This window comes from Aliivibrio wodanis, from assembly GCF_052920805.1.
Window position 1 is genome coordinate 57,672 of record NZ_JBREXA010000002.1, and the last position, 57,671, is coordinate 115,342.

Below are 57,671 nucleotides of genomic sequence, written 5' to 3' on the forward strand. Positions count from 1 at the left end.
GTCATATTTCAAGCCTTTTAGCCGGTTAATATATTTTCTTAATTTATCTATCGGCTGTCAAAAAAATAACTTAAGCAAATAATGAAGTTTTTTGACGCTTTTTTTTCATTATTTCTAACTGTAGAAAACTTAAGCATAAATGATGCCATGTTAACGGTATCGGCATCCTTAAATGAAAGTTTAGATCTAATTTTACTTTATTAATAAGAATGTTGTCATTAGAAATGAACTTGCACTTCACCAACAGAGATCACTCGTCCATTAACGATACGTTTTGACTTGTTATTTTTTACGTTAACTTTGTCACCAAGGGCACCATCACCTAACGCCGTTCCTTTAGTTACAATACTTAAGTTTCCTTTTATTGCTTTTATGATCACACTATCATTGCGACATACCATGCATATATCATTTTTTTCTATCACTTCTCCAGCTCTTACGCTACGTTTAATACGAGAGCCAATAAGTTCGTCTATACTAAGGTAACCACCGCGACGATAAGTTCGACTATTTATTAATGTGAGAGTTAAATCATGTCGCGAGATAGTATGTCCTCGTGATAATGATGAGATAGCGGTGACTAAAGGCATCAATAAATCGGTTTTTACGGGAACGTAGACTTTCCAATTATCAGGTTTGCACTCAATTAAAACTGAGGTATTCCCACTTGAATTTAATCGACCAGTAAGAGAGGCTATAAGTGGTGATGGACAGTCTGTTGCATGAATACGACTATCAATTCGGGTTGCCTCTATATGTAAGGTACCATTGTTAGGTACCTCGATTTGAGCTTGAATAAAAGATTCAGCGGTTTGTTTAATTATCTTTAATTGTCCATCTGTGGCAGCATAGAGATTCGAACTAAAGAAACCTATAAATATGCCGATAATACTGATAACTTGATAAAGAGTAATCTTATAATCACATAATCTTATAATCTTATTTTTAATATAAAATGCCATATGGTACATCGTGTTCTTCGTTAGTTTATGTTAATCTCACGGTTTATTTATAATGGCACAAGATGGAGTCACATATGACAGGCATACTGGATTCGGTGAATCAGCGCACACAACTTGTAGGACAAAACCGTTTAGAGCTGCTTACTTTTCGCCTTATGGGGCGTCAGCGTTATGGAATTAACGTATTTAAAGTGAAAGAAGTATTACAGTGTCCGAAGTTGACTTCAATGCCTAATTTGAATCCTTTAGTAAAAGGTATTGCTCACATTCGTGGTCAAACGATTTCTGTTATTGATCTAAGTCTTGCTACAGGTGGACGTGCGACAACAGATATTGATCAATGCTTTATTATTATTTCTGAATTTAACCGTACCATTCAGGGCTTTTTGGTTAAATCAGTAGAACGTATTGTTAATATGCATTGGGAAGCTATTTTGCCACCACCGCAAGGAACAGGACGTGCTAATTACCTTACCGCAGTAACGAATATTGATGAAGAATTGGTTGAGATTTTAGATGTAGAAAAAATCTTGGCAGAAATCGCGCCAATCGATGAAACCATGAATGAAACATTGGTTGAAGAGATGGCAGAGATTAGTCCTGAGGTTGTTCGTAAAGTCTTAATCGCTGATGATTCAAGTGTTGCTCGTAAGCAAGTTCAAAGAGCGGTTCAATCTATTGGCTTTGAAACTATCATGGTAAAAGATGGTAAAGAAGCGTTAGATAAGCTAGTTGAAATGGCGAATCAAGGTAGTATTTATGACCAAATCGGTTTGGTCATATCTGATGTAGAGATGCCAGAAATGGATGGCTATACATTAACAGCAGAAGTTCGACGTGAACCTGCACTTAAAGACCTGCATATTATTTTACATACCTCGTTAAGTGGTGTGTTTAACCAAGCAATGGTTGAACGTGTTGGTGCAAACCAATTTATTGCGAAGTTCAATCCTGACGAGTTGGGGGCTGCAGTGAAAAAAGCTGTTGAGAAATAGTTTTTTCAGGCTGCTAATCATATTGCTCTCTTAAATGAGGGAGCAATTCAATTTTTATTTGGAAGATAAACCATTAATGACAACTATTACTATCAACGACCAAGAGTATCGTGATTTTAGCCGCTTTCTTGAATCTCAGTGTGGTATTGTTCTGGGCGACAGTAAACAATACCTAGTGAGAAGCCGATTAAGTCCTTTAGTTGCTAAGTTTTCATTAGTTTCATTATCTGATCTACTAAAGCAAGTAATTTCTGGACGTAATCGAGATCTTCGAGTTGCCGCTGTTGATGCGATGACAACAAACGAAACCTTATGGTTTAGAGATGGTTACCCATTTACAGTTCTTTCTGACAAGCTGTTACCAGAATTAGCGGCAAACCGTCGCCCATTAAAAATTTGGTCAGCGGCAAGCTCATCAGGACAAGAACCATATTCTATGGGCATGATAATCTCTGAGATTCAAGCTCGTAAACCTGGCTTTCTTCCTAATATCAGTATTACAGCAACCGATATCTCTCCATCGATGTTAGAAACCTGTAAAACGGGTATTTATGATAACCTTGCTTTGAGCCGCGGTTTATCTCCTGAACGTCGTCGCGCATTTTTCGAAGATGCTGGTGATGGAAAAATGAAGGTTAACGATAAAATCAAACGTATGGTGAACTTCCGTCCACAAAACTTAATGGATAGTTACAGTTTACTTGGCAAATTTGATATTATTTTCTGCCGAAATGTACTGATTTATTTTTCTCCAGAAATGAAATCTCAAGTACTAAATCAAATGGCGGCAAGTCTTAACCCTGGCGGATACTTATTGCTTGGTGCATCAGAGTCGCTAACAGGTTTAACTGACAAGTTTGAAATGGTTCGCTGTAATCCAGGAATTATTTATAAGCTTAAGTGATTTATTTGAGTTATTTACAAACAAAAAGCGGCTTAGGTCGCTTTTTTTGTGCCTGAAACTTAGAATAGGCATAGATATTGCTAATTTTATATTGGTAGTTTAGTTAATCTGTACTGTAAATTGAAAAGTTGGCATACAGGTTGCTATATAGAAATATATATACTGCTAGTCAGTTCTTGTGGAGGGTTTGAAATGGCAATTTCTTTTGATAACGCATTAGGTATTCACCAGCATACAGTTGGCGTTCGTTCTGAACGTGCAGAAATGCTTGCGACTAATATCGCTCAGGCGAATACACCGGGCTATAAAGCAAAAGGAATGGATTTTCAAAAAGCATTACAGTCGGCAACATCAAAGGCAAGCATGGGTCTTAGCCGAACTGATGGTCGGCATATAAATGCCTCAACACGAGTGGCAGGGGAAATTCAATACCGTACTCCTACTCAGCCTGATACAGGTGATGGGAATACGGTTGATGTAGATTTGGAGCGTAATTTATTTATGCAAAACCAACTTCGTCATCAAGCATCATTGGAATTTTTAGGTAGCAAATTCAAAAACCTAACCAAAGCAATTAAAGGGGAATAGAGATGAGCTTATTTAATGTTTTTAACGTTACAGGTTCTGCGATGAGTGCAGAATCAGTTCGTCTTAACACCACTTCAAGTAATATGGCAAATGCTGACAGTGTAAGTAGCTCTGCTGCTGAAACTTATAAAGCTCGTCAAGCTGTTTTTGGTGCGGAATTGAGTAAAGCTAAATACAAACAAGAACATACAGTACCTGTAAAAGTTCTTGGTATTGTTGAAAGCCAAAAACCATTGCGTGCAGAATACAATCCTGATCATCCTATGGCAAACGACGATGGTTATATTTTTAAACCAAATGTTAATGTAATGGAAGAAATGGCAAACATGATTTCTGCTTCTCGTTCATACCAAACGAATGTTCAAGTGGCAGATGCAAGTAAACAAATGTTGCAGAGTACTCTGCGAATGGGTCAATAAGGATAGGAGGTAGCTATGACTGGAATCAATAACGTTGGTCAAAACGGCTTGTCCTACATCGACCAGCTTAAAAGTCTTCAAGAGGCAAATAAGCCTGAAAAGGCAACGGGCGGCAAAAATGAGCTGAAGCAAGAAGACTTCCTTTCATTACTAACCAAACAGTTGTCTCAACAAGACCCGTTTAAGCCGGTTGAAAACGATCAAATGATTGCACAAATGGCATCATTTGCAACCGTTGATGGTATTGGCAAGATGAATACACAGTTTGATAGCTTGAATTCATCAATGACATCTAACCAAGCATTACAAGCGTCTTCGCTTGTTGGTCGTGATGTTCTAGTACCGGGCGCAAAAGGTTTAAAAGAAGCAGATAAGAGTATGGCGGCAATGGTTAAATTGCCACAAGCGATTAATAACCTAATGGTTCGTGTTGAAAACGAACAAGGCCAATTAATTCGTACTTTAAATGTAGGCGCTAAACCTGCTGGTGACACTCGCGTTGAGTGGGACGGCAAAGATGACAAAGGCAATGCGATGCCTGCAGGTCGCTATAATATTAAAGCGGCAGGTGTGCTTGATGGAGAAAACAAAGAATTTGGCGTTTCAACATACGCTAATGTGAATAGTGTTCTTCTAGGCAAAGGTGATGGCAATGTACTGCTCAATCTTGCTGGTTTTACTTCACCTATGAAATTAGCAGAAGTGCTGGAAGTAGGTAAAGCGTAACAAGGCGAATATTCAGTGCAGCGTATTTGCTGCCTGAATACTCCCATTTATTATTCATTTATATAAGGCTATGCCAATTCCATTAACATTCTTCATTAGCTTTGATCGTTAATGGAATTGGAAAACATACGCGTAGCTAGATAGGAGATATCAAATGTCATACGTAGCATTAAGTGGTCTAGCCGCTGCTCAAAAAGATTTAAACACAACATCAAATAACTTAGCCAATGCCAATACTTTTGGTTTTAAAGAATCTCGTGCTGAGTTTGGTGATGTGTATTCGTCATCGTTATTCTCAAATGCAAAAACGACGACTGGTGGCGGTGCTCAAACAACAAAAGTTGCACAGCAATTCCATGAAGGTTCAAGTATTTATACCAATAACCCAATGGATCTACGAATTTCAGGCCAAGGCTTTTTTGCCGTAGCAAAAGATCGTCTACAGCCAGCAACAAATGAAATGACTCGTAATGGTGCATATCACTTGAATAATGAGAACTACGTAACAACGGCAAATGATGAGTTCTTATTAGGTTATGAAGTGGATCCTGAATCTGGTAACGTTTCTTCTTATGAGCCAAAAGCACTTAAGATCCCAGATCAGTTCGGTAAACCAAAGCCAACTGAAAATATTGAAATTGGCATGAACTTGCCAGCATCTGAAGTACCAAAAAACCCAGCCCTTTTTGATATGAATGATCCGGACACCTATAACAAGTCAACATCGGTAACTACGTATGATTCTCTTGGTCAACCATATAAAATGACCTCTTATTACGTAAAAGATGCAACACAGCCAAACCGTTGGAATGTATTCTACTCTTCGACAGATATCGATGGCGAAAAACCAATTAATATTAATGCTGGTGATGCACCTAGTGCTACAGGTCATGTTGGTCACTCAATAGTGTTTAATAATGATGGAACAACTCAAAATATCAATGCTGGTCAGCCAGTAACAACAACACCTTTAGGTGCGAATGGTTTAAATATGAATGGTGCAGATCCTGCTCAGACATTAACCATGAAATTTGATAATCCGACACAGTTCTCAGCACCGTTTGAAATGCGTCGCTTCAGTGAAGATGGGGCAACCACAGGCTATTTATCAAAAGTAGATATTGATAAGAGCGGTAATATTGTAGGTTCTTACTCAAACGGTAAAGATGTAACTCTTGGTCGTGTAGCAATGGTTCGTGTAACCAATCAACAAGGTCTAGCTCAAAATGGTGGTACGCAGTGGTCAACGACTCAAGCGTCAGGTGCTGCTATTTGGGGTGAAGCAAATCAAGGGTCATTTGGTGATATTCAAAGTGGTACGTTAGAGCAATCAAACATCGATATGACTCAAGAGTTGGTTGATTTGATTTCTGCACAACGTAACTTCCAAGCGAACTCACGTTCATTAGATGTTCACAACCAATTACAACAGAACATTCTACAGATTCGTTAATCTTAACAATGTCTTCTTTATAAAATTGCCGTCGGCATTGACGGCAATTTTTTACCCAGATTTATTGCCCCTTCTTTTTTATCCCCTTCTATTTTTATTGCTAACTAGTGTTACGTTTCGTCTAACTTATTGATAATAAATTAAAATAAAAGTTGGCATGGTCATTGCTTTTATAACTTCAGATAGATTATTGGAGTTCATTATGGATCGCGCATTATTTTTAGCCATGAGTGGCGCAAAGCAAAACATGCAAGCTATGCAGCTGCGTTCAAACAACCTTGCTAACGTAAGCACAACAGGTTTTCGTGCCGATTTAGAGCAAGCGCGTTCAATGCAAGCGTATGGTGAAGGTTTGCCGACTCGTGTGTTTAATATGACAGAGCGTCCAGGAAGTAGCTTTTCTCAAGGTTCGGTAATTACGACTGGTCGTGATTTAGATTTAACTATCGAAGGTGATGGTTGGATTTCAGTTATGGATAATACAGGCCGTGAAGGCTTGACTCGTGCCGGTAATCTAAAAATTGATGAGACAGGTTTATTGATGAATGGCAGTGGTCACCTAGTATTAGGCGAAAATGACGCGCCAATCACTTTACCACTTCCAATTTCAAAAATTCAAATTGCAAAGGACGGTACTATCTCTGTTCTTGAGCAAGGTGCTCCAGCCGAAGCAATGGCAGAAGTTGACCGCATTAAATTAGTTCGTACCGATAATCGCGATTTATTTAAAGATACGAATGGTTTGTTCCGTTCGAAAAATCCTAATAATGCATTCCAAGCAGATGCGGGTGTAACCGTACTAAAAGGCGCATTAGAAGGCAGTAACGTTAATGCCGTAGGTGAAATGACCAATTTAATTGATTTGCAACGTCAGTTTGAAATGCAAGTCAAGATGATGAGTACCGCTGAAGAGATGGATAAGGCTTCAGACTCATTATTACGTATGGGTTAATTGAACAATTAACTTGATTAACTTAATACATTAAAGAATTTAGAGGAATACACAATGAATCCAGCATTATGGGTAAGTAAAACAGGCTTAGACGCACAGCAAACTAACATTGCGACTATTTCAAACAACTTGGCGAATGCCTCAACAGTTGGTTTTAAAAAGAGCCGTGCCGTATTTGAAGATCTGTTTTACCAAAACGTAAACCAAGCCGGCGCTCAATCAACACAAAATACTGAGCTACCAACAGGTTTAATGCTTGGTTCTGGTTCAAAGGTTGTAGCGACACAAAAAGTATTCACTAACGGTAACGCACAAACCACGTCGAACGGCATGGATATGATGATCGAAGGTAAAGGCTTTTTCCAAGTGACAATGCCTGATGGCAACATTGGTTACTCTCGTAACGGTCAATTTACGCTGAATGATGAAGGCGCAATTGTAACGACTGGTGCTGGTTACCGTTTAGAGCCAGAAATTATTGTTCCTGAAGATGCAATCAATGTAACGGTAGGTACGGATGGTGAAGTATCTGTTCGTCTACGTGGTCAACAAGATAACCAAGTGATTGGTCAAATTACAACAGTTGATTTCATTAATCCAGGCGGTTTAGAGCCTGTTGGTCAAAACCTTTATTTACCAACAGGAGCAAGTGGTGATCCTCAAGAGGGAACTCCTGGTCTTGAAGGGTTAGGTTCAATTCGTCAATCAATGCTTGAAGCATCAAACGTAAACGTAACCGAAGAGCTAGTAAACATGATCGAAGCACAGCGTGTTTATGAAATGAACTCAAAAGTTATCTCTGCTGTTGATAAGATGGCAAGCTTTGTTAACCAACAACTGTAATTGGTGATTAGGATGAAACGTCTTCTTTGTTTGATGCTTTTAACAACATTAACTGGTTGTGAATCATTATTAATTCAAAACCCAAATCTACAAGATAGTGAAGTAACTTCAGCAACAACTAATGTAGATGCTGTAGAAGGTGATAAAGCAAAAGAAGAAGATTCTGGTATTATTGATACATTACGTGGACGTAATGATCCAATAGCAGGAGATCCCGCTTGGGCACCTATTCATCCTAAAGAAAAACCAGAGCATTATGCAGCGGCAACCGGTTCACTGTTTAATGTTGATCATGCGCAAGATATGTACGATGACACCAAGCCTCGCGGTTTAGGAGACATTGTTACCGTGATGTTAGCTGAAAATACTAAAGCGGCAAAAAGTGCCGATGCCGAGCTTTCAAAATCGAATGACTCAAGTATGGATCCATTACAAGTTGGCGGTAAAGAGCTGCAAGTTGGTGGTGATTACAATTTCTCTTACGAGTTAAGTAATGATAATAATTTCACTGGTAATACATCTGCAAATCAAAGTAATAGTTTAAGTGGTTCAATTACAGTTGAAGTAGTTGAAGTATTGGCAAATGGTAACTTACTGATCCGTGGTGAGAAATGGCTGACATTGAATACAGGTGATGAATATATCCGTTTAAGTGGCACTATTCGACCTGATGATATTGGGTTTGATAATACTATTTCATCGACACGAATTTCTAATGCACGTATCCAATACTCAGGTACTGGAGATCAACAAGATATGCAAGAGCCTGGATTCTTGGCACGATTCTTTAATGTAGCACTGTAATAATGACGAATCGTTGGAGTTTTAACGTGAATAAAAACCTAGTTACCTTAATTTTTACTTGGTTATGCTTAAGCATTTCAACAGTACAAGCTGCACGTATTAAAGACGTGTCAGAAGTTGCTGGTGTACGTAGTAACCAATTAATTGGCTATGGTTTAGTTTCTGGTCTGCCAGGAACAGGGGGAATCAACGCCATTTACCGATCAAAGTTTCAATGCTATGTTGCAAAACTTTGGTATTCAATTGCCACCAGGCACAAAGCCGAAAACAAAAAATGTGGCGGCAGTAATGGTCACCGCAACTTTGCCAGCCTTTTCAAAACAAGGCCAAGTGGTTGATGTTACGGTTTCGTCTGTTGGTTCGGCAAAAAGCTTACGTGGTGGTACCTTACTCCAGACTTTTCTAAAAGGTTTAGATGGTAAAACTTATGCTATTGCTCAGGGTAACTTAATTGTCAGTGGTTTTAGTGCTGAAGGTGCTGATGGTTCAAAGCTAGTAGGTAATAACCCAACAGTGGGTCGTATCTCTGGTGGTGCAATGGTTGAACGTGAAGTTCCATCACCATTTGGACGTGGTGACTTTATTACTTTTAACTTATTAGAGTCAGATTTCACTACCGCGCAGCGTATGGCGGATGCAGTAAATAATTTCTTAGGCCCAAATATGGCTTCAGCGATTGACGCTACTTCTGTAAGAGTTCGTGCTCCGCGTGATATCAGCCAACGAGTTGCCTTTTTATCTGCTGTTGAAAATGTAGATTTTAATCCCGCTGATGGCTCTGCGAAAATCATTGTTAACTCACGTACAGGTACGATTGTTGTGGGCAAGCACGTTAAGCTAAAATCGGCGGCGGTTACACACGGCGGCATGACGGTAGCAATTAAAGAAAACCTGCAAGTGAGCCAGCCAGGTCCATTTGGTAATGGTCAAACTGTCGTGACACCAGATACTGATATTGAAGTAACGGAAGAGCAAGGGAAAATGTTTAAATTTGAACCTGGCTTAACGTTAGATGATTTAGTAAGAGCTGTAAATGAGGTTGGTGCAGCACCGTCTGACTTGATGGCAATACTTCAAGCCTTGAAGCAAGCGGGTGCAATTGAAGGCCAGTTGATTATTATTTAATTTTCTATTATCAATGTTCAAATACTTATTTAGACGCACTTCTTTGGAGGTGCGTTCTTTTTTTTTGGCATTAAACTTGCTGTAGATAGAATAGAGATTGTCGATTTAAAGAGAAAGTGTGAAGATGAATAATTCAGTAAATATGACAGATGTAGGCTTCATTCATGATGTAGGCGGCCTAGATAATTTACGTAAAAGTGCGGTTAATGGCGATCAAGATAGCCAAGATAAAGCACTGCGCGCTGCGGCTGAGCAATTTGAATCAATCTTCACACAAATGCTTTTTAAATCAATGCGTAATGCAAATGATTCATTTAAGTCAGACATGACGAGCAGTGATAATCAACAGTTCTTTGAGCAAATGCGAGATGATCAAATGTCGACTGAATTGTCGAAAAAAGGATCGCTTGGTTTAGCTGATATGATAGTTGCTCAACTTGGTGCTTCAATGAATCAAGAAGCTCCGGTACAAAGCGGCAATAATTTAGAACAAGATGCTCGCATGGCAATGCGTAAAGCGGCAACAGATGAAACGTTACGTTTACCTGCTGATTACCAATATCCATCAGCTTCAGCTGCGAAGCAAGCATCACAAACAGAATCATCAGCAATTGCCCAGTTAGATAAAGCGCTAGCAGCGAAATCAATATCTCAATCAGATAAATTTGAATCGCCTCAGCAGTTTGTTGATACGATGAAACCATATGCAGAGAAAGCCGCGAAAGCATTAGGTGTTGATTCTAATGTTCTGATTGCTCAAGCTGCACTTGAAACTGGTTGGGGGCAAAAAGTTATTAAGAATTCTGTTGACTCAAGTCATAACCTTTTCAATATTAAAGCTGATAGAAGTTGGAAAGGGGATAATATTGCTAAAAATACACTGGAATATCATGATAATGTGGCAGTAACAGAGAATGCTTCATTCCGTTCATATAATAATTACGAAGAAAGTTTTAGTGATTTTGTACGTTTTTTAAACCAGAACCCACGTTATGAACGAGCATTACAACATACCAATAACTCAGAAAACTTTATTAAAGAAATTCACAATGCAGGTTATGCAACTGATCCAAATTATTCCAATAAAGTTATTAGTGTCATGAAGAAAGTTGAAGGTCTACTTAAGTAGTCTTTACACATTTTTATAAAGGTTATCTCAATCCTGTCTCTTAGTTATAAGAGGCAGGATTTTTTGTTTTTATTGCCGCTTTAATTAAAAGAGGCAAAGAAAGGCATGAATAGGAGGCAATGGAATAATAAATTGAGTTTCTTTAATGGAAAGTGAAGTAAAAACAATAACTTAAAAGTTGGCATGACGATTGCTTTGTTTGATTTGTTAGGAAATTTTTACTGCATTATTTATAGAGTTTTTTTTGGAGGCAATATGGGACTTGATCTGCTAAATCTAGGTACACAAGGTGTGCTTACGGCGCAGCGTCAACTGAACACGACCAGTCATAATATTAACAACGTTAATACTAAAGGCTTTAGTCGTCAATCAGTTGTTCAAGATACAAATATGCCTCATTGGGTGTCAGGTGCAAACCTCGGCGCAGGCGTGCATGTTGCCGCTGTGCGACGTTCGTTTGATCAGTTTGCTACTAATGAACTGAACTTATCTACGACTAACTTAAATTACTCTATGGATACTGAAGCAAACCTTGATGTACTAACGAATATGATGTCGTCTATTGGCGCAAAACGTATTCCGGAAAACATTAATGATTGGTTTGATGCCGTAAAAACTCTTGCCGACAGCCCTAACGAAATCGGTGCACGTAAAGTAGTCCTAGAAAAATCTCGTCTTGTTTCACAAAGCTTAAATGACTTTTATGAGAACGTACGTCAGCAAAACTCAGACGTAAATAAAAAGATGGATCTAACCGTAGAGCGTATGAATGGTATTGCTCTAGAGTTAAAAGATATTAATAAAATGATGGTTAAGACCCCAGGTCCGCACAATGACCTAATGGATCGTCATGATAAGTTAATTCAAGAACTGTCTCAGTATACTAAAGTTACCATTACTAAGCGTGATAACGAAGATGCATTTAATGTCTTAATTGGTGGTGGGCACATGCTTGTGTCTGGTACTCAGTCAAGTGAATTAAAGATGATTCAAGGTTCTCCTGACCCATTACAGCGTCGACTTGCTATGGTTGAAGGCAAGGGAATGAAAGCAATTCAGCATGATAGTATTGGCGGTAAAATGTCAGCATTATTTGAATTGCGTGATAACACTATTCCAGTAATTATGGATGAGCTTGGACGTGTAGCGGTAGGATTCAGTAGTGAAGTTAACCGTTTACAAGGCCAAGCAATTGATCTACGTGGTCAAATTGGTGCAAATATTTTCTCTGATGTAAATTCAGAACAAGCTGTTCGTAGCCGAGCTATTATTCAAGGAGATTCTTCTGCAGAAGTAGGTGTATTTATCGATGATATTAGCCTATTAAAAGCGGGTGATTATGCTCTTAAGTATGATGGTAGCCAATATACGGTGACCCGACCTACAGGTGAAGTACAACGTTTAGACCCAACCGGTAACCCATCGACCTTTTTCTTGGACGGTATGCGAGTTGAAATTCGTGAACCACTAAGTGCCGGTGAGCGTGTATTACTTCGTCCTACCCGTATTGCAGCTGGCGACATGAAGTTAGAAATGAATGAAGCAGAGAAAATTGCAGCACAAAGTTATGCAAGTTCAGCAACTTTTGCAACAGGCAGTGCTAAATTTAAAGTGTTAGAATCTGGTGCATTAAAAGAATTTCAAGTTGTTGTTTCTCCAGCAGCAAATCAATTTGCTGTTTTAGATATGAAAGGAAAAATGTTATTAGAACCACAAACTTACCCGCCGCAAGGTCCGGTAACTGTTAGTGGTACAACATTTACATTAACAGGTGGTGCTGCGGCAAATGATAAATTTGCAGCAAATCTAGTCCCTTCTGAAGGTGATAACGGTAACCTACTGTTAATGCAGGGCTTACAAACCCGTAAAGTGATGGATGAAGGCCGTTCAACCGTGATTGATTTATATGAAAATGTAAATACAGAAATCGGTTTGAAAAAAGCAACAGCAACACGTTTATCTGATGTTTCTCGTGTAGAAAATGAAGCAGCACAAAGTCGTGTAGCTTCAGTTGCGGGTGTGAACTTAGATGAAGAAGCGGCAAATATGATGAAGTTTCAGCAAGCATACATGGCTTCTTCTCGAATCATGAAAGCAGCAGATGAGACATTTAATTCAATCTTGCAATTATCGTAATTAAGAGGCCATAAAGTATGTTAAATCGTATTTCAAGCTTTCATAATTACCAATCAGTGCAGAATGATATTGCTCGTCAAGAAGCCAAAGTACACCAGAACAGTGCGCAACTTGCTTCAGGTAAGAAGTTATTAACGGCAGGAGACGACCCCGTAGCTGCCTTATATGCTCAAAACCTAGGGCAAAAGAAGGAAGAGTTACGCCAGTATAGTGATACCATTGTTCTAGCGCGTAATCGTTTAGAGCGTCATGAAGTTGCTATAGCCAATGCTGAGCAGTTTGCGGATGATGCCAAACGTAGTGTTATGGAGATGATTAATGGTTCTCTCGCACCTGAAGATCGCTATGCACATGCTCAAGACATTAAAGGTATCTCAGATAATTTTTTAAATTTAACTAATATGTTAGATGAATCTGGTAACTATTTATTTTCAGGTACAAAGCCAAAAACGCAACCATTTTTTCGAGGGAATGATGGAACGGTTGCGTATGCAGGTGATGACTACCAACGAAATTTAAAAGTATCTGGTTCAATAGAAGTTGCAGTAAATGATGCTGGAAATAAATTATTTACCGAGATAAAAAATCCGTTTGGTGATTATGACCCACAGTATTCACTACAGGAAGGGTCGGAGTTATTACTTTCAAAGGCAACAAATACAAATTATACCGATCCAGCAACGTATGAAATTAGCTTTCAGGCTGGTAATAACGGTAAATACAATTATCAGTTATCTCAAGATGGTGGTGTTGTAAAAAATGCGGAGTTTGACCCTAGTGAAGGGATTAAATGGGAAGGTGTTGATATTCAGATCCGAGGTCAATTGAAAGAGGGAGATACTATTACCCTTGAACCTAAAAAGACCGTAAGCATCTTTGATTCATTTAAAAAGGCTCAAGAATTAGCGCTTAATCATGTGTCAGATGCATCTAGTACTGCAGAGTTGCATCAGGTGACGGATGAGTTTCACGCGGCGTTTATTCATTTAAGCCAAGCACGAGCGGAAGTTGGTACACGACAAAATACACTTGATCAGCAAGAAATGCAGCATCAAGACTTTGATTTAACGATTTCTAAATCATTAAGTTCAATTGAAGATTTAGATTACGCGCAAGCTGTCATTGAATTTAATGAAAATACACGAGCATTACAGGCATCTCAACAAGCCTTTGGTAAAGTGAAGGATATTACTTTATTTAATTACGTGTAATATTAATTCCGGTAAATATCGATTCATTATTACTGGCTAAATCACATAATCGTATTGATATATTCTTACACTCAGTATTAAGATTTCATAAAAAGCCCAATAGTCATCTATGAACTGACCCCCAATAATTGGACAACCAATTACTGAGGGTCTTTTTTATGTCCAAATATAGTCGTGAGCTAAAACTAATTATTGCTAAGCAGTGCTTAGTTAGTCGTACATCAATTCAATTATCTAAAGAATATTCGATATCTGCTCGTCAGATACGATATTGGACTCAAGTATTTTCTATCCATGGTAAAAACTCATTTTTACCAACTACACATGCCGATAATGCCAAAACAAAATTACAAGCATTGAAATTAATGTGGACTAACAGTTGGTCTCTCACTCACACTAGTGCAGTATTAAACTTATCCTCCCCTGGCACGCTATCAGTCTGGCTTAAAACATATAATGAAGCGGGGTTTAAGGGACTCAAGAATAGTAATATAGGAAGGCCTTCAATGAAATTATTATCCAATACTACACAAAAATCAGATGACGAAATGACCATTGAAGAGCTAAGAGAAGAGTTAAGTTATTTACGAACAGAGAATGCTGTTCTAAAAAAGTTCGAAGAGCTGAAACAGAAAAAACGCCAACAAACAAAGAAAAAGCGTTAATTGTTTTAGCTCTCAAAGCTAATTACCCTTTAAAATATTTACTTCGTATCACCAGTTTGGCAAAAAGTGTCTTCTATTATCAGGCTCAAATAAGTAGAAGGCCTGATACTTATGAGCATGAGTTAGAGATGATTGAGTCTATCTACCATGAACATAAAGGACGTTATGGCTATCGACGGATCCATTTAGCTATGCGAAGAAAAGGTGTAGAGCTGAATCATAAAACAGTACAAAGGCTGATGGCGCAACTAAACCTAAAATCTATAGTAAGACCCAAAAAATATCGTTCTTATCGAGGAGAGGTGGGTAAATCAGTCCCAAATGTACTTGAAAGGGATTTTAGTGCTACGAAACCAGATGAGAAATGGGTAACCGATGTAACAGAATTTAAAGTTAACGGACAAAAAGTTTACCTATCGCCAGTGGTTGATTTATTCAATCAAGAAGTTATCGCTTATAAAGTGACAAAGAATGCACGTTTACCGCTAGTCACGGATATGCTTAAAGAAGCAATAGGCAAACTAAGTAAGGGCTCGAAGCCAATTTTACACAGTGATCAAGGTTGGCAATATCGACATAAGACTTATCAACAGGAACTTGTAAAGCATAGGCTTCAACAAAGTATGTCTAGAAAAGGAAACTGCTTAGATAATGCAGTAGCTGAAAATTTCTTTGGTTTACTTAAAACTGAAATGTATCATGGATACATCTTCAAGGATGCAGATGAGTTAATAGAAAAGATCGAAGAATATATCGAGTATTACAATACGAAGCGGATTAAGGTAAAACTAAAAGGCCTGACTCCGATAGAATATCGAAACCAGGCCTTACAAGCCGCTTAACTAAAATGTCCAACTTAACGGGGTCACTTCATCTATTGGGCTTTTTTCATTTAATTATGTAATAAATTGTGCATCACTTTAAGTCTAAGCTTATGAATTATATCTAATCTTATGTAGGAATAGCTTTGCCGCTTTTGTCACCATTCTTGCCGCTTTTCTTGAGTTTTTTGAAATGTCTACTATTTTAAACTATGGGGCTACTTTTCTAGATAGAAGGTATGGCTAAAGAGGATGTGAAAGTGAATATATTCATGACATGTGCTTTTAATTTAGCTAAGCGTTTTTATTAATATAGTAGGTGATAACAGGTTTTCATTATAAGTAAAAGAAGAGATATTAAAATAAAAACAAATAGCGTTAATTTTAAGTTGTTGTTTTTTTAAGTGGTATTTATTGTTTTTTTATTTAGTTTAAAAGTTGGCATAGGATGTGCTAAGTGTAATTATGGCTAAGCGATTCACAATTTACCAATGGTAAATAGTGGCATAGCAGTTGCAAGGTAGAGTTAAAGGCTTTGCTTTTGTATGTTAGTTATGAAGTGCTTTTTTCTCATCTTGGCATGAGAATTGATAGGTAATTACATAGCACTGATAACATTGGTCAATTGTGACTAATTATTAGATATAAACTTTAATTTTTCTGAATAGAGCAGAAATTAGATTTCGTGAAAACGAAGCCAAAGGAGAGCAACGATGGCTGTAAATGTAAATACTAACGTATCTGCGATGACTGCGCAGCGTTACCTAAACAACGCAACAAATGATCTTAATACATCAATGGAGCGTTTGTCTTCAGGTAGCAAAATTAACAGTGCAAAAGATGACGCTGCTGGTTTACAAATTTCTAATCGCTTAACAGCTCAGACTCGTGGTCTTGATGTTGCTATGCGTAATGCGAATGATGGTATTTCTATCGCTCAAACAGCAGAAGGTGCGATGAATGAATCGACAAACATCCTTCAGCGTATGCGTGATTTATCACTTCAATCAGCAAATGGTTCTAATACAGACCAAGATCGTGCTTCGATTCAAGAAGAAGTTCACGCTCTTCAAGATGAATTAAATCGTATTGCTGAAACAACTTCATTTGGTGGTCGTCGTCTGCTTAATGGTACTTTTGGTGAGTCAGCATTCCAAATCGGTGCTAATGCAGGTGAAGCAATCCTAATTGAACTAACGTCGGTACGTGCTGATGACAGTCGTATGGGTGGTCAACGCTTCATGAGTGAAAACGGCAAAAATGCTGATTGGGGTGTTGAAGCTGGCAAGAACGACATGAAATTAGAGTTCACAACACAAGCTGGTGAAGAAATTTCTATTAATTTATTTGCACATGCTGGTGATGATATTGAAGAAGTAGCGACTTACATCAATGGTCAATCTGATAAAATCTCAGCGTCTGTTGGTGATGAAGGTAAATTGCAATTATTTGTTGCAGAACCTGCTTTAGAAGGTGAACTAACTGTTTCTGGCAACTTAGCGACTGAGCTTGGTTTCTCTGGTGGTGCTGGTGAAAAAGCAACAGTAAGTGAACTAGATGTAACATCAGTTGGTGGTGCACAAGCTTCTGTTGGTGTTATTGATTCAGCACTTGCTTATATTGACCGTGAACGTGCTGATTTAGGGGCAAAACAGAATCGTCTTGGTCACAGTATTAATAACTTGTCTAACATTCAAGAGAATGTATCTGCTTCTAATAGTCGAATCAAAGATACTGATTTTGCTAAAGAAACAACTGAAATGACAAAAGCACAAATCCTTCAGCAGTCTAGTACATCTATTCTTGCTCAAGCGAAACAGTTACCAAACGCTGCACTAACTCTACTGCAGTAATTGAGTAACTAAACAACAGTCATCAAGATGAACAAGAGGTGCTCTCATCTCTCATCAACCTCTTGTTCAACTGATTGTTGTGCAAGCTTCAGGTAACTGGTTTTTTGTGTTCTTCTCACAGATCTCCTCATAAAAAGCCAGCCTAGCTTCATGCCCCGAGAGGGGCTTCCCTTCTTTTTAATACACTTTCCGTCACCTTTAATATTTCAAATGTCCTTAAGTTTATTTTTTCACTGCCGATAGTTAATAATCAGAGTCTGTTTATGTATCTGTATTGATTATTATGCCTCTATCAAGAACAGCAATTCAAACTAAATAGTAATGCTAGTTTTGGGTGATTTTCAATACAGAGATATAAGCAGATCTTAGTCTTAGTCACAAGAGGTCGAGATGACAATTACGGTAAATACAAATGTTGCCGCTATGATTGCGCAGCGAAATTTAACGACAGCAACGGATCATCTAAATCAGTCAATGGAGCGTCTCTCGTCTGGTAAGCGTATTAATAGTGCTAAAGATGATGCTGCGGGCCTTCAAATATCGAATAGACTGCAAGCTCAAATGAGTGGATTAGATGTTGCTGTTCGTAATGCAAATGATGGTATATCTATCGCTCAAACTGCAGAAGGTGCTATGAATGAAAGCACTAATATTCTTCAGCGTATGCGTGATCTTGCTCTGCAATCATCTAATGGTTCAAATACAAAGCAAGATAGAGAGGCTATTCAAGAAGAAGCGGATGCTCTTAATGATGAATTGAATCGTATTGCAGAAACTACTTCTTTTGGTGGACGTCGTTTATTGAATGGCCAATTTGGTACCTCTTCATTTCAAATTGGTGCAAACTCAGGCGAAGCCGTTCAATTAACATTAGGTAGTATGCGTTCTGATACGTTAGAGATGGGGGGATTTACTTATACCTCTCAAAATCAATTGAATAAAGGTTGGGTAGTACCAGAAGGTGAGCAAACGCTTACGATGTCATTTGTTGATGAAAATGGCAACGATCAAGAGATTACGATAGAGGCCAAAGTAGGTGACGACATTGAAGAGCTAGCCACTTATATCAATGGTCAGAATGAAACGATTCAAGCCTCTGTTGATGAGCAAGGCCAATTGCAACTATTTACGGCAGGAGATTTGGTTTCAAGCGCTGTTACTTTTGGTGGTTCACTATCTGCTGAGTTGGCTATTGGTGGAGCTGTGTTTGATACTGTAAACGATTTAGACTTAACGAGTGTTGGTGGTTCACAGCGAGCAATAGCGACATTAGATGCGGCAATGGGCTTTGTTGATAAAGAACGAGCAACGTTAGGTGCATTCCAAAATCGATTTGATCATGCAATTAATAATTTAAACAATATTAATGAAAATGTAGCAGCATCAAATAGTCGAATAGAAGATACGGACTTTGCTAAGGAAACGGTAGAGATGATGAAAGCTCAAATCTTGCAACAAGTGAGCTCTACTATTTTAGCACAAGCTAAACAAGCCCCTGATATTGCACTTAAGCTTTTGGGGTAATACCAAGTAAATTGGTAGTGAAGATAAACAGAGAACCAGCTGCGGCTGGTTTTTTTACGCCTCATTCTTATCCAACATAATTATCTGACTATTTATACCAATACAATTGATCATACCAATTCCAGTAATTATCTGATCATTATTACTGGTTAAGTCACTTAATAATGTCGTTAAAAATTTTTATTGTAGAATAACTACTTATAAGAATTTTTGCCTTATTATTTAGCGATTTTCCTGCGTAATAAATAGATCATCTAATTAATTACATTGGTATTAAATGATCTAGAAATCGATATTACTATTTTATCGATAGAGATTATTTAAATTAATGGTGTAGGTCTTAGCATGATTTGGTATAAATCAATTAGTTGGTTGTTATTTGACCGATCTGATAGGGGCTTTAGTATTTTTTTGTCAATTTTATCAAAAATGGAACCTGGCGCATAGTTCATAAAGTAACCAGTGAATTTATAAAGAAAGTGGTAAAGATTAATTTTTGACCGTCGCTAAGCTTAGTATCAGGCGCTAATAATAAGTAATTTAGTACTGACACATGAAGCTCAGTTTTCCGAACCGCGGAAAACATTCGGAAAACAAAACGGAGATATTATTATGTCAATTACAGTAAATACTAACGTATCAGCAATGACGGCCCAACGTTATTTAAATAATGCAACTGATGGCGTAAACAAATCAATGGAACGTCTATCATCAGGGTTTAAAATTAATAGCGCCAAAGATGATGCTGCGGGTCTACAAATTTCAAATCGTTTAACTGCACAAACTAGAGGGTTAAATGTTGCAGTTCGTAATGCTAATGATGGTATATCTATTGCTCAAACCGCTGAAGGAGCAATGAAAGAGTCAACTAACATATTACAGCGTATGCGTGATCTCTCATTGCAGTCAGCAAATGGTTCAAATACTTCATCAGATCGTGACGCGATTCAGCAAGAGGTCAGTGCATTGAATGATGAACTAAATAGAATTGCAGAAACAACATCCTTTGGTGGTGCCCGTTTATTGAATGGGCAATTTGGTACAAAATCTTTCCAAATAGGAGCCAACTCAGGTGAAGCGGTAATGCTAAATCTTAATAATATGCGCTCTGATTCGTCATCTATGGGAGGGGTTAGTTATAAAGCTGAATCTAGAGTAGATGCCAGTTGGGTTATTAGTAGTGAGAATTCAGAATTAACTATCTCCTTCATTAACCAGAAAGGAGAGGAAGAAGAATTAATTATTAATGCTAAAGTTGGTGATGATATTGAGCAGGTAGCTACTTATATTAACGGTCAAACAGATTCGATTAATGCATCTGTATCTGAAAATGGTGAACTTCAAATTGTTACTTCTAATAATAAAGTACAAAATGAACTCTCTTTCAGTGGATCTTTAGCTAATGAACTAAATATGAGTGGCCCACAAAATGAAACTGTAAAAAGTATTGATGTTACTACTGTTGGTGGTTCTCAAAAAGCAGTAGCTATTCTTGATTCAGCGATGCAGTTTGTTGATGCAAATCGTTCAGATCTCGGGGCATTCCAAAACCGTTTTAGTCATGCAATTTCTAATTTGGATAATATTAATGAAAATGTATCGGCATCAAACAGCCGAATTAAAGATGTTGATTTTGCCAAAGAGACAACAGAAATGACAAAAGCTCAAATACTTCAACAAGCAAGTTCATCAATTTTAGCTCAAGCTAAACAATCTCCAACAACGGCTCTTGCTTTATTGTAAGACGTTTATTGCAATCCTCTAAGATTATTGCACTCTCACACCATGTCAAAGCTGGGGTTTTCCTCAGCTTTTTTTATGGATAGTGTTTTTTATTTACAGGTTAACAATCTGTATATCGGATTAGCTAACCTTCTTTGTTTGAAATCTAACCAATTAAAGCGGTGCTTTCTGATATTTAGAGACATATATCACGCTTTTTATCCATTTTTAAATTAATTTCGTTTTTTTTGCATTTTCTCCTAAAGAGTTTCCACCAGCGAGCGATAACCTAATTACAAGACATAACGACTTGATAATTTGAAAGTGCTTTAAAAAGAAAAACTTAAAAAATTAAAAGTTTTTCTAAAGTAATTAGAAATGCGGTCGTTAAGTTAAGTATCAAACGATGATTAATACGGTTTCCGGTCCAGGAGCGGAGTGATTCGGAACCAAAGTGGAGAAACAAATTATGTCTATCAATGTAAACACAAACGTATCAGCAATGACTGCACAACGTTACCTAAATAACGCGACTAGCGATTTAAACACTTCAATGGAGCGTTTATCTTCAGGTCTTAAAATTAACAGTGCAAAAGATGATGCGGCAGGTCTACAAATTTCAAATCGTCTAACATCTCAAACTCGTGGTTTGGATGTTGCAGTTCGAAATGCTAATGATGGTATCTCAATGGCGCAAACAGCAGAAGGTGCGATGAAGGAAACGACAAACATCTTACAACGTATGCGTGATTTATCACTTCAATCTTCAAACGGTTCAAATACAGCAGCTGACCGTGGCGCGATTCAAGAAGAAGTGGTTGCTTTGAATGACGAATTAAACCGTATTGCAGAAACAACATCATTTGGTGGCTCTCGCCTACTAAATGGCCAGTTTGGCACTAAGTCTTTCCAAATCGGTGCAGACTCAGGTGAGGCAGTAATGCTAACACTAAACAACATGCGCTCTGATACGACAGAGATGGGTGGTCACACTTACTCTGCAACAGAAGGTAAAGGCGCAGGCTGGACAGTAGGTGCAGATAAGACTGAATTATCAATGAATTTTGTTGATAAAGATGGCAAAGAACAGAATATTACCATCAATGCAAAAGCAGGCGATGACATTGAAGAAGTAGCAACTTACATCAATGGTCAAAGTGATGCAGTAAACGCCTCTGTTACAGAAGAAGGTAAGCTACAAGTATTCGCTGCAGCAGAAGCAACGAATGTTGAATTTAGTGGCTCTTTAAGTAATGAGCTAGGTATGGGTAATAAAGTTACCGATACAGTGAAGAGTATTGATGTAACGTCGGTAGGTGGTTCACAGAAAGCGGTCGCAATTCTTGATGCAGCTATGCAGTACGTAGATGAAAATCGTGCAGATTTAGGTGCTTTCCAAAACCGTTTTAACCATGCTATCAGTAACTTAGATAATATTAATGAGAACGTGAGCGCGTCTAATAGCCAAATCAAAGATGTTGATTTTGCTAAAGAAACGACAGCAATGACGAAATCTCAAATCCTGCAACAAGCGAGCTCGTCTATTCTTGCTCAAGCTAAGCAGGCACCAAATGCAGCGTTAGGCCTGTTGGGCTAATCAGCATGTAACCACTTGTGAGAATGGAAGTTAATGTCATCTACATAGCTTCATCCCAACAGGTACTAAAGTAATCAAATTTACTTTTAAAATTAAACTATAGGCTATCTCAACGATGTATTTTGTAGAGGTGAGAGTCTACAAAATATATAAAGAGATAAGCTTTTAAATATACGTGAGAAACAGTGGTCGGTTCGGAGGATGAGACCAGACCGCCATTGAATTATCCTTAGGAGATCTATTTATGTCTATTACAGTAAACACTAACGTATCAGCAATGACAGCTCAGCGTTACCTAAATAACGCAACGTCTGATGTAAACCAATCAATGGAGCGTTTGTCTTCTGGTAACCGCATCAACAATGCTAAAGATGATGCTGCTGGCCTACAGATCTCTAACCGTCTAAACACGCAAACACGTGGTCTAGATGTAGCGGTTCGTAACGCAAACGACGGCATCTCTATGATGCAAACAGCTGAAGGCGCAATGAAAGAGACTTCAAACATCCTTTCTCGTGTACGTGACCTTGCTCTACAATCATCAAATGGTTCAAACACTGATGCTGACCGTGGCGCAATCCAACAAGAAGTAACGGCTCTTTCTGATGAAATGAACCGTATCGCAGAAACAACTTCTTTTGGTGGTACTCGTCTACTTAACGGTAGCTTTGGTACTAAATCTTTCCAAGTTGGTGCTGATTCAGGTGAAGCAGTAATGCTAACTCTGAACAACCTACGTGCTGATGAAGCAAACATGGGTGGCCAATCTTTCACTGCGAAAGAAGGCGTAGCTGCTGGTTGGACTGCGGCTAAAGGCGCAGACATGACTATCGAATTTACTGATAAGTCAGGTGAAGAGCAATCAATTACTATCAACGCTAAAGCTGGCGACGATATCGAAGAAGTTGCAACGTACATCAACGGCCAAACTGACAAAGTTAGCGCTTCTGTTGGTGAAGACGGCAAACTGCAAGTATTTGCTGGTAAAGGTACAATTGAAGGCGAAATCGCATTCTCTGGTGCTCTAGCTGACGAAACTGGTATGTCTGATGCAGTTCAAGCTAACAAAACTGTAGGTAACATCGATGTTACAACAGTAGCTGGTTCTCAAGATGCAGTAGCAGTTGTTGATGCAGCGATGAAGTTTGTTGATAGCCACCGTTCAGAGCTAGGTGCTTCTCAGAACCGTATGGACCATACTATCAATAACTTAGACAACATTAACGAAAATGTTTCTGCTGCTAAGAGTCAAATCAAAGACGTTGATTTCGCGAAAGAAACAACTGAAATGACTAAAGCTCAAATCCTACAGCAAGCAAGTTCTTCTATTCTTGCACAAGCTAAGCAAGCGCCAAACGCTGCTCTAGGTCTATTACGTTAATCCATGATTAAACGATAATACTAAAATAGGTAGGTGGGCGGCTTCATCGTCAACCCACTTACTGAATATGACAGCAGAGCCGCTCCTCTTGCTGTCTTTTTTCGTATTAGGAGGAAAATACTATGAATCTATCATCTGTATCTTCATCAATCCTGTCCTCTCTATCCTCAAGTAACGGCACGAAATTTGCTAGTTCACCTATGCAACCAACATCTTCTGTAAATACTAGTAATCAAATAGCGAAGAGTGAATCGTCAGAACCATTGACGCAGAGCCAAGCCATTGTTGTAGATGCAGAACAAAAGCTTGAAACGAAAAAGAAAGAAGAACTTCATGAAGCGATTAAAGAGCTGAATGAATACGTTAAAAGCGTTGATCGAGGATTATCATTTCATTTAGATGAAGAATCAGGGCGGCAGGTTATTACCGTTAGAGAAATTAGCTCTGGTGATATTATCCGCCAAATTCCCGATGATAAAATGTTAGAAGTTGCTAGAGACTTAGCTGCCAGTTCATCTGGATTAATAGCTGAGAGGATTTAATCGTTAATTGAGGAAAACACTTCATGAGTATGAGCCCTATGGGGATGGGTGGTGGCCTAGATATTAATTCTATGGTGGGCAAGATAGTTGAAAGCGAGCGCTTACCCAAGCAGCAGCGCATTGACCGAGAACGCTCAGATATAGATATGAATATCAGTGGTTATGGCCGTCTGCAAGAATCGTTAGATACCATGAAGAACCTAATGTCGACGTTTCGCCAAGAGGATACGTTTGCATCTCGTACTATTTCAAGCAGTGATGATGAAGTAGTAAGTGCAACCGCAACTCCTGAGGCGTTAGCTGGTCGATATACTATTGACGTATTACAATTAGCTCAAGCTCAAAAGTTGGCATCTTCACCAATACGTGATGATGCCAAATTCGGGCCGGGTAAGTTGGATGTGTCATTAGGTGATAAAACCTTCTCAATTGATATTATTGGTAAAAATAATAAAATTACTGATCTGTTAAAACAGATAAATAGTGCTCCTTCTAATCCCGGAGTACAAGCTTCTATTGTTAAAGATGATGGCGGCTCTCGCTTGATCTTAGCCTCTGACAAACCTGGTGAGAGTCATAAAGTTAAAATTGAAGTTGATGCCGAATATAATAATCAACTGCATCGCTTTGCTTTTAACCCTAACTTTGACCCTGCTATCTCAACTAAGTTTGATGTACCAACATTACTTGAATATCAAAATGTACCTGAAATTGCCGCTCAACAGCTAGGTGAACCTATTACTCAAGAGCAGGTACCAGAGCTTAGTGATGAAGAAAAGTACGCCTATTTTAAGCCGTTGATTGATGTTGCTAATCGCGAACTCGCAAGAGAAGAAAAAGCCGCAAAAGAGATACTTTTACAACAAGAAGCTACGGCAGCTCTTACTACCCTTGAAGATCCTAGTGATCCAACCTCAGGGATGTCCGGTTGGAGTGAGCGCACGGCAGGTACACTTCAAGCAGCTTTACCAAGTGAAGATGAAAAAATTGAACTAGCGAAAGCAGCAAAGCAAGGGGATCAAGACGCAGCAGAAGCATTAGCAGAAATAGGTCAAACACCAGATACTGTTTTTCAAGCTGCGGGTGTGACATATGAGCCACCGCAACCAGCACCCAAAAAAGATTTAGTTGATATAGCTAAAGAGAAAGTTGAGCTATTACCACCAACAATAAAAGAAATTGCAAAAGAAAAACTAGAACCGATTGAAAAAATAGTTCAAGCGATCAAACCAGAAGAGGCAAGAAAGCCTTTATATTCAGGACTACAAGAAGTTCAAACTGCTAGTAGTGCAAAAGTTGTTCTTGATGGTATTGCAAGAATTAGTAGTGATACTAATGTCATTCAAGATGCTGTCCATGGTGTTGATATTACCTTAAAAGGTACAACTGCTGAAGCCGGTAAACGTATTGAATTAGATGTTCAATTCGATAGAGAGAATGTAAAAGCGGCAATTGAACAATTTGTATCAACGTACAATCAATTTTATAAAACCACACAAGCTCTTGGCGGTTTTGATCCTGCGACGGGGCAAAGCGGCCCATTAGCAGGAGATAGTGTTGTTCGTTCTGCGGAATCTCGTTTAAAGTCGGTATTTGTTTCTCCTGTTGAATCAGCACCAAAAGATATTAAAACACTGATTGAGCTTGGGATCTCAACAACTCGTCAGGGTACTTTAGAGATCAACCATAATATGCTTGATCGACAGTTGAATGAGAACTTTAGTCAACTTCATACTTTCTTTGATGGACCTAAAGGGTTCGCTAAAAAAGTAGAAGATGCGATTCAAACCATGACTGGAGTTGCTGGTCCTATTAGGACTCGAATGAACACGATGCGAGATCAGAATTATCGCTTGAATGATCAACAAGTAGATTTAGATCGTCGAATGGAAAGTTTACAAGAGCGTACTCGTAATAAATTTGCCAATATGCAAGATGTGACAGGAAAAATGAAAGCACAACTGTCAGGTATGATGAACGCTCTAGGTTAACGAATATAACCAAGTGTAAAAATATAACCAAGTGTAAATTAGGTGTTCTCGATGGAACTATTACAGCAGTTAGAAAGATTAGATCAGCAATTACAAATGTTATATCAGAAAGGTGATATTAATTTTGAACAATTGACGGTTTTTTTATCAAATCGGGAACAACTTTTGCATGAATGTATGCAGGTGCCAGAAATAGTGAACTCTACGGAATGGCAAAGAGCAATTACAAGAACTGAGTCTATCATTAATGAAATGACACTCTTAGGTCAGCAATTTGCTTTAGATTATCAAAAGTTGAATCATGCAAATAAGTCAGTTCAACTTTATAGAAAATTTCAATAAGACTGAGGAAATACGATGAGAGGTTCATTACAAGCATATAAGAAGGTATCAATAGATAGCCAATTAAGTGCTGCATCACCTCATAAGGTAATTCAAATGCTAATGGCTGGTGCTATTGAGCGTTTGATTCAAGGTAAAGCAGCTATGCAGCAAGGTAACACGGCTGTGAAAGGTGAGCGTCTTGGTAAAGCATTAGATATCGTGATTAGTCTACGTTCATGCCTTTCGATGGATGACGGTGGCGATATTGCAAGTAATCTTGACTCATTATATGACTTTATGATCCGTCAAATCTCACATGCTAACCAAAAAAATGATACTCAAGCGATTGATGATGTCGTTGAGATGCTACGTGAAATTAAATCAGCATGGGATCAAATCCCGGCAGAGTTCCACAATTTAACAGCAGATCAAGTTGGTATATAGTATATATTTTATAAATCAAGGGTATTTTTCTTAATTTTATATTAACCTCACATTTACAGTATGACTGTCTAGATATTGACAGTCATGGTTGCCTTATTTTTCTTATGCGATAAAATGGTCGGATTATTTCGTTTCTGTTCAATGAATAGGCCACATAAATCAAAGAATTAAGGCATCGAACACTTCTATGCAAGGTTTAGGTAAAACATTAATTATTGAAGATGATGAGCAAAATCGACATAACCTTAAGGTAATTCTTGAGTTTATCGGTGAGAATTGCCATGCAATTTCAACGTCTGAGTTGTCCAATTTTGATTGGAACATTTCTTTAAGTGCTTGCTTTTTAGGACAGGTATCTAATAAAAAACAACAAGAATTAATAAAAGAATCATTAATTATTCATCATCATATCCCCATTATTACACTGGCTGGAGCGAGCCATGATATCGAGGGGCTAACAAATTATGTTGGTGAATTAAACCAACCTATAAATTATCCTCAATTGACGGATGCGTTACGCCATTGCCAAGAGTTTATGGGGCGTAGTGGCTTAGGTGTGCCTCACCTTGGCCGTAAAAATACGTTATTCCGTAGCATGGTAGGGCAAAGCCCGAGTATTAGTACTGTTCGTCATCTAATTGAGCAAGTTTCAGGTACTGAAGCTAGCGTCTTAGTGTTAGGTGAATCTGGAACAGGTAAAGAAGTCGTTGCTCGAAACCTTCATTATCATTCTCCACGTCGAAAAGGCCCTTTTGTTCCTGTTAATTGTGGAGCTATTCCGGCAGATTTATTAGAAAGTGAACTTTTTGGTCATGAAAAAGGGGCATTTACTGGAGCAATTACTGCTCGTAAAGGTCGTTTTGAATTGGCTCAGGGTGGAACTCTTTTCTTAGATGAGATCGGTGATATGCCGATGCCGATGCAAGTTAAATTATTGAGAGTTCTTCAAGAACGCTGTTTTGAACGTGTTGGTGGAAACCAAAGCATCAAAGCGGATGTTCGAATTGTTGCAGCAACACATCGCAACCTTGATGAAATGATAGAAAGAGGGATTTTCAGAGAAGACTTGTATTATCGATTGAATGTATTTCCAATTGAAATGCCTGCATTACGTGAGCGAAAGCAAGATATACCTTTGTTGTTACAAGAATTATTAGCTCGTATGGAGGCAGAAGGTAGTTCACGAGTCCGTTTGACTCCACGAGCCGTAAATTCGCTGATGGAACACCATTGGCCAGGTAATGTACGTGAGTTAGCAAACTTAATTGAGCGGTTAATGATTTTATTCCCTAGTGAATCAGTGGATGTAAATCATCTTCCAATGAAATATCGTTATAGTGATATTCCTGAATTTCAGCCAGAAAACCACTGTAAACAAACAGTTGAAGAACAAGAGCAGTCAGCATTAGCTGATATGTTTGCAAACTTTAATGAAAGTGGTTCAGCTTCTCATCCACAAACATCTCAAAGCTTTGGTGCTGTTTCAAATGATTTACCAGAAGATGGGTTAAATCTTAAAGAAATGTTAGCAGATGTTGAAGTTAATATGATTTGCCAAGCACTTGAAGCTCAAAATAGTGTGGTGGCTCGAGCAGCAGATATGCTAGGTATGCGACGTACAACTCTTGTGGAAAAAATGCGTAAATACAATTTAAGTAAAGATGATCTCCGGTAGTTAATATTATTGCCATAATCTGCAAATATGACAGTGACAATAAATTGACAGGTCTCATTGGTTTTATTTAAGCTTTGATGAGTAACAATAAAAGGGCTGGCATTGTATGTGTGTTAGCTCTTTTTTGTTTTTAGAGAGAAGAATATTATGCAGGGACATCCTGAGAATGAAGTAAATTCACCTCTTGGTACTGTGGAAGAGCAAAATACACGATATAAGCAAGTGTTAAATGTAATGCCTGCAGGTGTAATCCTTCTCGATACACAAGGCATGGTATGTGAAGTTAATCCTGAAGCGATTAAATTATTAGGTCCACCATTATTAGGTGAGCGTTGGTTTGAAGTTATTCAGCGCTCATTTGATCCTCGAGAAGATGATGGACATGAAATTTCATTACGTAATGGCCGTAAGGTTCGATTGGCAATTTCAGCTTCAGAAACGGGACAACTAATCTTGATTACTGATTTAACTGAAACTCGGTTACTTCAATCTAGAGTCAGTGATTTGCAACGTTTATCGTCATTAGGGAAAATGGTAGCTTCTCTTGCGCATCAAGTAAGAACCCCGTTATCTAGTGCAATGTTATATGCGTCTAATTTAGGTTCACCGAATTTGCCTGCAGCAACACATAAACGCTTTCAAACGAAATTAGTTGATCGACTGCATGATTTAGAAAAACAAGTTAATGACATGCTTCTTTTTGCTAAAGGTGGTGATAATAAAGTAGTTAAGTCTTTTACTATTGGTGAACTTGTTACCGAATACCGCCCAATGATTGAAACTGCGCTACAATCAAACCAAGTAGACTATCATTTGGAAGTTGAAAATGACGATACTGTATTAATGGGAAATGCTAATGCCATTGCTAGTGCCATTAGTAATCTGATCATGAATGCGATTCAAGCAATAGGAAAAGGCTGTCAAATTGATGTCTTTTTCAGACCAGTTAACGGATTTTTGAAAATCTCGGTACAAGATAATGGACCCGGTATTCCGTTAGAGCTTCAAGATAAAATTATGGAACCATTTTTTACAACGCGCTCACAAGGAACAGGTCTGGGTCTTGCTGTTGTTCAAATGGTTTGTCGAGCACACAAAGGGCAGCTTGAGCTGTATTCAGAGCCGGATGATGGCGCGTGTTTCACTATGTCTATCCCGCTTACAACAACTCAAATTGAACTTGGAGAATAAGAATGGCACAAAGCAAAGTATTAATCGTAGAAGATGATGAAGGTCTACGCGAGGCATTGATCGATACACTAGAATTAGCGGGTTATGAATGGGTTGAGGCCGATAGTGCTGAGACTGCATTACTAATTCTAAAAAAAGAAGCGGTTGATATTGTTGTATCTGATGTTCAGATGGCAGGAATGGGTGGCTTAGCGTTATTACGTAGTATTAAATTGAACTGGCCAAATCTTCCCGTTTTATTAATGACCGCGTATGCGAATATTGAAGATGCGGTTTCTGCGATGAAAGAAGGCGCGATAGATTACATGGCAAAGCCGTTTGCGCCAGAAGTGTTATTGAATATGGTGAGTCGCTATGCGCCTGTCAAAAATGAACAAACAGGTGATGCAATTGTAGCTGATGAAAAAAGCCTTAAATTACTTAAGCTTGCAGATAAAGTTGCCAGAACAGATGCTAACGTTATGGTGCTTGGCCCAAGTGGCTCAGGTAAAGAAGTGATGTCTCGTTATATTCATAATAACTCTTTACGTAGTGAAGGGCCATTTGTGGCGATTAACTGTGCAGCAATTCCTGATAATATGCTCGAAGCTACTTTATTTGGTTATGAGAAAGGTGCATTTACCGGAGCTGTTCAAGCGTGTCCTGGTAAATTTGAGCAAGCGCAAGGTGGTACTATTTTACTAGACGAAATCAGTGAAATGGATCTTAGCTTACAAGCGAAACTACTTCGAGTATTGCAAGAACGAGAAGTAGAGCGATTAGGTGGCCGTAAAAGTATTAAGTTAGATGTGCGTATTTTGGCAACAAGTAACCGAGATTTAAAAAAATATGTTGAAGAAGGTAATTTTCGAGAAGATCTGTATTATCGATTGAATGTATTTCCAATTACTTGGCCAGCATTAAAAGAACGTATAGGTGATATATCACCTATTGCACAACATCTTGTTGAGAGGCACTGTCAAAAACAAGGTTTACCTGTTCCTGCTTTTACTCCTGAGGCAACTCTGAAACTAGAAAGTTATCCTTGGCCAGGTAATGTTCGTGAATTGGATAATGTTGTACAGCGAGCGCTTATTTTAGCTGAAAATATTGAAATTACAGCAGATGACATTTTATTAGAAGGTGTTGATTGGTCTGACGCAAGTAGCCTACAGCAAGTAGTTAGTGGTGAAGCACCAACGATTAAACCAGAGCAACAAGCACCGTCAATAAATGATAATGAAGAGTCAGTAATGGCGTCTGAAAGTGAAATATCGATGCCACAAAGTGGCTTAGGTGGTGAATTACGTGAGCAAGAGTTCATTATTATTTTAGAAACAATTAAAGCGTGCGACGGAAAACGTAAAGATGTCGCCGAAAAACTAGGTATAAGTCCACGAACTCTACGATATAAATTAGCGAAGATGCGTGATGCTGGAATAGATATCCCAAGTTAAAACAAAGGGTTATCATGTTTTATGTTTTGGTATGTAAATTGCTTTATATATCCCGGGTCGTAAAATAAAGTCAATTACTTGACTGGGTCGGAGGTAATAACATGAAAATTGATGGTTTACAGAGCGAAATGCAATCCATGATGCTTGACGCGTCAAATACAACGCGTCCAGCAACAGGAAAAGAAGTCGGTGCGGACTTTAGTGCATTATTTGCAAAAGCCGTGAATAATGTAAATGATTTACAAAAAACATCAGGTGATTTAGCCGTGCGTTTTGACCGAGGTGATGAAGGGGTCTCATTATCTGACGTTATGATCGCACGAAATAAATCAAGTGTTGCGTTTGATGCAACAATTCAGGTGCGTAATAAACTTGTAGATGCTTATAAAGCACTAATGAATATGCCTGTATAATTTCTAGGAATTAAAGCGTGTCAGAAGAGAACAAAAATACAGATTTAGCGGTATCTGATGATATACCAGCGGGTGGTTCGGCAGCATTAGATAGTTCAATGGATGTGCAAAACCCAGATGTAGATGAACAAAGTTCTTCAAAAATAGATTCAGCGCTAGGTAACTTAGATTTATTACGGCAGGTTATTTTAGTACTGTCTGTTTCTATCTGTGTGGCATTGATTGTTATGCTTTTCTTTTGGGTGCAAGAACCGGAAATGCGTCCACTGGGAATATATGAGACGGATGAATTAATCCAAGTGCTTGATCATCTTGATGCGCAAAAATCAGAATATAAACTAGATGGTAATACCATTTTGGTTCCAGCTTCTGAATTTAGCCAACTAAAACTTAACCTTTCTCGTGCTGGCTTAAATAAAGCAGTAGGAGAAGGTGATGATATCTTATTGCAAGATATGGGCTTTGGGGTATCACAGCGTTTAGAACAAGAACGTCTAAAATTAAGCCGTGAACGTCAGTTAGCAAGTACATTTGAGCAAATGCGACCAATCCGCAAAGCTCAAGTACTTTTAGCTATGCCAAAACAAAGTGTATTCGTTCGTCATAATCAAGAAGCATCGGCAACGGTATTCTTAACAATGAGAATGGGCGCGAATCTTAAGCAAGAAGAAGTTGATTCAATTGTTGATATGGTAGCAAGTGCGGTTCCTGGGATGAAACCAACACGAGTTACTGTAACAGATCAGCATGGTCGTTTATTGAGTTCAGGCACTCAAGATCCGATGGCAACTGCTCACCGTAAAGAGCAAGAATTAGAGCGTAAACAAGAACAATCATTGCGAGATAAAATTGACGCTATTTTAATTCCAATCTTAGGACTAGGTAACTATACCGCTCAAGTAGATGTCTCAATGGATTTTAGCGCGATAGAGCAAACTCGTAAGCAGTTTGATCCTCAAACACCATCAACACGAAGTGAGTACACGTTAGAAGATTATAATAACGGTAATGTTATCGCTGGAGTTCCTGGTGCATTAAGTAACCAACCACCTGTTGATTCAGCTATCCCTCAAGATATTGCAGAGTTAAAAGATGGCTCGGTACTTGGTCAAGGCTCTGTACATAAAGAAGCAACTCGTAATTTTGAATTAGACACAACAATAAGCCATGAGCGTAAACAAACAGGTACAGTTGCTCGTCAAACAGTTTCTGTTGCAGTAAAAGAGCGTCAAGCTGTGAATGCTGAAACAGGGGAAGTGACATATACCCCAGTATCTGCAGAGCAGATTGAGAAGATCCGCCAAATCATTATTGGTAGTGTTGGTTTGAATGAACAACGCGGCGACTTACTGAACGTACTAAGTGTTAAATTTGCTATTGAAGAACAACCAATCATTATTGACGTACCAATTTGGGAACATCCAAACTTTAATGACTGGATTAAATGGATTGCAGGCGCATTAGTTATTATTGCAGTGCTTCTTATCCTTGTTCGTCCAGCAATGAATAAATTGTTATTCCCTAACCAAGCTGGAGATGATGCAATCGCCAATGGTGAAGGTGCTGATGGTGAGATGGGCTTAATTGGCAGTGATTTGGATGGTGATGGATTTGAATTTGGTTCAGGTATTGATCTTCCAAACTTACATAAAGATGAAGACTTATTGAAAGCGGTTCGTGCTCTAGTAGCTAACGAACCTGAATTAGCAGCGCAAGTTGTTCAAAATTGGGTATCTGAAAATGGCTAATGAAGTTGTAGAAACAGAAAAGAAAGGCGAAGAGAATCAAGAGTTTGATCTCTCTTCATTATCAGGTTCTGAACGTGCAGCCATTTTGTTGTTAAGTTTAAGTGAGGATGATGCCGCTAGTATTATCCGTCACCTAGAACCGAAACAAGTTCAAAAAGTGGGCGCGGCAATGGCAATAGTTTCTGATTTAAATCAGACTAAAGTCTCTGCTATTCACCGTGCCTTTTTAGAAGATATTCAAAAATACACAACCATTGGTATGGGTAGTGAAGACTTTATGCGTAATGCATTAGTTGCCGCTCTTGGTGAAGATAAAGCGAATAATTTAGTAGATCAAATCTTGCTAGGTAGTGGTTCTAAAGGCTTGGATTCATTGAAATGGATGGATCCTCGTCAAGTGGCAAGCATCATAATGAATGAGCATCCACAGATTCAAACTATCGTATTATCATACCTTGACCCTGATCAGTCTGCTGAGATTTTATCCCAGTTCCCAGAGCGTGTACGTCTTGATCTTATGATGAGAATTGCCCACCTTGAAGAAGTTCAGCCCTCTGCACTTGCAGAGCTTAACGAGATCATGGAGAAGCAATTTGCTGGTCAATCTGGTGCTCAAGCTGCCAAAATTGGTGGCTTGAAAGCGGCGGCAGAAATCATGAACTACCTAGATAACAGTATTGAAGGTATGTTGATGGATCAAATCCGCGATCAAGATGAAGAAACAGCAACTCAAATTCAAGATCTTATGTTTGTCTTTGAAAATCTTATCGATGTACAAGATCAAGGTATTCAAGCATTACTGCGTGATGTGCCACAAGAAGTGTTACAAAAAGCACTTAAAGGCGCAGACGATGCACTTAAAGAGAAAATGTTTAAGTGTATGTCAAAACGTGCAGCAGAACTTATGCGTGATGATCTTGAAGCTATGGGGCCTGTTCGAGTAGCTGATGTTGAAGCTGCTCAGAAAGAAATTCTTGCAGTGGCGCGTCGAATGGCTGATTCTGGTGATCTGATGCTTTCAGGCGGTGCTGACGAATTCGTATAATATTTTTTCACGTCATTGAGTTATAATTAAACGGCTATTTCATTAATATATTGAAATAGCCGTTATGCTTTCTAATCTTCTTATTTTTACAGGCTATTATCATGAGTATCAGCAAAAAACGTGGCTTTATTCGCATTACCGATGAGAGTGAGCTGCAAAAAACTAATATTTGGGAGTCTCCCAACTATTCTGATCCTAACCAACCAGCTCGTGAAACTGCCTTAAATTATGATCCAAGTTGGAAGCCTGCATTACCAGAAGAAGAAAAAGAAGAAGAATTCGTCTTTACTGATGAAATTATCGAGCAAATTAAGCAAGGTGCTTATAATGAAGGCTTAGTTGAAGGCCAGGAAGTTGGTTACAAAGATGGGCTAGAAAAAGGTCAATCTGAAGGCTTTGAAGTCGGTAAACCTGAAGGCTATAGTGTTGGCTACCAAGAAGGTTTAGCTGCTGGTGAGGAAGAAATACAAACACGTATTCAGCAATTAATTGAAATGGCCGATAAATTTGCAGCACCATTAGAGCTATTAGACTCTCAAGTAGAAAAACAGCTAATTGATATGGTACTTGCTCTTACTAAAGAAGTGATTCATGTCGAAGTAAAAACAAATCCACAAGTATTACTTGATACTGTGCGAGAGTCTGTTGAGACATTGCCTGTTACTGAGCGAGAAATTAGTATTTTGTTGCACCCAGAAGATCATCAACGTGTTGTTGAAGCTTATGGAGAAGAAGCCCTAGAACAAAAACAATGGACTTTAATGTCAGAACCATCCATGAACTTGGGCGATATTAATATCCAAGCTTCAGATTCAAAAGTGAGCTACCTATTAGAAGAACGAATTAAGAGTGTGCTTAATAAATTTTGCGGTGTTAATCGTCATCAAGGAAATATGTAAATGTTGCAATTGTCTGAGCGGCTTGCTCAATACAAAACAACAGGACTAACAACCAGGGCAATTGCATCCGGAAAACTGGTTCGTGTTGTTGGGTTAACTTTAGAAGCAACAGGTTGTCGAGCTCCTATTGGTAGCTCTTGTTTAGTTGAAACTATTAGTGGTGAAATTGAAGCTGAAGTGGTTGGCTTCTCAGGTGATAACCTCTTCTTAATGCCTAGTGAGCAAGTGTCAGGCGTACTTCCTGGTGCAAAAGTGACTCCAATTGCGGACGGAAGTGGCATTCCTGTCGGTATGGAGTTACTTGGCCGAGTTGTTGATGGTGTTGGTAACCCTATTGATGGTCTTGGTGAAATTTATACTGAGAAAACGGCAAATTTTACTTCTGAACCGATTAACCCTTTATCAAGAAAACCAATTTCCGAGCCACTAGATGTAGGATTGAAAGCGATTAATGGGTTACTCACTGTAGGGAAAGGGCAGCGATTAGGTCTTTTTGCCGGTTCTGGTGTTGGTAAATCGGTGACCTTGGGTATGATGACTCGAGGAACAACTGCACAAGTTGTTGTCGTTGGTCTCATTGGTGAACGTGGGCGAGAAGTTAAAGAGTTCATTGAGGAAATCCTTGGCCCAGAAGGACGTCAGCGCTCAGTGGTAGTTGCTGCGCCTGCTGACTCATCGGCACTGATGAGACTAAAAGGGTGTCAAACGGCCTTAACCATTGCTGAATACTTTCGTGACCAAGGGCTAGATGTACTATTATTAATGGATTCACTTACACGTTTTGCTCAAGCGCAACGTGAAATTGCTCTCTCTGTTGGTGAACCACCTGCGACCAAGGGCTATCCGCCATCTGTTTTTGCTAAATTACCGGCATTGGTTGAGCGAGCGGGTAATGGTAATGAAAATCAAGGTTCTATTACTGCTTTTTTTACAGTATTAACTGAAGGGGATGACTTACAAGATCCTATTGCAGATGCCTCTCGTGCAATACTCGATGGTCATATTGTACTTTCACGTGAAATGGCTGATGCCGGGCACTACCCTGCTATTGATGTTGAAAAGTCGGTCAGTCGTGTAATGCCGCAAATTACAGACGATGAACATATGTTAATGTCTAAAGTAGTAAGGCAAGTACTTTCCACATGTCGTAAAAATCAGGATTTGGTATCAATAGGGGCTTATAAGCCAGGAACGGATCCCGCTATTGATCAAGCATTTACCCTAAAGCCAAGATTAGATGAATACTTACAGCAGACAATGAAAGAAAGTGTGCCGTATGATATGTGTAAAAATATGTTGAAAATGTTATTAAGTGGCTAAGATAAATAATTAAGGAAAGCTCATGAGTAAAACTTTTAATTTTTTATTAGAACAATCTCAAGAGAGAGAGAATCAGGCTGTAATGGCTTTAACTAAAGCCAAGGCAGAATTAGACGATTTTTATGAGCAAGTGAAACAAATTGAGAAGTATCGCTTAGATTACTGTAATCAACTTCAACAACGTGGGTTAGAGGGGCTAACAGCAAGCCAATATAGCCATTTGAATAAGTTTTTAGTGCAGTTAGATGAAACGCTCACAAAACAAAAAAGTGCAGAATCTCATTTCACATCACAAGTTGATAATTGCCAAACTTACTGGCAGGAAACTCGAAAGCAGCGTCGTTCTTATGAGTGGATGATTAATAAAAAAGCAGTGGAGCGTCAAAAAATGCTCGATAAACAAGAGCAGAAAATGTTGGATGAGTTTTCTACATTACAATTTGCTCGTCGAGCCCAATCATAATTAGACGATTGGACTCCACTATGATTTATTTTTTAGTTAAAGCTGGCTTAATAATTGCTTAGTTATATCAATAACTGGGCCTTTATCGTCCTCGTCAAAAAATTCACACTCAACGTAGAGAAATGCAATGAGCAGCCATAACATATCCTTAAATAGTATCAATACATCAATTTCAGTTAAACCTGATACTAAAGTAATGTCTGCTGAAAGCTCTGAATCTGATGGCTTTCTTAAAGAATTAAAAGGCCTCATTGGGTTAAATGATTCGTCTGATGAAGTAAAAAAAGTAGAGATAAATTCTGAAGATGTAGAGACGCAAAAACAACAAGAAGTAAAGCTAGAAGATGTTGATAACACTGAGTTTTCTGAAAATGAAGAATTAAAACTTGAAGATGAAAAGCTTTCTAAATCGACTGCAACAAGAACAGAAGATGCAAGTGAGCTTCAGTCAGTAGAAGCTATAGAAAAAGAAGATGAAACATCAGAAAAAACAGTCCAGATTAATGATTCTATGCCTTCTGAAGACCAAAAGGTAATGATTGCGGAAGAGAAAATAAGCGAAGGTTCAGAGCTGCTATCTCGATTAGAGCAAGCTAATGGAGTCTTGGTCAGTCAGGGTAAATCTGAAAAAGATATCAAAAATGATGATATTGATTTATCTAAAATAAAAAGTGTTTCTGGGCAAAAGATTAGTGAAGAAAGTTCTACTGTATTAGTAGATTTATCTAAAAATGCAGAAACAGAGCTTACTGCTGCAGAAGCTAAAGAGATAAAAGAAGCGTCTGAGAGTGAAGTTAATACAGAAGCATTAATTACTCAAGCCAGTGTCGCTAGCATTACTGGAAAAGAAAGTAGTAAATCCGTTGGTGAAATAACAGACCCAGTCAAAGAGATTAACTGGGGACAACCAACAACCAAGACTGATGGAAGCGAAACTCAAGCGAAAGGTGATGCTTTAGGCAATAAAGAGTCAACAAAAGAATTATTAACATCAACAGCACTGATCGGAAAAGCAGAAGCAGAATCTGGTAAGCTTATAGATGCGAAAAAAGCAAAAATTGATATTTCAGCATTAGGAATGAATGCAATAGCAAATGGAGAAACGGTTAATTTAACAGATCCAAAAACCGCAGATTCCTTCGCTCAGCAATTAGCTAATGTTTCAGGAACAACAGCTACACAGCAGAGTGCAGCCGTGCAGCGTTCAGAAGCAGCAAATGTCCCATTAAACCTTCGTCATGAGCAAGTTAGTGATGAAGTAGCCGAACGAATTAATATGATGATGGCCAAAAACCTGAAGCAGATTGATATTCGTTTAGATCCACCAGAAATGGGTCGTATGCATATTCGTTTGAATATGGGCTCAGGAACTGACAGTGCAGGTGTTCAATTTACGGTAAGTAATCAACAAGCTCGTGATGCGATTGAACAAACGCTGCCTCGCTTACGTGAAATGTTTGCTCAGCAAGGGATCCAACTGGCCGATACTTCAGTACAGCAGCAAAATTCAGGTGAGTCTTCTCAATATGCTTATCAACAAGAAGAGCATAGCCGACAGGGTGGAGGGTTCAGTGAAGATATCTCAGAAGAACATGAAATCAATATTCAGGTATCAAAACCGGCCGATGGCATTAGTTTTTACGCCTAAAAACTTGTATATAGATTAGTGATTTAAGAATAATAATTAACAGTTTGTTCAAGAGGAAATATAATGGCCGATCAAGGTGACGCACCTAAAAGTAAAAAGAAACTAATTATCATCGTTGCATTAATAATCATATTACTTGCGGGTGGTGGCGGTGCTGCATGGTTCTTTATGTCTGGTGAGCCAGAATCTGAACCTACAGAGCAAGATATTGCCGCACTAGAAGCAAAAATGCCGGCATTATACCTTAACTTGCCACAACCATTTATTTTTAATGTAACTGGTGATAAGCGTGATCGTTTAGTGCAATTAAAAGTACAAATCATGATGCGAGGCGGTGATAATGAATCGGTCGCCAAGCAGCATACCCCATTGATAGAAAGTGCGTTATTATCAACGTTTGCTGCGGCAACTGTTGAGCAATTAAGAGAGCCTCGTGGTCGAATTGATCTGAGAGAGCAGGCGACACGTGATATTCAAGATGCCTTTACCAAAATTACAGCTAAACCTGTAATTGAAAAAGTATTATTTACTGACTTTGTAATGCAATAGGTTCAATGTGACAGATCTATTATCTCAAGATGAAATTGATGCTCTACTCCACGGTGTAGATGATGTAGAAGATGAAGTAGTCGGTGGTGCTGATGAAAATGTAGGTTCAATGAAGAACTTCGACTTCTCATCTCAAGACCGAATAGTTCGTGGTCGAATGCCTACATTGGAATTGATCAATGAACGGTTTGCTCGTCATATGCGTATTAGCTTATTTAATATGTTAAGAAAAACGGCAGAAGTTTCAATCAATGGCGTTTCTATGGTGAAATTTGGTGAATACCAAAATACGCTGTACGTGCCAACTAGTTTGAATATGGTACGTTTTCGTCCATTAAAAGGAACAGCGCTTGTAACAATGGAAGCGCGCCTTGTATTTATACTGGTAGAGAATTTCTTTGGTGGGGATGGTCGTTTTCATGCGAAAATTGAAGGCCGTGAATTTACGCCAACAGAACGCCGAATTATCCAGTTGCTCTTAAAAGTGATTTTTGAAGACTATAAAGAAGCTTGGTCACCAGTTATGGGGGTTGAATTTGAATATTTAGATTCAGAAGTAAACCCTACTATGGCAAATATTGTTAGTCCAACAGAAGTAATTGTTGTTAGTTCATTCCACATCGAAGTTGATGGTGGTGGCGGTGATTTCCACGTTGTATTCCCATATTCAATGGTTGAACCTATCCGTGAATTACTTGATGCTGGTGTACAAAGTGACAAAATGGACACTGATGTACGTTGGAGTAAAGCACTTCGTGATGAAATAATGGATGTTCCTGTTGAAATGAAAGTTAATTTATTAGAAACAGAAATTTCATTACGAGATCTTATGGATTTAGAAACAGGCGATATTATTCCTGTGGAAATGCCAGAAGCAGCTACGGTATTTGTTGAAGAGTTGCCGACCTATCGAGGAAAAGTAGGTCAATCAAGTGACAAATTAGCAGTACAGATTACAGAAAAAATTAAACGACCAGATATGGTAAAAACGGATCTCGCCTTCTTAGGTAAAGACGTATTGTTTGATTTAGATGATGAATAATAAGAAATAGAGAAGGTAGTAGATCATGGATTCAAATGAACAACAAATGGCAGACGAATGGGCTGCAGCATTAACAGAAAGTGCAGAAGCCGTAACCGCACCATTAGAAGATTTAGAAGAGCAAGAACCAGCGTTTAGTGAAGATGAACGTCGTAAGCTTGATACGATCTTAGATATTCCAGTAACAATTTCTATGGAAGTTGGACGATCACATATCAGTATTCGTAATTTACTACAACTTAACCAAGGCTCAGTTGTTGAGCTTGACCGAATTGCTGGTGAATCATTAGATGTAATGGTTAATGGTACTTTGATTGCTCATGGAGAAGTCGTAGTAGTGAATGATAAATTTGGTATTCGTTTAACAGATGTTATCAGCCAAACTGAACGTATTAAGAAATTGCGTTAATCGAACAACTTGAAAGAAGGAAAAGAAATGAAACAACTGAGTTTATTGGTCATGTTGCCTTTTCCTTTGTTCGCTGCTGAGCCAATTAATGCCGATTTAGCTGCAACCTTGGGATCTCTTATTTTTGTCATTGTTCTAATACTTTTTTTTGCATGGCTATTAAAACGAATGAGATTTCCCGGAGTTACAGGATCGGCAGGTAGCTCAATGAATATTGTGAAGCAGTTACCTGTTGGAACGAAAGAGCGAATAGCAGTAGTACAAGTTGGAGAGGAGCAATTCTTAATAGGGATCACTTCTCAAAATATCAATATGTTAAGTAAATTGGAAAAGCCTTTAGAGGTGAGTGAAAAAACACTTACACCTTTTTCATCCCAACTTAGCCAACTGATGAAGAAAGATGCTAAAAACTAATTTAATTGCCGCCTGCCTGGCGGTTTTTTCGCTTTTATTTATGGCATCTTCTGCGTGGGCGGTCGATGATTTAGCGAAAGTAATTCCTAAAACAGCGGCAAGTGCCGAAGGCATGACTGTTACCGCGATGGAAAAAGATTCAGGAGCCGCTAAAACCATTGCTCAAGGAAGTAGTGCTGGGAGCGGTATTCCAGCATTTACCATGACAACTAATGTAGATGGTGGTGAGGATTACTCTGTAAACCTTCAAATATTAGCGCTAATGACCATGTTAGGCTTTTTGCCTGCAATGGTTATCTTGATGACCTCTTTTACTCGTATTGTTGTTGTTATGTCTATTTTACGACAAGCGATGGGTCTACAACAAACACCGTCAAATCAAGTGATTATTGGTATTGCGATGTTTTTGACTTTTTTCATCATGGCGCCAGTGTTTGATAAAGTAAATAACACTGCAATTCAACCTTATATAAACGAAGAAATAACGGCAAAAGAAGCATTCAATGTTGCACAAGTGCCAATGAAAGAGTTTATGCTGGCTCAGACACGAGTTAAGGATTTAGAAACGTTTGTTAATATCTCAGGTGTAGAAGCGAACAATCCAGAAGATGTACCCATTACCGTTATTATTCCAGCCTTTATTACGTCAGAGTTAAAAACGGCATTCCAAATTGGTTTTATGCTCTTTTTACCATTTTTAATTATTGATTTAGTCGTGGCATCGGTCTTGATGGCCATGGGTATGATGATGTTGTCACCGATGATTGTATCATTACCATTTAAGCTTATGTTGTTTGTACTGGTAGATGGTTGGAACTTAATACTCTCAACTCTCGCTGGCAGTTTTAGTACATAAAGGAGCTAATATGACCCCTGAAATGGCGATTGAATTATTCCGTAGCGCTCTTTACATGGTGCTCGTAATGGTTTGCGCTATCATTATTCCAAGCTTATTAATTGGTTTAGTGGTTGCTGTTTTTCAAGCTGCAACATCAATTAATGAACAAACGTTAAGTTTCTTACCACGTTTGATTGTTACACTTTTAGCACTAATGCTATTTGGCCACTGGATGACCCGAATGCTCATGGAATATTTTTATGAACTTATCGCGCGGATGCCAACAGTACTCTATTGATGTGTGTGAGTTGATGTTATGGAATACCCCACTCAAATAATTTTAGATTTTATTGCGGTCTATTTTTGGCCCTATACTCGGATCTCCGCTATGCTTATGGTGATGTCAGTATTTGGGGCTCGATTCGTGTCGCCTAGAATTCGACTTTATTTAGGGCTAAGTATCACTTTTGCTGTTATGCCTGCTATTCCAGCAATGCCTCCAGAAATTCAATTACTTTCTTTTCAAGGTTTTATGACCACGGCAGAGCAAATTATTATTGGCGTTGCCATGGGAATGGTTACTGTATTTGTCACACAAACCTTTGTATTGCTTGGCCAAATTCTTGGTATGCAATCGAGCTTGGGTTTTGCTTCGATGGTCGATCCTGCGAATGGACAAAATACGCCTTTGTTAGGTCAATTATTTATGTTTTTGTCTATTTTGTTTTTCTTAGGGACGGATGGGCATTTAAAAATGATTAACTTTGCAGTAATGAGTTTTACTACGCTCCCTGTTGGCGTTGGGAAGTTAACGAGTGTTGATTTTCAATCGCTTGCTGGTTGGCTTGGGATCATGATGAAAGCAGGCCTTAGTATGTCTCTTTCGGGTATTATTGCCTTATTAACGGTTAACTTATCATTTGGTGTTATGACGCGTGCTGCACCACAATTAAATATATTTTCTTTAGGTTTTGCATTCGCTTTATTAGTGGGTTTATTACTAACCTCTTATATTATTCTTGGGTTATTTACTCATTACGAACTTCACTGGGGACGTGCAGAAGCACAGATATGTAGCATGATAAGGTTAGATTGTTAATGGCCTACATAAACGTTATGGAGGTTAGCTATGGCTGACAGTGACGGTCAAGAACGCACGGAAGACGCAACGTCCAAACGCTTGCAACAGGCCAAAGATAAAGGGCAGGTTGCAAGGTCAAAAGAGTTGGCATCTGTGTCTGTTTTAGTGTGTGGCTCTGTTGCATTAATGTGGTTTGGTGAAGATGTTGCAAGAGCCTTGTTTTCTATTATGGAACGTTTCTTTTCTATTTCTAGAGAGGAGATCTTTGATACCAATAAATTATTAGAAATTGTAGGAGGAGCATTACTTGCTCTTATTTTCCCTGTCTTTTTAGTTCTAATCACATTATTTGTTGCCGCATTAATTGGGGCGGCAGGTTTAGGTGGAATTAGCTTTTCTGCTGAAGCGGCGATGCCAAAGCCTTCTAAAATGAACCCCATGTCAGGCATTAAACGTATGTTTGGTATGCAAAGCCTAGTTGAGTTATTAAAGTCTATTTTAAAAGTTGCTCTTGTTGGAGGTACGGCCTTTTATTTAATTAATAAAAGTAAAGCAGATCTCTTTCAGCTGAGTTTAGATACATATCCAGCTAATATTTTTCATTCATTGGATATTTTATTAAATTTTATTTTATTAATTAGCTGTACCTTGCTAATTGTGGTTGCTATCGATATCCCTTTTCAAATTTGGCAGCATGCAAATCAGTTAAAAATGACAAAACAAGAAATTAAAGATGAATATAAAGAAACAGAAGGTAAGCCTGAAGTAAAAGGGCGTATAAGGATGTTGCAACGTGAGATGACGCAACGAAGAATGATGTCAGACGTTCCCTCTGCAGACGTTATAGTTACTAACCCTGAGCACTATTCAGTAGCCTTACGTTATGATCAAAGTAAAGATTCAGCCCCAATTGTTGTAGCGAAAGGGGTTGACCACATAGCAATTAAAATTCGAGAAATTGCACGTGAACATGACATTGATATTTTACCAGCACCTCCATTAGCCCGTGCGTTATACCATTCAACAGAGCTAGAGCAGCAGATCCCTGATGGATTATTTGCTGCGGTAGCTCAGATCTTAGCGTATATATTTCAGATGAAGCAATATAAGAAAAAAGGGGGAACAAAACCTGAGCTTGATGAAGATACATTAACTATCCCCGACGAACTAAAGAAATAGCTAAGTAACTCGTGTTATAAACTCCAACTTTTAAGAAGGCATTGGTGATGAAGGTTTTGTAAATCAGTCTCACTAATGCTGTTTTCATTAAACATTACCCCAAGTTTTGATTGGGCTTCCTTTGTCTCTACATTTTTTATTTCCCCTGTTACAGAAATAGGCTCTGCATCATCAAGATCAATAGAAATCGTTACTTTTTGATTTAGTAGATGACTTGAAGTGAGTTTTGCTGGAAGAGTAATAGCACAGCCACCTAGTGATATATCGGTAATTAGCCCTGCTAAGTTATGACTTCCAAGTAATAACTTACATGAGAATTCAGTTTCAATTCGCTGATGTGTTCTGATTTTTTTTATCGATATACTTTTAGGAGCATGTAAACAAATCATCTCCATTGGACGATAAATTACAGAGTGAATCTCTGTTCTAAAAGCAATAACATCACGATGAGTTGTATTCGTAATTGACCGAAATGTTACATTAGCCCCTTCTAAATAGATTTTATTAAATTCTAAAGGTGGGGACTGAGGGTAGTCAATAAATACATACTGACCCTTTTTGAAACCAATAAGAGTAGAATTAGCTTGGGCAGAGTGGCCATTTGGACAAGTTACTTCAATAATAACCCTACCGCCAATATCCATTTTATTTAGTATATTTTGATTAGAGCTAAGAGAGACTGTTGTCATAGTTATACCAGCAGAAAAGCAATAATCACGATTATACAAAGGAAGGAATAACTTTCAATATAGATTATTATTTTCCCTTTAAAATTAAAATGTTAATTTCAAAGTTGTGATTATTATTACTTCTGTCAGAAAAGTGATTTTTAAGAGCCAAAAAAATGACATTAATCTGGCTTAAAACTTGCTTGTTCAGAATGAACACATGTTATCAGCCACTTATTACTGTTATTAGCAATTCAGTGTTACTAGCAATAAATACGAGTATAGAAGCAGAAGTAATGAAATTTCAAATTCCACTCCCGAACAAGCTGTCTGCCTTACAAGGTAAAAAATTTCCTGCAATAGGCGCTCCAATCTTGGTGCTGTCTACACTAGCAATGGTCATATTACCAATACCAGCGTTCTTACTTGATTTAATGTTCACCTTCAACATAGCTCTAGCGATGGTTGTTTTATTGGTGACTATTTATACTCGTCGTCCATTAGATTTTGCTGCATTCCCTACTATTTTGCTTGTATCAACATTATTGCGTTTAGCATTGAATGTTGCTTCAACTCGTGTGGTATTACTACACGGTCATGAAGGTCCAGGTGCAGCTGGTAACGTTATTGATGCATTTGGTAATGTTGTTATTGGTGGTAACTATGCGGTTGGTTTGATTGTATTCATAATCTTAATGATCATCAACTTTATGGTTGTAACCAAAGGTGCTGGTCGTATCTCAGAAGTAAGTGCGCGTTTTACTTTGGATGCATTGCCAGGTAAGCAAATGGCGATTGATGCCGATTTGAATGCCGGTTTGATTGATCAAGAGCAAGCAAGAACTCGTCGCTTTGAAGTTACTAAAGAAGCGGACTTCTATGGTTCGATGGATGGTGCCTCTAAATTCGTAAAAGGTGATGCTATCGCCGGTATTCTTATCCTATTTATCAATATTATCGGTGGTTTTGCTATTGGTATGGCACAGTTTGATTTAGGTTTTAGTGAAGCGATTCAAATCTACACATTGTTGACAATTGGTGATGGTCTGGTTGCTCAAATTCCATCATTACTATTATCTATTGGTGCTGCAATCATGGTAACTCGTCAGAATACTGATGAGGATATGGGAGAGCAGCTAGTGTTCCAACTAGTTGATAACCCTAAAGCCTTAATGGTAACCGCTGGGATCATGTTTGTTATGGGTATTGTTCCTGGAATGCCTCACTTTCCATTTATACTGCTTGCTCTTCTTGCTGGTGGTTGGGCGTATTATCTTAATAAGAAAAAAGAGCAAGAAGGTGATGAAAAGAAAGCCGCTCCCCCAATGGAGATCTCATCATCACAACCTAAAGAGTTGTCTTGGGATGATGTTCAACCTGTAGATGTGATTGGCTTAGAGGTAGGTTATCGTTTAATCCCAATGGTTGATAAAGAGCAAGGTGGTGAGCTACTTGATCGTGTGAAAGGTGTTCGTAAAAAATTATCACAAGACTTTGGATTTTTAGTACCTGCAGTGCATATTCGAGATAACTTAGAATTACCACCAAATGTATATCGAATAACCTTAATGGGAGTTGCAGGTGGTGAAGCAGAGATCCGTCCAGACAAAGAATTAGCGATTAACCCAGGCCAAGTCTATGGTGCCATTGAAGGTGAGCCAACATTTGATCCTGCGTTTGGTTTGGAAGCGGTTTGGATTAACGAAGAACAAAGAGAACACGCTCAAGCATTAGGTTATACAGTAGTAGATGCAGCTACAGTGCTCGCAACACATTTGAGTCAATTATTAACCAATAATGCAGCTCAATTACTAGGACATGAAGAAGTCCAAAACTTGTTAGAGCTATTATCTCAAAGTTCCCCTAAGTTAGTTGAAGGCCTAGTTCCGGATCAATTACCGTTAGGTGCGGTAGTAAAAGTACTTCAGAATTTATTGAACGAAGCCATTCCAATTCGCGATATAAGAACAATTGTACAAACCTTGTCTGAATATGCTCCGAAGAGTCAAGAACCTGACATTTTGACGGCTGCGGTTCGAATATCTTTAAAACGTTTAATTGTACAGGAAATCAATGGGATAGAGGCTGAAATGCCGGTGATTACCTTAATTCCTGAATTGGAACAAATATTGCATCAAACTATGCAAGCATCAGGTGGCGAAACTACAGGTATTGAACCAGGATTAGCTGAGCGTTTACAGACTTCTTTAACTCTAGCAACACAAGAACAGGAGTTAAAAGGAGAGGCAGCGGTTCTATTGACCTCAGGGGTACTACGTTCAACATTAGCGAAGTTTGTTAAAAATACAATTCCTAATTTACGCGTGCTTTCTTACCAAGAGATCCCTGATGAAAAACAAATAAGAATTGTTCAAGCCGTTGGTAATTAACCGCGTCGATATATTTAGCGCAGGAATACGATATTGAAAATTAAACGATTTTTTGCAAAAGATATGCGTTCAGCTTTAGTTCAAGTAAAAGAAGAACTTGGAGTTGATGCAGTTATCATGTCAAATAAAAAAGTCACAGGTGGCATTGAAATTGTTGCTGCTATAGATCCGAGTGCCCAACCTGTATCACTTCCATCACCTCGTCAAATTGAGGAGGATAAAGTGAGTGTTGGTAAAGGCTCAATGACTCGACGTTTTGCTAATATGATAAAGCAGTATGGCTCAAATATTAATTCCGCAGAACCTGAAAAGGCAGAGCGCGAAGAAGATAGCTTAGCTGCATTATTAAAACGCCAATCCAACTTCAAAGGCAATTCTAATCATTCGTATCCAGAATCAGGCATGTCAACACCAAAGCTAGACACTTCGGAAATGACTCGTGCGATTCAAAATAATCCAAATCTAGCGCACCTGATTTCAGATGATCCAGTTGGCCAACAGAATAAATTAACTCAACCAAAACTTGATCCTTCTCGTTATGAGAAAGGCCGTTCATCAAAGAAAGACTCTAATGAAGAATTAGAAAGCATGCGCTCTGAAATGTCTTCAATTCGACGTTTATTAGAACATCAAGTATCAGGCTTAATGTGGCAAGAGGTTGAGCGACGTGAACCATTACGTGCGATGTTAATTAAGCGTTTAGAAAAAATGGGTTTATCTGCAGAGCTTTCAGATCAGCTTGCTTGCTATATTCCTGAAGATACACCACCTCAAGATGCTTGGTCTGCGTTACTTAAATTATTAGCAGAACAGATACCAACGTCAAAAGTAGATACGTTATCTCGTGGCGGCATTATTGCCTTATTAGGCCCGACAGGTGTTGGAAAAACTACAACAATAGCAAAGCTTGCAGCACGAGCGGCGATGGAATATGGTCCTGATCAGGTAGCGCTAGTAACGACAGATACATTCCGTATTGGCGCACAAGAGCAGTTAGCTATTTATGGCCGTATCATGGGTTGCCCAGTACGTATTGCTAAAGATGCAGATCAATTAGCATCAGTTTTGCATCAGCTACGTAATCGTAGATTAATTCTTGTAGATACAGCAGGGATGGGGCAGCGTGATGTGAGATTAACCGAGCAGCTTGATACCTTAATGGAAAACCACAGCGCTCAGATCCACAGTTATTTAGTTATGCCAGCGACAGCACAGCGTCAGGTATTGCAGGAGACTATCGATCACTTTAAGCGCATTCCGTTATCAGGATGCATCCTTAGTAAAATCGATGAGTCTTTAAGTTTAGGTGAGTTAATTAGTGTCACTATTGAGAATGGTCTTCCTATATCTTATATAGCTAATGGTCAAAGAGTGCCGGAAGATATTGTATTAGCACAACCTAAATACCTAGTAGCGAAAGCAAATGAATTGCTAGAAAAAGCAACAGAAAAGGATCCTCATTTCTGGAATAGCGATATGCCAGAGGTAGATAATTTATGATTGATAATAATATATACGATCAAGCAAGTGGATTACGACGTCTAACAAAGCCGACTCTTACAAAAGTAATTGCAATTACTGGAGGAAAAGGTGGGGTCGGAAAAACTAATGTAACCTTAAATCTAGCGCTATCACTTGCTCAGCAAGGAAAGAAAGTGATGGTTTTAGATGGCGATTTAGGGTTGGCTAATATAGATATTATGCTTGGTGTTCGGTCTTATAAAAATTTAGGTCATGTTCTAGAAGGCGAATGTGATTTAGCTGATATCATTGTTGAAGGCCCGTTTGGTGTTAAGTTAATCCCTGCAACATCAGGTACTAAATCAATGGCAGAGTTAACTCCCGCGCAGCATGCTGGTTTAATTCGAGCCTTTAGCAGTCTTGAAGAAGATATTGATATATTACTAATTGATACGGCTGCTGGTATATCCGATATGGTTACTAGCTTTTCTCGTGCAGCACAAGATGTCGTGGTTGTTGTATGTGATGAACCAACATCAATAACAGACGCTTATGCACTAATTAAGCTATTAAGTCGTGAACATAATGTTCAACGATTTAAAATTGTTGCTAATATGGTGAGAAGTTATCGTGAGGGTCGTGAACTTTTTGCTAAACTAACTTTAGTAACAGATCGTTTTTTGTCTGCAAGTATGGAACTTGTTGCTTGTATTCCATTGGATGAAAAGGTACGGTTGTCTGTTAGAAAGCAAAAGGTAGTTGTTGATGCATATCCTCGCTCTCCAGCTGCTCTTGCTATGAAATCGTTAGCGAATAAAGTGATAACTTGGCCAGTGCCTAAAGCACCAAGTGGTCATTTAGAGTTTTTCGTTGAAAAATTATTGCGAAATGAGAAAACAAGTGAGGTAGAGGACGACTATGTCTAATAGCTTAACTTATGATCATAAAGGCAATGTAAATAGTCAAAAGGCATTTTTAGAGCGTTACTCTAGCTTAGTTAAGCGAATTGCACATCATTTAATGGCAAGATTACCAGCAAGTGTTCTTGTTGATGATTTAATTCAAGCTGGAATGATTGGTCTTCTTGAGGCTCAGCAGAATTATGATGGAAGCAAAGGTGCCAGTTTTGAAACCTATGCAGGTATCCGAATTCGAGGCTCAATGTTGGATGAAATTCGACGTGGCGATTGGGTTCCTCGCTCTGTACATAAAAATGGTCGGATGATAAATTCGGCAATTAAAGAACTTGAAGCTAAACTTTATCGAGATCCTACCGATAAAGAGATAGCAGACTATTTAGAATTATCGTTAGATCAATATTATCAGATACTTAAAGATGTGAATTGCGGTAAACTAGTTGGTATGGAAGATTTAGGTGTTTCTGATGATGTTATTACAACAGAAGAACAAATGAATGATAATATTCCATTTCAAGGTGTTGCCGATGAACATTTTCGAGTTGCTCTTGTTGAAGCGATTAAAACCCTTCCTGAAAGAGAAGCTCTAGTTTTATCTCTTTATTATGATGAAGAGCTAAACTTAAAAGAAATTGGTGCTGTAATTGGTGTCAGCGAATCTCGCGTCAGCCAAATACACAGCCAATCAATGCAACGACTACGGGCCAAGTTATCATCTTGGACAGTAGAATAATTAAATCCCGTTACTTTGCCCTCACTGGAGGCGATTTTGAATAAAAACATGAAGATCCTTATTGTTGATGACTTCTCAACGATGCGCCGTATTGTAAAAAACTTATTACGTGACTTAGGTTTTAATAATACCCAAGAAGCAGATGATGGTTTAACAGCACTACCATTGCTTAAAAAAGGAGGTTTCGATTTCGTAGTAACAGATTGGAACATGCCTGGGATGCAAGGGATCGATTTGCTAAAGACAATTCGTGCAGATGACGAATTAAAACACCTACCAGTATTAATGATTACTGCTGAAGCGAAACGTGAGCAAATCATTGAAGCAGCTCAAGCTGGTGTAAACGGCTATATTGTTAAGCCATTCACTGCTGCAACGTTGAAAGAGAAACTAGACAAAATTTTTGAACGTTTATAAGTAAATGTTGCGCTGTAAGGATTAGCCAAAATGATTTCATTAACAGATGCAAAAGAGCTTGTCGCCTTACTCGAAGATGGCAAGCAAGAAGAAGCCGATCAATTTGTTGCTTCATTAGTACCTCCTAGCGAGCAACCAATATTGCAAGAGGTTGGTTCTTTAACTCGTGATCTTCATGAGTCACTAAAGAACTTTAAGCTTGATCACCGAGTTGTCGCTATTGCTAATGATGAAATTCCAGATGCTCGGGATCGTTTGCAATATGTTATTGATAAAACAGAAATGGCAGCCAATAAAACGATGGATGCTGTAGACCGTTCATTGCCTATTGCCGATGAGTTACATGGAGGGCTTCTTCAGGTCCGCCCTCAGTGGAATAGTTTAATGAAAGGGCGCATTGAGTTAACTCAATTTAAAGATTTATGCCACAATATTGATGGATTATTAACCCAAGTTGAGGGGAATAGTTCAGAGTTGCGTAATGAGTTAACAAACATCTTAATGGCGCAAGATTTTCAAGACCTTACAGGTCAAATAATTAAACGAGTAATTACGTTAGTTCAAGAAGTCGAAGATCGATTGGTTGATATTTTGACGTTGTTTAAAGTAGAAGAGCAACTTGAAGCGGAAGAAGAGGTAATTAAACCTTCAGAAGCAGAAGGTCCTATCTTAAACCCGCACGAACGTGAAGACGCAGTGGCATCGCAAGATGATGTTGATGACCTATTAGCCAGTTTAGGATTTTAGAGGAATATTATGAGCTTTGAAATGGATGAAGACATCCTGCAAGATTTTTTAATTGAAGCAGGAGAAATTCTTGAGCTACTTTCTGAACAATTAGTTGAATTAGAGCAGCGTCCAGATGACGGTGAGCTATTAAATGCTATTTTTCGTGGCTTTCATACGGTAAAAGGTGGCGCAGGTTTCCTTTCATTAACTGAATTAGTTGACGCCTGTCACGGTGCTGAAAATGTATTCGACATTCTTAGAACGGGTAAGCGTAAAGTTACTTCTGAGTTGATGGATACCATTTTGGAAACACTAGATAGCGTAAACGTTATGTTTGTTGCTGTTCAAAATGGTGAGTCATTAGTCGCTGCGGAAAAACGCTTGCTTGATGAGTTACATCGCCTTAGTAAACCTGCATCAGAAAGTGAATCAGCACCAGCAGCAGAAGTTACGGCTCCTGTAATTGAAGCTCCTGCTCCTGTGATTGAAGAGGTTGTCGTTGAGGCTGCTCAAACAGCACATGATTCTCTTGATGATATAACAGAAGACGAATTTGAAAAGCTACTCGATGAATTACATGGTAAAGGCGTAGCGCCAAACTTAAATTCGACACCAGAGGTGAGTAAGCCTGTAGCTCCAGCCCCAACTAGTGTAGTTGAAGCTGGTGGTGATATTACTGATGATGAATTTGAAAAATTACTTGATGAGCTTCATGGTTCTGGTCAAAGTCCAAGTAATTCAGCAACTACACCAAGTGCAGATATAAAGTCAGTAGATGAAGTCCTCTCGGGCGATTCGGATTTAATGAGTGATGATGAATTTGATAAGTTATTAGATCAATTGCATGGCTCAGGTAAAGGTCCTACTGATGAAGAGTTAGCTCAAGCTGTACAACCGGCCGCATCAATTGCTAAACCAGAACCGGTAGTAGAAAAAGCGCCAGAAACGCCAGCGCCAACTCGTACGACAGCACCAGTTACTCCTGCACCAACAAGAACTAAAGCTCCTGAAGAACCGAAGCCTGCAGTAAAAGCACCAGCTAAACAGCAAGCAAAACCGCAAGCTGAAAGTACGGTTCGTGTAGATACGTCAACACTAGACAACATCATGAATATGGTGGGTGAGTTAGTGTTAGTTCGTAACCGTTTAGTTAGTTTAGGTTTGAATAGCAATGACGAAGAAATGTCAAAAGCTGTTTCAAATCTAGATGTTGTTACTGCTGATTTACAAGGCGCAGTAATGAAAACTCGTATGCAACCGATTAAGAAAGTATTTGGTCGTTTCCCTCGAGTTGTACGAGATTTAGCCCGTACGTTGAAAAAAGATATTGTGCTGGAAATGCGCGGTGAAGAAACTGATTTAGATAAAAACTTAGTAGAGGCTCTTGCTGATCCACTAATTCACTTGGTTCGTAACTCAGTGGATCATGGTATCGAAATGCCAGATGTTAGAGCTAAAACTGGTAAAGATCGTACAGGTAAAGTTATTTTATCTGCTTCTCAAGAAGGTGACCATATCTTACTAAGCATCATTGATGATGGTGGTGGTATGGATGCTGATAAACTTCGTGGAATCGCGGTAACTCGTGGCTTAATGGACACAGATGCTGCATCTCGTTTAACAAATAAAGAATGTTATAATTTGATATTTGCTCCAGGTTTCTCCACTAAAACTGAGATTTCAGATATTTCAGGCCGTGGTGTAGGCATGGATGTAGTAAAAACGGCGATTAATCAGTTAAATGGCTCAATTGATATTGATTCAAGTATGGGTGAAGGAACTAAGATTGTAATCAAGGTGCCATTAACCCTAGCAATTCTACCAACTTTAATGGTCGGTGTTGCTAATCAACCATTTGCTCTGCCACTTGCAAGTGTGAATGAGATTTTCCATCTAGATTTGTCTAAAACCAATATTGTTGATGGTCAGTTAACAACGATTGTACGTGAGAAATCGATTCCACTGTTCTACTTACAGGATTGGTTAGTTCCTGGTTCTCGTCAAACAGAACGTAAGGGATTAGGCCATGTAGTTATTATTCAATTAGGTGCGCAACGTGTTGGTTTTGTTGTAGATACATTAATTGGTCAAGAAGAAGTCGTAATTAAACCTCTTGATGAATTACTACAAGGAACTCCTGGTATGGCGGGTGCGACCATCACTTCTGATGGGCATATAGCATTAATTCTCGATGTACCTAATTTGCTTAAGCGTTACGCAGTTCGCATGCGTTAATGCACAAGGATAGATATGGCAATACAAGTATTAGTTGTTGATGACTCAAGTTTCTTTCGTCGTCGAGTAAGTGAAATTATTAATTCAGATCCACGTCTTGAAGTAATGGACGTCGCTGTGAATGGTAAAGAAGCAGTAGAGAAAGCGAAGTCATTAAAGCCTGATGTAATTACGATGGATATCGAGATGCCAGTAATGGATGGTATCACTGCCGTAAGAGAGATTATGAAGGTTTGTCCAACGCCGATCTTAATGTTTTCTTCTTTGACTCATGATGGCGCGAAAGCAACTTTAGATGCCTTGGATGCTGGTGCATTAGACTTCTTGCCTAAAAAGTTTGAAGATATTGCTCGTAATCGTGATGAAGCTGTTGCTCTATTACAAAAGCGTATTAGTGAAATTGCTCGTAAAAAATCATTTATGCGTCGTCCTGCACTGTCTACACAGACAGCAAGTACGGCAACAACAGCAACACGCTCAACAGTACCTCGTGTATCTACCTTGACTTCAACTACACCGTCGTCACCGGTAAAAAACGCCTCAGTACCACTAGTAGGCCAACGTTTTAAAGCTACAGGTAAGAAATATCAACTGACAGCAATTGGAACCTCAACGGGGGGGCCAGTTGCCTTACAGAAAATATTAACGGCTATTCCGGCTAACTATCCGCATCCAATTATCTTGGTTCAGCATATGCCAGCCACGTTTACCGCAGCTTTTGCTGCTCGGCTGAATAATTTATGTCAAATTCAGGTAAAAGAAGCTGAAGATGGTGATGCTTTAAAACCAGGTTGTGCGTACCTCGCTCCAGGTGGTTTACAAATGATGATTGATGGCCGTCCTGGCTCTTCTCGTTTGAAAATTTTAGATGGTGGCGAGCGTATGAATTATAAACCTTGTGTTGATGTTACGTTTGGTTCTGCGGCAAAAATTTACGGTGATAAAGTGCTTTCTATGATCTTAACAGGCATGGGCGCGGATGGGCGTGAAGGTTGTCGTATGTTGAAAGCTGAAGGTGCGACAGTTTGGTCTCAAGATGAACAGAGTTGTGTTGTTTATGGCATGCCTCAAGCAGTTGATAAAGCAGGTTTGTCTTCAGAAAGTTTACCGCTTGAACGTGTAGCAGAACGAATGCTTGTTGAAGTTGGATTGAAGTAGGAAGAAATAATGATCGTCTGGAGCATAGCGAACCAGAAAGGTGGTGTTGGTAAAACAACAACAACAATTACGTTAGCCGGTTTATTAAATCAGCGTGGTAAACGCGTATTGATGGTAGATACAGATCCACACGGCTCTTTAACTACCTACTTAGGCTATAATTCAGACGATTTACCTTGCAGTCTTTTTGAGTTATTTCAGTTGCCAACGATAAATAAAGCCACGGTTTCTCCTTTTGTTCTAAAAAGCGACATACCAGGCTTAGATATTATTCCTGCACATATGTCATTAGCGACCCTTGATCGAGTTATGGGTAATCGCAGTGGAATGGGACTAATATTAAAACGAGCAATTAAAGCGTTAGAAGATGAATATGATTATGTATTGATTGATTGCCCACCTATTTTAGGTGTAATGATGGTGAATGCATTAGCAGCAAGTACTCGAATTCTGATCCCTGTTCAAACTGAATTTTTAGCAATGAAAGGTTTGGAACGAATGATGAGGACATTAGCCATTATGCAGAAGAATAAGCCTTCTCTGTTTGATGTTACTATCATTCCGACAATGTATGACAAGCGAACTAACGCTTCTCTACAAACGCTAATGGAATTAAAAAATACATATAATGATAAAGTGTGGGCATCTGCAGTACCTATTGATACTAAATTTCGAGATGCAAGCTTGAAAAGAATGCCGCCTTCGTTTGTCTCTCCAAATAGTCGAGGTGTATTTGCTTATAAAACATTATTAAACTATTTGGAGAGATTAGTTTAATGGCTGGTTTTAAAACACTTACCAGTGAAGAAGCGCTTGAAGATTACTTTTCAGCACTACTTGAAGAAGAAGTACTTGAGCTAATTCCTGATACAGAGAATAATATTCTGCCAGAGCCAGAGCCAGAGCCAGAGCCAGAGCCAGAGCCAGAGCCAGAGCCAGAGCCAGAGCCAGAGCCAGAGCCAGAGCCAGAGCCAGAGCCAGAGCCAGAGCCAGAGCCAGAGCCAGAGCCAGAGCCAGAGCCAGAGCCAATTAATTGGGAATCACCATCGGCGACGTTGGAAGTGGTGCCGAGTGTCCAATATCAACCTCAATTCATTAATGCAGATAACGACGTTGATGATTACCCATTTGAGTTACCACAATTAGAAGATGTTCAACGATTACTAAATCAACTAGAGAATTCTCAGCTTGAAGCTCAGGTTGAAATTGATTCGTTAGTTTTTGATGAAATAGCAACAATACCAGAATCTGCTGTTGAAATTAAAGTTGAAGCAGAAGAGGTAGTGATTGATCTTCCTCAAATAGAAGAGAAGGAGCCTCAAGAAGTATTTAATGAAGATCTTGATCTTTCTGCTTGGGATATTTCTGATAAAGTTAATATAGAGACTTCCTCAGAAGTTACTATCGAAGGGCTTCAGTCTATAATTGAAGAGCCTCATGATATCTCTGATGTTGATACTGAAATAGAACTTGAAATACAAGTAGGCAAGGGTTCACCTCCTAGTGGGCTAAGCTGGGAGAATGCAGAGTATGAAGAAGAATTTCAAGTGTTATTCTTTGAGGTTATGGGTGTAACTTTTGCCGTGCCATTAGCACAGCTTGGTGGTATTCATCAAATAACAGAACTGAGCCATTTAATTGGTCGTCCAGATTGGTATCTAGGGTTACAAAATAACCGAGAAATGAAGATAGATGCCTTAGATACAGCTAAGTGGATAATGCCACAAAGTATCAAGGATGAAGATTATAAAGAAGATTATCAGTACCTTGTTATGCTCGGAGAGAGTAAATGGGGACTTGCGTGTAATGCGTTAGCCGGAACTGAAACCCTAACTAGTGATCGTATTCGCTGGCGTGAAACGGCTGGTAAACGTCCGTGGTTATCGGGAATGGTAAAAGAAAAGATGTGTGCCTTGATCCATGTTGAGGCGATGATTACGATGCTTAATGCCGGTCTGGACATTAAGGGAATAGAGTAATAAAACTCTAAGAGTACGAGGAAATAATAATGTCTCAGGTTAATGAAGTAGAGATCCGTAAAGATCAAGTTAATGATGAAGTATTACAATGGGTAACGTTTCAACTAGAAGAAGAAACGTACGGCATCAATGTAATGCAAGTTCGTGAAGTATTGCGTCATACAGAAATTGCTCCTGTACCTGGTGCACCAGATTATGTTCTGGGTATCATTAATCTTCGTGGTAACGTTGTAACTGTTATTGATACTCGTTCACGATTTGGTTTGATGCAAGGTGAAATTACCGATAATACTCGTATTATTGTTATTGAATCTGAGCGTCAAGTTATCGGTATTCTAGTTGATAGTGTTGCTGAAGTTGTATATTTACGCTCATCAGAAATCGATACGACACCAAGTGTTGGAACAGAAGAAAGCGCGAAATTTATCCAAGGCGTTAGTAACCGTGAGGGTAAATTACTTATCTTGGTTGATCTTAACAAACTTTTGTCTGATGACGAATGGGATGACATGGCAAGCCTATA

Annotated in this window: 54 protein-coding genes and 3 pseudogenes (2 of these 57 cut by a window edge); 54 read left to right on the forward strand and 3 right to left on the reverse strand. The window is 38.7% G+C overall.

Going from position 1 to position 57,671, the window contains the following annotated elements; translation table 11 throughout:
* Together flgM and flgA are read right to left on the reverse strand one after the other, a co-directional pair.
* On the reverse strand, positions 1-5 hold the 5' portion of the coding sequence (gene flgM, locus ACU5DF_RS08185; RefSeq protein ID WP_045102658.1) for a flagellar biosynthesis anti-sigma factor FlgM. 307 nt of this gene lie to the left of the window's left edge; 5 of the gene's 312 nt are visible here — the first part of the coding sequence; the start codon lies at positions 3-5; its stop codon lies beyond the left edge, outside the window.
* 213 nt (positions 6-218) lie between these two features.
* Positions 219-962 carry a flagellar basal body P-ring formation chaperone FlgA gene (gene flgA, locus ACU5DF_RS08190; RefSeq protein WP_446712531.1) on the reverse strand — a complete coding sequence of 248 codons (744 nt, stop codon included), beginning with the start codon at positions 960-962 and terminating at the stop codon, positions 219-221.
* Positions 963-1,036: 74 nt separating this feature from the next.
* Between flgA and ACU5DF_RS08195 the strand changes: the two genes are divergently transcribed.
* From ACU5DF_RS08195 to flhB, 43 genes and pseudogenes are all read left to right on the forward strand, one after another.
* Positions 1,037-1,957 carry a chemotaxis protein CheV gene (locus ACU5DF_RS08195; protein ID WP_446712532.1) on the forward strand — a complete coding sequence of 307 codons (921 nt, stop codon included), beginning with the start codon at positions 1,037-1,039 and terminating at the stop codon, positions 1,955-1,957.
* A gap of 76 nt (positions 1,958-2,033) precedes the next feature.
* A complete protein-coding gene (locus ACU5DF_RS08200) occupies positions 2,034-2,861 on the forward strand; it encodes a CheR family methyltransferase (protein WP_446712533.1) in 828 nt (275 codons plus the stop codon).
* Positions 2,862-3,053: 192 nt separating this feature from the next.
* Positions 3,054-3,449, forward strand: a complete 396-nt coding sequence (gene flgB / locus ACU5DF_RS08205) for a flagellar basal body rod protein FlgB (RefSeq protein ID WP_446712534.1) — start codon at positions 3,054-3,056, stop codon at positions 3,447-3,449.
* Between the two features lie 2 nt (positions 3,450-3,451).
* Entirely contained in the window at positions 3,452-3,868 is a 417-nt protein-coding gene (flgC, locus tag ACU5DF_RS08210; protein WP_045102654.1) for a flagellar basal body rod protein FlgC, read from the forward strand.
* A gap of 15 nt (positions 3,869-3,883) precedes the next feature.
* Positions 3,884-4,594, forward strand: coding sequence for a flagellar hook assembly protein FlgD (gene flgD / locus ACU5DF_RS08215; protein WP_045102653.1), 711 nt, complete (start codon positions 3,884-3,886; stop codon positions 4,592-4,594).
* Positions 4,595-4,748: 154 nt separating this feature from the next.
* Positions 4,749-6,047: a flagellar hook protein FlgE gene (gene flgE / locus ACU5DF_RS08220; RefSeq protein WP_045102652.1), complete on the forward strand. Its 1,299-nt coding sequence runs from the start codon at positions 4,749-4,751 to the stop codon at positions 6,045-6,047.
* A 202-nt stretch (positions 6,048-6,249) separates the two neighbouring features.
* On the forward strand, positions 6,250-6,999 hold the full coding sequence (gene flgF / locus ACU5DF_RS08225; RefSeq protein ID WP_045102651.1) for a flagellar basal-body rod protein FlgF: 750 nt from the start codon (positions 6,250-6,252) through the stop codon (positions 6,997-6,999).
* A gap of 54 nt (positions 7,000-7,053) precedes the next feature.
* Complete coding sequence (flgG, locus tag ACU5DF_RS08230; RefSeq protein ID WP_045102650.1) at positions 7,054-7,842, forward strand: flagellar basal-body rod protein FlgG; 789 nt, start codon at positions 7,054-7,056, stop codon at positions 7,840-7,842.
* Between the two features lie 12 nt (positions 7,843-7,854).
* Positions 7,855-8,646, forward strand: a complete 792-nt coding sequence (gene flgH, locus ACU5DF_RS08235) for a flagellar basal body L-ring protein FlgH (RefSeq protein ID WP_446712535.1) — start codon at positions 7,855-7,857, stop codon at positions 8,644-8,646.
* Between the two features lie 2 nt (positions 8,647-8,648).
* Positions 8,649-9,771: pseudogene (locus ACU5DF_RS08240) on the forward strand (flagellar basal body P-ring protein FlgI).
* Positions 9,772-9,895: 124 nt separating this feature from the next.
* Positions 9,896-10,900 (forward strand): flagellar assembly peptidoglycan hydrolase FlgJ, encoded by a 1,005-nt coding sequence (gene flgJ / locus ACU5DF_RS08245; RefSeq protein ID WP_446712536.1) that lies wholly within the window; start codon positions 9,896-9,898, stop codon positions 10,898-10,900.
* Between the two features lie 255 nt (positions 10,901-11,155).
* Positions 11,156-13,036, forward strand: coding sequence for a flagellar hook-associated protein FlgK (gene flgK / locus ACU5DF_RS08250; protein WP_045102646.1), 1,881 nt, complete (start codon positions 11,156-11,158; stop codon positions 13,034-13,036).
* Positions 13,037-13,053: 17 nt separating this feature from the next.
* On the forward strand, positions 13,054-14,247 hold the full coding sequence (gene flgL, locus ACU5DF_RS08255) for a flagellar hook-associated protein FlgL (RefSeq protein WP_446712537.1): 1,194 nt from the start codon (positions 13,054-13,056) through the stop codon (positions 14,245-14,247).
* A 158-nt stretch (positions 14,248-14,405) separates the two neighbouring features.
* Entirely contained in the window at positions 14,406-14,912 is a 507-nt protein-coding gene (locus ACU5DF_RS08260) for a helix-turn-helix domain-containing protein (RefSeq protein WP_446711479.1), read from the forward strand.
* Positions 14,876-15,754, forward strand: a pseudogene (locus tag ACU5DF_RS08265) (IS3 family transposase); the annotation flags it as partial. The gene ACU5DF_RS08260 and the pseudogene ACU5DF_RS08265, both read left to right, overlap by 37 nt.
* Before the next feature lie 692 nt (positions 15,755-16,446).
* On the forward strand, positions 16,447-17,586 hold the full coding sequence (locus ACU5DF_RS08270; RefSeq protein WP_045102644.1) for a flagellin: 1,140 nt from the start codon (positions 16,447-16,449) through the stop codon (positions 17,584-17,586).
* Positions 17,587-17,976: 390 nt separating this feature from the next.
* Positions 17,977-19,110 (forward strand): flagellin, encoded by a 1,134-nt coding sequence (locus ACU5DF_RS08275; protein WP_446712538.1) that lies wholly within the window; start codon positions 17,977-17,979, stop codon positions 19,108-19,110.
* A 612-nt stretch (positions 19,111-19,722) separates the two neighbouring features.
* The gene (locus ACU5DF_RS08280; protein ID WP_446712539.1) at positions 19,723-20,853 is read left to right on the forward strand and encodes a flagellin; all 1,131 of its coding nucleotides are present in this window, start codon (positions 19,723-19,725) and stop codon (positions 20,851-20,853) included.
* A gap of 448 nt (positions 20,854-21,301) precedes the next feature.
* Entirely contained in the window at positions 21,302-22,429 is a 1,128-nt protein-coding gene (locus tag ACU5DF_RS08285) for a flagellin (RefSeq protein ID WP_045102641.1), read from the forward strand.
* A gap of 244 nt (positions 22,430-22,673) precedes the next feature.
* Entirely contained in the window at positions 22,674-23,810 is a 1,137-nt protein-coding gene (locus tag ACU5DF_RS08290) for a flagellin (RefSeq protein ID WP_446712540.1), read from the forward strand.
* A gap of 122 nt (positions 23,811-23,932) precedes the next feature.
* Entirely contained in the window at positions 23,933-24,352 is a 420-nt protein-coding gene (locus ACU5DF_RS08295; protein ID WP_446712541.1) for a flagellar protein FlaG, read from the forward strand.
* 23 nt (positions 24,353-24,375) lie between these two features.
* Complete coding sequence (fliD, locus tag ACU5DF_RS08300; protein WP_446712542.1) at positions 24,376-26,343, forward strand: flagellar filament capping protein FliD; 1,968 nt, start codon at positions 24,376-24,378, stop codon at positions 26,341-26,343.
* A 51-nt stretch (positions 26,344-26,394) separates the two neighbouring features.
* A complete protein-coding gene (locus ACU5DF_RS08305) occupies positions 26,395-26,685 on the forward strand; it encodes a hypothetical protein (protein WP_045102637.1) in 291 nt (96 codons plus the stop codon).
* Between the two features lie 15 nt (positions 26,686-26,700).
* Positions 26,701-27,111 carry a flagellar export chaperone FliS gene (fliS, locus tag ACU5DF_RS08310; protein WP_045102636.1) on the forward strand — a complete coding sequence of 137 codons (411 nt, stop codon included), beginning with the start codon at positions 26,701-26,703 and terminating at the stop codon, positions 27,109-27,111.
* A gap of 187 nt (positions 27,112-27,298) precedes the next feature.
* Positions 27,299-28,528 (forward strand): annotated as a pseudogene (locus ACU5DF_RS08315) (sigma-54 dependent transcriptional regulator); the annotation flags it as partial.
* Positions 28,529-28,633: 105 nt separating this feature from the next.
* Positions 28,634-28,786 carry a helix-turn-helix domain-containing protein gene (locus ACU5DF_RS08320; protein WP_446714210.1) on the forward strand — a complete coding sequence of 51 codons (153 nt, stop codon included), beginning with the start codon at positions 28,634-28,636 and terminating at the stop codon, positions 28,784-28,786.
* Positions 28,787-28,933: 147 nt separating this feature from the next.
* The gene (locus ACU5DF_RS08325) at positions 28,934-29,977 is read left to right on the forward strand and encodes a sensor histidine kinase (RefSeq protein WP_446712543.1); all 1,044 of its coding nucleotides are present in this window, start codon (positions 28,934-28,936) and stop codon (positions 29,975-29,977) included.
* 2 nt (positions 29,978-29,979) lie between these two features.
* On the forward strand, positions 29,980-31,413 hold the full coding sequence (locus ACU5DF_RS08330) for a sigma-54-dependent transcriptional regulator (RefSeq protein ID WP_045102633.1): 1,434 nt from the start codon (positions 29,980-29,982) through the stop codon (positions 31,411-31,413).
* Between the two features lie 101 nt (positions 31,414-31,514).
* The gene (fliE, locus tag ACU5DF_RS08335) at positions 31,515-31,826 is read left to right on the forward strand and encodes a flagellar hook-basal body complex protein FliE (RefSeq protein ID WP_045102632.1); all 312 of its coding nucleotides are present in this window, start codon (positions 31,515-31,517) and stop codon (positions 31,824-31,826) included.
* Between the two features lie 17 nt (positions 31,827-31,843).
* The gene (fliF, locus tag ACU5DF_RS08340; protein ID WP_446712544.1) at positions 31,844-33,574 is read left to right on the forward strand and encodes a flagellar basal-body MS-ring/collar protein FliF; all 1,731 of its coding nucleotides are present in this window, start codon (positions 31,844-31,846) and stop codon (positions 33,572-33,574) included.
* Complete coding sequence (gene fliG, locus ACU5DF_RS08345; protein ID WP_045102630.1) at positions 33,567-34,619, forward strand: flagellar motor switch protein FliG; 1,053 nt, start codon at positions 33,567-33,569, stop codon at positions 34,617-34,619. Before fliF ends, fliG begins: the two co-directional genes overlap by 8 nt.
* Before the next feature lie 101 nt (positions 34,620-34,720).
* Positions 34,721-35,518, forward strand: a complete 798-nt coding sequence (fliH, locus tag ACU5DF_RS08350; RefSeq protein WP_045102629.1) for a flagellar assembly protein FliH — start codon at positions 34,721-34,723, stop codon at positions 35,516-35,518.
* Entirely contained in the window at positions 35,519-36,838 is a 1,320-nt protein-coding gene (gene fliI / locus ACU5DF_RS08355; RefSeq protein ID WP_045102628.1) for a flagellar protein export ATPase FliI, read from the forward strand.
* A 22-nt stretch (positions 36,839-36,860) separates the two neighbouring features.
* Entirely contained in the window at positions 36,861-37,301 is a 441-nt protein-coding gene (gene fliJ / locus ACU5DF_RS08360; protein WP_446712545.1) for a flagellar export protein FliJ, read from the forward strand.
* A 127-nt stretch (positions 37,302-37,428) separates the two neighbouring features.
* Entirely contained in the window at positions 37,429-38,949 is a 1,521-nt protein-coding gene (locus ACU5DF_RS08365; protein ID WP_446712546.1) for a flagellar hook-length control protein FliK, read from the forward strand.
* 63 nt (positions 38,950-39,012) lie between these two features.
* Complete coding sequence (gene fliL, locus ACU5DF_RS08370) at positions 39,013-39,498, forward strand: flagellar basal body-associated protein FliL (protein WP_045102625.1); 486 nt, start codon at positions 39,013-39,015, stop codon at positions 39,496-39,498.
* A 7-nt stretch (positions 39,499-39,505) separates the two neighbouring features.
* Complete coding sequence (gene fliM / locus ACU5DF_RS08375) at positions 39,506-40,540, forward strand: flagellar motor switch protein FliM (protein ID WP_446712547.1); 1,035 nt, start codon at positions 39,506-39,508, stop codon at positions 40,538-40,540.
* A gap of 25 nt (positions 40,541-40,565) precedes the next feature.
* Entirely contained in the window at positions 40,566-40,949 is a 384-nt protein-coding gene (gene fliN, locus ACU5DF_RS08380) for a flagellar motor switch protein FliN (protein WP_045102623.1), read from the forward strand.
* 27 nt (positions 40,950-40,976) lie between these two features.
* Positions 40,977-41,363, forward strand: coding sequence for a flagellar biosynthetic protein FliO (fliO, locus tag ACU5DF_RS08385; protein ID WP_045102622.1), 387 nt, complete (start codon positions 40,977-40,979; stop codon positions 41,361-41,363).
* Positions 41,350-42,219 carry a flagellar type III secretion system pore protein FliP gene (gene fliP, locus ACU5DF_RS08390; RefSeq protein ID WP_446712548.1) on the forward strand — a complete coding sequence of 290 codons (870 nt, stop codon included), beginning with the start codon at positions 41,350-41,352 and terminating at the stop codon, positions 42,217-42,219. The genes fliO and fliP overlap by 14 nt, the downstream gene beginning before the upstream one ends.
* Positions 42,220-42,229: 10 nt before the next feature.
* Positions 42,230-42,499, forward strand: coding sequence for a flagellar biosynthesis protein FliQ (gene fliQ, locus ACU5DF_RS08395; protein ID WP_045102620.1), 270 nt, complete (start codon positions 42,230-42,232; stop codon positions 42,497-42,499).
* Between the two features lie 18 nt (positions 42,500-42,517).
* On the forward strand, positions 42,518-43,300 hold the full coding sequence (gene fliR, locus ACU5DF_RS08400) for a flagellar biosynthetic protein FliR (protein WP_045102619.1): 783 nt from the start codon (positions 42,518-42,520) through the stop codon (positions 43,298-43,300).
* A gap of 30 nt (positions 43,301-43,330) precedes the next feature.
* Positions 43,331-44,461: a flagellar biosynthesis protein FlhB gene (gene flhB, locus ACU5DF_RS08405; RefSeq protein ID WP_045102618.1), complete on the forward strand. Its 1,131-nt coding sequence runs from the start codon at positions 43,331-43,333 to the stop codon at positions 44,459-44,461.
* 14 nt (positions 44,462-44,475) lie between these two features.
* Here flhB and ACU5DF_RS08410 read toward each other — a convergent pair whose 3' ends face one another.
* Complete coding sequence (locus tag ACU5DF_RS08410) at positions 44,476-45,150, reverse strand: flagellar brake protein (protein ID WP_045102617.1); 675 nt, start codon at positions 45,148-45,150, stop codon at positions 44,476-44,478.
* A 275-nt stretch (positions 45,151-45,425) separates the two neighbouring features.
* Between ACU5DF_RS08410 and flhA the strand changes: the two genes are divergently transcribed.
* The 11 genes in view from flhA to ACU5DF_RS08465 are tightly spaced (at most 48 nt apart) and all read left to right on the forward strand, a layout consistent with a single transcriptional unit that may run on beyond the window.
* The gene (gene flhA / locus ACU5DF_RS08415) at positions 45,426-47,519 is read left to right on the forward strand and encodes a flagellar biosynthesis protein FlhA (RefSeq protein WP_045102616.1); all 2,094 of its coding nucleotides are present in this window, start codon (positions 45,426-45,428) and stop codon (positions 47,517-47,519) included.
* Between the two features lie 33 nt (positions 47,520-47,552).
* Positions 47,553-49,019 carry a flagellar biosynthesis GTPase FlhF gene (flhF, locus tag ACU5DF_RS08420; RefSeq protein WP_446712549.1) on the forward strand — a complete coding sequence of 489 codons (1,467 nt, stop codon included), beginning with the start codon at positions 47,553-47,555 and terminating at the stop codon, positions 49,017-49,019.
* A complete protein-coding gene (locus tag ACU5DF_RS08425) occupies positions 49,016-49,906 on the forward strand; it encodes a MinD/ParA family ATP-binding protein (RefSeq protein ID WP_045102614.1) in 891 nt (296 codons plus the stop codon). Before flhF ends, ACU5DF_RS08425 begins: the two co-directional genes overlap by 4 nt.
* Positions 49,899-50,630, forward strand: coding sequence for an RNA polymerase sigma factor FliA (locus tag ACU5DF_RS08430; RefSeq protein ID WP_045102613.1), 732 nt, complete (start codon positions 49,899-49,901; stop codon positions 50,628-50,630). Before ACU5DF_RS08425 ends, ACU5DF_RS08430 begins: the two co-directional genes overlap by 8 nt.
* A gap of 48 nt (positions 50,631-50,678) precedes the next feature.
* On the forward strand, positions 50,679-51,047 hold the full coding sequence (cheY, locus tag ACU5DF_RS08435; protein ID WP_011262352.1) for a chemotaxis response regulator CheY: 369 nt from the start codon (positions 50,679-50,681) through the stop codon (positions 51,045-51,047).
* Positions 51,048-51,077: 30 nt separating this feature from the next.
* Positions 51,078-51,794: a protein phosphatase CheZ gene (locus tag ACU5DF_RS08440; protein WP_045102612.1), complete on the forward strand. Its 717-nt coding sequence runs from the start codon at positions 51,078-51,080 to the stop codon at positions 51,792-51,794.
* 9 nt (positions 51,795-51,803) lie between these two features.
* Positions 51,804-54,011, forward strand: coding sequence for a chemotaxis protein CheW (locus tag ACU5DF_RS08445; protein WP_446712550.1), 2,208 nt, complete (start codon positions 51,804-51,806; stop codon positions 54,009-54,011).
* Between the two features lie 15 nt (positions 54,012-54,026).
* Positions 54,027-55,169, forward strand: a complete 1,143-nt coding sequence (locus ACU5DF_RS08450; RefSeq protein WP_446712551.1) for a protein-glutamate methylesterase/protein-glutamine glutaminase — start codon at positions 54,027-54,029, stop codon at positions 55,167-55,169.
* Between the two features lie 9 nt (positions 55,170-55,178).
* Positions 55,179-55,946 carry a ParA family protein gene (locus ACU5DF_RS08455; RefSeq protein ID WP_446712552.1) on the forward strand — a complete coding sequence of 256 codons (768 nt, stop codon included), beginning with the start codon at positions 55,179-55,181 and terminating at the stop codon, positions 55,944-55,946.
* Positions 55,946-57,148 carry a chemotaxis protein CheW gene (locus tag ACU5DF_RS08460; RefSeq protein WP_446712553.1) on the forward strand — a complete coding sequence of 401 codons (1,203 nt, stop codon included), beginning with the start codon at positions 55,946-55,948 and terminating at the stop codon, positions 57,146-57,148. The genes ACU5DF_RS08455 and ACU5DF_RS08460 overlap by 1 nt, the downstream gene beginning before the upstream one ends.
* A 29-nt stretch (positions 57,149-57,177) precedes the next feature.
* On the forward strand, positions 57,178-57,671 hold the 5' portion of the coding sequence (locus ACU5DF_RS08465; RefSeq protein WP_045102607.1) for a chemotaxis protein CheW. 1 nt of this gene lie beyond the right edge of the window; the window shows 494 of its 495 coding nt (coding positions 1-494); it begins with the start codon at positions 57,178-57,180; its stop codon straddles the right edge of the window (only 2 of its three bases are visible, at positions 57,670-57,671).

Bases quoted from the DNA above. Each gene is read 5' to 3' on its own strand.
- fliI (WP_045102628.1), top strand. From the start codon at position 35,519: ATGTTGCAATTGTCTGAGCGGCTTGCTCAATACAAAACAACAGGACTA.
- fliO (WP_045102622.1), top strand. From the start codon at position 40,977: ATGAAACAACTGAGTTTATTGGTCATGTTGCCTTTTCCTTTGTTCGCT.
- ACU5DF_RS08195 (WP_446712532.1), top strand. From the start codon at position 1,037: ATGACAGGCATACTGGATTCGGTGAATCAGCGCACACAACTTGTAGGA.
- ACU5DF_RS08440 (WP_045102612.1), top strand. From the start codon at position 51,078: ATGATTTCATTAACAGATGCAAAAGAGCTTGTCGCCTTACTCGAAGAT.
- flgK (WP_045102646.1), top strand. From the start codon at position 11,156: ATGGGACTTGATCTGCTAAATCTAGGTACACAAGGTGTGCTTACGGCG.
- flgC (WP_045102654.1), top strand. From the start codon at position 3,452: ATGAGCTTATTTAATGTTTTTAACGTTACAGGTTCTGCGATGAGTGCA.
- flgB (WP_446712534.1), top strand. From the start codon at position 3,054: ATGGCAATTTCTTTTGATAACGCATTAGGTATTCACCAGCATACAGTT.
- flgA (WP_446712531.1), bottom strand. From the start codon at position 962: ATGGCATTTTATATTAAAAATAAGATTATAAGATTATGTGATTATAAG.
- fliS (WP_045102636.1), top strand. From the start codon at position 26,701: ATGAGAGGTTCATTACAAGCATATAAGAAGGTATCAATAGATAGCCAA.
- flgJ (WP_446712536.1), top strand. From the start codon at position 9,896: ATGAATAATTCAGTAAATATGACAGATGTAGGCTTCATTCATGATGTA.
- ACU5DF_RS08330 (WP_045102633.1), top strand. From the start codon at position 29,980: ATGGCACAAAGCAAAGTATTAATCGTAGAAGATGATGAAGGTCTACGC.
- flhB (WP_045102618.1), top strand. From the start codon at position 43,331: ATGGCTGACAGTGACGGTCAAGAACGCACGGAAGACGCAACGTCCAAA.
- ACU5DF_RS08305 (WP_045102637.1), top strand. From the start codon at position 26,395: ATGGAACTATTACAGCAGTTAGAAAGATTAGATCAGCAATTACAAATG.
- ACU5DF_RS08430 (WP_045102613.1), top strand. From the start codon at position 49,899: ATGTCTAATAGCTTAACTTATGATCATAAAGGCAATGTAAATAGTCAA.
- fliD (WP_446712542.1), top strand. From the start codon at position 24,376: ATGAGTATGAGCCCTATGGGGATGGGTGGTGGCCTAGATATTAATTCT.
- flgD (WP_045102653.1), top strand. From the start codon at position 3,884: ATGACTGGAATCAATAACGTTGGTCAAAACGGCTTGTCCTACATCGAC.
- ACU5DF_RS08410 (WP_045102617.1), bottom strand. From the start codon at position 45,150: ATGACAACAGTCTCTCTTAGCTCTAATCAAAATATACTAAATAAAATG.
- ACU5DF_RS08445 (WP_446712550.1), top strand. From the start codon at position 51,804: ATGAGCTTTGAAATGGATGAAGACATCCTGCAAGATTTTTTAATTGAA.
- ACU5DF_RS08260 (WP_446711479.1), top strand. From the start codon at position 14,406: ATGTCCAAATATAGTCGTGAGCTAAAACTAATTATTGCTAAGCAGTGC.
- cheY (WP_011262352.1), top strand. From the start codon at position 50,679: ATGAAGATCCTTATTGTTGATGACTTCTCAACGATGCGCCGTATTGTA.
- fliR (WP_045102619.1), top strand. From the start codon at position 42,518: ATGGAATACCCCACTCAAATAATTTTAGATTTTATTGCGGTCTATTTT.
- ACU5DF_RS08320 (WP_446714210.1), top strand. From the start codon at position 28,634: ATGTTAGCAGATGTTGAAGTTAATATGATTTGCCAAGCACTTGAAGCT.
- fliN (WP_045102623.1), top strand. From the start codon at position 40,566: ATGGATTCAAATGAACAACAAATGGCAGACGAATGGGCTGCAGCATTA.
- ACU5DF_RS08275 (WP_446712538.1), top strand. From the start codon at position 17,977: ATGACAATTACGGTAAATACAAATGTTGCCGCTATGATTGCGCAGCGA.
- flgE (WP_045102652.1), top strand. From the start codon at position 4,749: ATGTCATACGTAGCATTAAGTGGTCTAGCCGCTGCTCAAAAAGATTTA.
- ACU5DF_RS08280 (WP_446712539.1), top strand. From the start codon at position 19,723: ATGTCAATTACAGTAAATACTAACGTATCAGCAATGACGGCCCAACGT.
- ACU5DF_RS08325 (WP_446712543.1), top strand. From the start codon at position 28,934: ATGCAGGGACATCCTGAGAATGAAGTAAATTCACCTCTTGGTACTGTG.
- ACU5DF_RS08460 (WP_446712553.1), top strand. From the start codon at position 55,946: ATGGCTGGTTTTAAAACACTTACCAGTGAAGAAGCGCTTGAAGATTAC.
- ACU5DF_RS08450 (WP_446712551.1), top strand. From the start codon at position 54,027: ATGGCAATACAAGTATTAGTTGTTGATGACTCAAGTTTCTTTCGTCGT.
- ACU5DF_RS08365 (WP_446712546.1), top strand. From the start codon at position 37,429: ATGAGCAGCCATAACATATCCTTAAATAGTATCAATACATCAATTTCA.
- fliG (WP_045102630.1), top strand. From the start codon at position 33,567: ATGGCTAATGAAGTTGTAGAAACAGAAAAGAAAGGCGAAGAGAATCAA.
- ACU5DF_RS08295 (WP_446712541.1), top strand. From the start codon at position 23,933: ATGAATCTATCATCTGTATCTTCATCAATCCTGTCCTCTCTATCCTCA.
- fliP (WP_446712548.1), top strand. From the start codon at position 41,350: ATGCTAAAAACTAATTTAATTGCCGCCTGCCTGGCGGTTTTTTCGCTT.
- fliJ (WP_446712545.1), top strand. From the start codon at position 36,861: ATGAGTAAAACTTTTAATTTTTTATTAGAACAATCTCAAGAGAGAGAG.
- flhA (WP_045102616.1), top strand. From the start codon at position 45,426: ATGAAATTTCAAATTCCACTCCCGAACAAGCTGTCTGCCTTACAAGGT.
- ACU5DF_RS08455 (WP_446712552.1), top strand. From the start codon at position 55,179: ATGATCGTCTGGAGCATAGCGAACCAGAAAGGTGGTGTTGGTAAAACA.
- flgG (WP_045102650.1), top strand. From the start codon at position 7,054: ATGAATCCAGCATTATGGGTAAGTAAAACAGGCTTAGACGCACAGCAA.
- flgH (WP_446712535.1), top strand. From the start codon at position 7,855: ATGAAACGTCTTCTTTGTTTGATGCTTTTAACAACATTAACTGGTTGT.
- ACU5DF_RS08290 (WP_446712540.1), top strand. From the start codon at position 22,674: ATGTCTATTACAGTAAACACTAACGTATCAGCAATGACAGCTCAGCGT.
- ACU5DF_RS08200 (WP_446712533.1), top strand. From the start codon at position 2,034: ATGACAACTATTACTATCAACGACCAAGAGTATCGTGATTTTAGCCGC.
- ACU5DF_RS08270 (WP_045102644.1), top strand. From the start codon at position 16,447: ATGGCTGTAAATGTAAATACTAACGTATCTGCGATGACTGCGCAGCGT.
- fliL (WP_045102625.1), top strand. From the start codon at position 39,013: ATGGCCGATCAAGGTGACGCACCTAAAAGTAAAAAGAAACTAATTATC.
- ACU5DF_RS08285 (WP_045102641.1), top strand. From the start codon at position 21,302: ATGTCTATCAATGTAAACACAAACGTATCAGCAATGACTGCACAACGT.
- flgL (WP_446712537.1), top strand. From the start codon at position 13,054: ATGTTAAATCGTATTTCAAGCTTTCATAATTACCAATCAGTGCAGAAT.
- fliQ (WP_045102620.1), top strand. From the start codon at position 42,230: ATGACCCCTGAAATGGCGATTGAATTATTCCGTAGCGCTCTTTACATG.
- flgF (WP_045102651.1), top strand. From the start codon at position 6,250: ATGGATCGCGCATTATTTTTAGCCATGAGTGGCGCAAAGCAAAACATG.
- fliE (WP_045102632.1), top strand. From the start codon at position 31,515: ATGAAAATTGATGGTTTACAGAGCGAAATGCAATCCATGATGCTTGAC.
- ACU5DF_RS08425 (WP_045102614.1), top strand. From the start codon at position 49,016: ATGATTGATAATAATATATACGATCAAGCAAGTGGATTACGACGTCTA.
- fliH (WP_045102629.1), top strand. From the start codon at position 34,721: ATGAGTATCAGCAAAAAACGTGGCTTTATTCGCATTACCGATGAGAGT.